We start from the raw sequence: 56,669 nt of genomic DNA on the forward strand, positions 1-56,669 counted from the left end.
AATTCCGGTGACGGAGGCGCCGGCGTCGTTTCCGGCCCGGTCCGACACGGTCGCCGAGGCGCCCAGATCGCTGCCTTCGCCGTCGATCACGCTGTTCGCTGGCTCGTCAGCCGCGTCGATCCCCGACAGACCATCCGTGCCGGTCCACGCGACAGTGACGTCTCCGCGGTACCAGCCGGCCCCGTTGGAATCCGTCGTGGCGGCGCCGCTGAGACTCGGGGCGGTCTTGTCGATCCTGATGTTCCCGACGGTGGCGAAGCTGGTGTTGCCTGCCACGTCGATCGCGTCGCCGCGAACCGACTGGCCGGCGCCTTCGTTGCCGACCGTGGTGTCGGGTCCGCAACCGGCGATGCCAGAGTTGGCGTCAGTGCAGGCGAAGGTCACGTCGACGTTGCTGTTGTTCCATCCGTAGCCATTGGCTTCAGGGGACGCGAGGCCGCTGATGCTCGGCCGCACGGTGTCGACCCAGACCTCGGTTGTGCGCGCATCCTCAACGTTGCCAGCGAAGTCGACGCTCCAGTAGGCGATCGTGTGCAGGCCGAGCGAGAGCTCCTCGGTGAAGGGTTCACCGTACAGCAGCGTGTCGCCGCCATCGATCGTGTAGTAGGTGCCGGCGATTCCCGACTCGGCGTCGCTCGCGTCGAAGGCGACCGGGATGCCGCTCGTGACGAACCAGCCGCTCGCCGGTGAAATCGGGTTGATGACGGTGGTCGTGGGGGCATTCCCGTCGATCTTGAGGGTCAGGCTGTTGGCGATGGCGTCTTCGGCGTTTCCGGCAACATCCGTGCTCCAAAAACTCAGGACGTGTGTGCCGCGCAGGGCGAAGGCGAAGGGGCCGGTGTATTCCTGGGTCGCGCCGCCGTCGACGGTGTAGCTCGTCGTCGCGATGCCGGAGAGGGCGTCCCGCCCGGTCAGGGTCACGTCGACGGCGTCAGCGTACCAGCCGCTCGCAAGCGGAGCCGGCACGGTCGCGGTCGTCGTCGGCGCCGCACGGTCGATCTGAATTCCGAAAACGGTGACGGATGCGGTGTTGCCGGCTGAATCGGTGCAGGTCGCGCTCGAGGACAGGTTTGCGCCTTCTCCGCTGACGGTGTCGTTGGTCGGCCCGGTGGCGACGCCGGAGAGAGCGTCGGTGCAGGTCCAGGTTACGGCCACGTCGGCGGTGGCCCAGCCGTGTGGATAGGCGGCACTCAGCACCGGTGCAGTCGTGTCGATGTTGATGCCGGTGACGCTTGCGCTCGCGGAGTTGCCGGCGGCGTCGGTGGCGGTTCCCGCCGCAGATTGGTTGGCTCCCTCACCGAGCACCTGTGCGGATGATACATTTGTTATACCGGAGAGGGCGTCACTCGCCGTGAAGTTCACGGTGACCGAGTCGTTGTACCAGCCGGCACCATTGGCGGCCCGGTCGCTTGCGGCCGCGAGGCTCGGGGCGCTTCTGTCGATGCTGAGCACCGCCGTGTCGGTGGCGGTGTTGCCGGCGTTGTCGGTTGCTGTGCCAATGACCTGCTGGGCCGCTCCCTCGGCGCTCTGGATTGCTGGCGGTGTGCAGGAAGCGACGCCGGAGCCGGAGTCGGCGCAGTCGAAGGTGACCGTAACGTTCTGGTTGGTCCAGGCGCCATCGAGGTAGCCCAGGGGCGTGAAGGAGTGGCTGATGGCAGGGGCGGTCCTGTCGATCTTCACGCGTGCGGTCTGTGTGGCCTCTGTATTGCCCGCTTTGTCGGTGCTGAAGTAGCTGATGCTGTGGTCGCCCTCGCTCGAGAGCTGAAGGGTCGTGCCGCTGACGGTGCTGCCGCCGTCGATCGAGTACCGGGTCGTCGCCACACCCGAGAGGTTGTCGCTCGGCGAGAGCGTGACGGTGACGGTGCCGTTGCTCCAGCCCTTTGAGGCGCCGCTGATGCCGGTCGTCGGGGCGGTGCGGTCGATGTTCACCGGGGAGCTGTCCGCGGCGGTCGTGTTGCCGGCTAGGTCGCTCGCGACCTTGGATGCGAGCAGGCCGCTGCCTTCGCCCGTGATCGTGCTGTTCGACGGGACCGGACCGGCGAGGCCGGACAACCTATCGGCGGCGCTCCAGGCGACCGAGACGTCGCTGTTGTACCAGCCGGCTGCGTTCGCGGTCGAACTGGGCGAGCCGCTCAGGGCCGGTGCGGTCTTGTCGATGCTGATGCCGTCGACGCTGCCGGTGCCCGAGTTGTCAGCGTTGTCGACCGCGGTTCCACTGACAGACTGGTTGGCACCCTCGGCCGAGACGAGGACGCTCCCGCTGCCGGTGCAAGTCTTGATGCCCGAGAGGGCATCGGTGCAGCCGAACGAGACGGTGACGTTCGAGTTGTTCCAGCCGGCTGCGTTGGCTGCCGGGGCGCGAGAGCCACTGAAAACCGGGTTGCTCTTGTCGAGCTTGATGGTGGCGGAACCGCTGCTGGTGTTGCCGACGCGGTCGGCAGCCGTGGCGGTTTTGACGTCACCGCTGGTGTTGGCACTCACGCTCGAGGTTGCCGGGGCGGGGCCGAAGGCGACGCCGGAACCGGCATCCGTTGCCGACCAGGCGGCGGTGACGTTGGCCTTGTTCCAGCCGGCCGCGTTGGCGGCTGGCGAGAGGCCCGCAGTGACGGTCGGACCGGTGTTGTCGAGGGCGAAAACGGCCTGCATCGAGGAGGAAGGCCCCGTGCACTTGCCCTGCGCACTGACGTTGGGGCTGGCGGCGGCGGTGGCGGCCTGTGCACCCTCGCCCGCGCCGGCGACGGTCGCGAAGGTCCACCGCGACTTGCCGGTCGGCGAGGTTGATGTGATGTTCAGGGCGGTTCCGGCCACCTCAACACATTTCGTATCACTGCTCGTGTCGACGGTGAGGGTGAGCGCCGTTCCCTGCCGGGCGTAGAGGGTTCCGCCGACCAGGGCGCTGCCCGTGCTGCCGGTGAAAACTGCACTTGAAACACTCGAGGCGAAGGCCGGCGCCGCATTGAGCATGCCCAACACGAGCCCGAGAATTGCGGCCCGGGCGAGCCACCTACGACTTTGCTGACGGCCGCTTTGACGGGGGAATGGAGCAGCGATCGTGGCAGTGCGCATGGAAGCCTCCCGCGACGCGGATGTTCGGGTCCACCGCCACGGACACATTGTTACTTTTTCTCACCCGTCGAACAATGCCCCGTTTGGGGCTCGTGCCTCGGGGAACATAGGCCCCTCAGAACCCGTGCCGGGCGTGCGCGATGGCCACAGAGATGAGTTCGTCGATCAGCTCCGGGTAGGTGTAGCCGCTGGCCAGCCAGCAGCTCGGAAACATCGAGATGCTCGTGAACCCGGGCATGGTGTTGATCTCGTTGATCACCCAGCCGGTTTCCGTCAGGAAGAAGTCAACCCGAGCCAGGCCAGCGGCGCCGATCGCCTCGAAAGCGGCAATGGCCAGCCGCTGTACCTCAGCCAGTTCTGCCGCTGATAGCGGCGCGGGGCAGACCAGCTCGACTCCCGGCGCATCCAGGTACTTCGCGGCAAAGTCGTAAAAGTCACGGCCCGTCACGACGACCTCTCCGGCCACGGAGGCGCGGGTGGGTTCCCCCGGGCGTCCCTGTAGCACGGCAATCTCGAGTTCACGTCCGACGAGCCCGGATTCAATGAGCACCTTGTTGTCTTCGGCGAGACCGACCGTCATGGCCTCGGCCAGCTGGTCCCGTGTCGCTACCCGGCTGACGCCGACGCTCGACCCAGCCCGGGCCGGTTTCACGAAGACGGGCACGCCGAATTGTTCGAGGGCAGCGTAACCCATGCCGGGATCCCGCGCCCAGTCATCCGCTACCAGGGTGCGCCACGGCGCCACCGGCAGAGCGGCTTGCTGAAAGACGGTCTTGGCAAAGTGCTTGTCCATGCCCAGAGCGGATGCGAGAACTCCTGACCCGACATACGGAAGGTCGAGCAGGTCGAGCATGCCCTGAATGGTGCCGTCCTCGCCGAAAGGTCCATGCAAAATTGGGAATATAAGGTCGACAGAGCCGAGCGAACGCTCACCGGACGCGTCGACAACGGTCAGTTCCCGGCTCGATGCGCTCTGCGGCCAGCGCACCCGGGTGCCGTTGTCGGCGACAACGGGCAATGCCTGCGCGTTGAGGGCGAACTTGGCTGGGTCGTTGTCTTCGAGTACGTACGCGCCGTCCCGGGTGATTCCGACCGGGATGACGGTGTAGCGCTCAGGGTCGAGGGCTGCCAGCACTCCCCCCGCCGTGGCGCAGCTGATCGAGTGTTCGCTGGAACGCCCTCCAAAGAGAAGCACCACCGTGAGCTTGTGCATCGTCAAGTGTCCTTTCGCCCTGCGGTTCGCCGGAGTCAGTCGTGAGGTGCGGCGCAATGTCGCGGGGATTGAGTGTGCCATCGAGCACCTGGCGAACCTGTTCGACGATCGGCATCTCGACGCCCTTGGCACGAGCCAGTGCGAGAACCGGCTTCACCGAAGCGAGACCTTCGGTAGTCTGCTGCATTTGTTTGACGACGTCGTTGATGCTGTAACCCTGGCCGAGCAACCGCCCGGCCGTATTGTTGCGAGACAGCGGCGACTGGCAGGTGGCGATGAGGTCACCGAGGCCGGCCAGGCCGGCCAACGTCTCGGGTTGCGCGCCGTAGGCGACCGCGAAGTCGGTCATTTCGACCAGGCCGCGGGTGATGATCGACGCCTTGGTGTTCTCGCCGTAGCCGACACCGTCAACGATGCCGATGGCGACCGCAATCAGGTTCTTCAATACCCCACCGAACTCGGTGCCGATGACGTCGGTATTGACGTAGGAGCGAAAATAGCGATTGGTGGCCAGTTTGGCCACGGCCTGCGCTGTTTCGAGGCTCACCGAGGAGACGACAGCGCCGGTGGGCTGTTCCTTGGCGATTTCGAGCGCGAGGTTCGGACCGCTGATCGCGGCAATGCGATCGGGGTCAATGCGCAGCGTTTCTTCGATCACCGTGCTCATGCGCATGCCGCTGGAGCGTTCGACACCCTTCATAAGCGAGATCACTATCGCGTTCGCAACCAGGTACGGCTCGACCTGCGTGAGATTTTCGCGCAGCGACTGGCTCGGAACCGAGACGAAAACCATTTCGGCACCGGCCAGGGCGAGGTCGAGACGGCTCGTGGCGCGCAGGCCCACCGGCAGGTTCACCCCCGGCAAATAATCGCTGTTACGGCGGGCCTCAGAGATTTCCCGGGCCAGTTCGGGGCGGCGAGCCCACAGAACGACGTCGGCACCGCCATCCGTGAGAATTTTAGCGAAGGTCGTTCCCCAACTGCCCGCGCCGAGAACCGCCACCCGGGTGCCTGGCTGAATCTTCGGCAACTGGGAGGTTCTAGGCTTCAAAACGACCGGTCTCTCTCTGATTATGCTCCGCCGGGTTCCACCGCTTGGCTGGGGCCTTCTCGCCGCGCAGGTCTTCCAGCAGCGCGGTGATGGCCAGCATCACGACTGCGGTCGCCTCGTTGAGCGTCGCCGTGTCGAGGCTCCGCCCGCGAAACTGCGAGAGGTCGATCGGGTCGCCGATCTTCACGGTGATGGTTTTACGCGGAAACAGGCTGATTTTCTTGGAATATCGTTCCATCAGGTGCTGGGCGCCCCAGTGGGCGGCTGGCACGATGGGAATGCCCTGTTCAAGCGCGATGCGAACGGCTCCGGTCTTGCCGCGCATCGGCCACAAGTCAGGGTCACGAGTCAGTGACCCCTCCGGGTACACCACGACGATTTGACCCTTCTCGGCCAGACGCTGGGCGGCCTTGACCGGTTCGCCGCCGCGCACCGAACCGCCGCGCTGTACCGGAATCTGCCCGGACCTGCGCAACACCGCGCCGAAGACGGGAATTTTGAAAACAGATGCCTTCGCCAGGAATCGAGGCAGCCGCCCCAACTTCCACGCTACGACTCCCATGACCACGGGGTCGATCTCGCTGTAGTGGTTGGGTGAGAGCACGAACGCGCCACTGCGCGGAAACTTGTGAGCGTCGATGATCTCGTACCGGGCGGCGAGGTTCATGACCGGCAGAATCAGCCCGGCGAGGATCCAGAACGCGCTGGGCCGGCTCTTCTCCGAACGAAATCGGGCGCGCGGCGAAGATGACCCAGAAGCTACGGACACGTCGTTATTTTCAGGCACGCGCCTATTATCCTTCGAGATCGAAGTCCGCCCCCAAAAGCCGCAGCTTGCCGATGAAGTTCTCGTACCCGCGGCTGATGATTCCCACGTTGCTGACCGTTGATGTGCCCTCGGCCGAAAGCGCCGCGATCAGATGGCTGAAACCGCCGCGCAGGTCGGGCACGACGATGTCGGCGCCGTGCAGCTTCGTCGGGCCGGTAATGACGGCCGAGTGATTGAAATTGCGCTGGCCAAACCGGCACGTGTGCCCACCGAGGCATTCCTTGTGAATTTGAATTGTCGCGCCCATCTCGACCAGCGCGTCCACGAAGCCGAACCGCTGCTCGTACACCGTTTCGTGCACGATCGAGGTTCCGTGTGCCTTGGTCAGCGCGATGACGAGCGGTTGCTGCCAGTCCGTCATGAAGCCAGGGTGGACGCCCGTTTCGATAATGACAGGCTTGAGGTCGCCGCCGGGGTGATAAAAGCGAATGCCGTCGTCGCAGATGTCGAAAGCGCCACCGACCTTGCGGAAGACGTTGAGGAACGTGATCATCTCAGGCTGCCGGGCGCCACCGACGAAGATGTCGCCGTCGGTGGCGAGTGCTGCGGCAGCCCAGCTGGCAGCCTCGTTGCGGTCGAACAGGGCGCGGTGATTGTATCCGACCAGGCGTTCGACGCCCTCGATGCGGATCACCCGGTCAGTATCGACCGTGATGATGGCGCCCATCTTCTGCAAAATGTTGATGAGATCCATGATTTCAGGCTCGATTGCCGCGCCCTTGAGCTCGGTGAGACCTTCGGCCCTCACCGCGGTGAGCAGCACCTGCTCGGTGGCGCCCACGCTCGGGTACGGCAGTTCGAGCTTGGCGCCTTTGAGACCGTTCGGCGCCGACATACGGATGCCGTTGGGCTGCTTTTCGACGACAGCACCAAATTTGCGCAGCACCTCGAGGTGAAAGTCGATCGGCCGGTCGCCGATGCGGCAGCCGCCGAGGTCGGGAATGAAGGCTTCGCCGAGCCGGTGCAACAGCGGACCGCAGAACAGAATCGGGATGCGCGAAGAACCCGCGTGGGCATCGATCGCGGCGAAGTGCGCGCTTTCCACGTTTGCCGGGTCAAACACGAGGGTTCCGGGCTCATCACCCTCGGTCACATTGACGCCGTGCACCTCGAGCAGGCCCCGAACGATCCGAACATCACTGATGTTCGGAACGTCCTTGAGAACGCTGGGGGTTTCACCGAGCAGGGCGGCGACCATGGCCTTGGTGACGAGGTTCTTCGCCCCCTTCACCTCGATGCGACCGACCAGCGGAATACCACCGCGGATGGTGATTTTATCGGCGGTGAGGCCAACGGATGCCCCGTGGTTCTGAGCACTCCCCCGCTCGTTCGCGTCGTCGTGCTGCCGGGCATCGTTTAGATTCTTAGCCTCTTGATCACGCCGGGCCTCGCTGAGAGTGCTCACAAAATACCTGTCCTAATGCAAATTGGTGCAATACAAACTACTGCAAATTGACGCGGGCCGAACCTGCGGAGAGCGCCGGAAGAGTGCGCGGCAACCACGACTCTCGCGTCCCCTCAAATTCCTTGATCCGCGCTTCGTCACGCAGGGTCAGCCCGATGTCATCAAGACCTTCGAGCAGCCGCCATCTAGTGTAATCATCGATTTGAAAATTCACGGTCAGGTCCCCGACACGCACTGTTTTACCCACCAGATCCACGGTTAACTCCACCCCGGGGGCGCGCTCGGCCAGGTTCCACAGGGTTTCGGCATCCGCTTCGCTGATCTGGCCGGCGAGCAAGCCCTGCTTGCCGGCGTTTCCGCGAAAGATGTCGCCGAACCGGGGGCTGAGGACCACGTCGAAGCCGTAGTCCCGCAGGGCCCAGACGGCGTGTTCGCGCGATGAGCCAATTCCGAAGTCGGCCCCGGCGATGAGCACGCGACCGCCCTGGTACTCCGTCTTATTGATGACGAAGTCGGGGTCGAGGCGCCAGGCCGCGAACAACGCGTCTTCAAAGCCGGTGCGCGTGACGCGCTTGAGATACACGGCTGGAATGATCTGGTCGGTATCGACATTGGAACGGCGCAGCGGCACCGCGATTCCGGTGACGGTGGTGAATTTCTGCATGGTTACTGGTCTCCAGCTTGGTCGAGATCCCACGGGCTACTGAGCGTGCCGCGAATGGCCGTGGCGGCAGCGACGAGCGGCGACACCAGATGGGTGCGCCCGCCCTTTCCCTGTCGTCCTTCAAAGTTGCGGTTACTGGTCGACGCGCAGCGTTCGCCGGGTTCAAGCTGGTCTGGGTTCATGCCGAGGCACATCGAACACCCGGCGAAGCGCCATTCGGCACCGAAGTCAAGGAAGATCTGGTCGAGCCCCTCGGCTTCAGCCTCGATGCGTACCCGGGCAGAACCGGGAACGACCATCATGCGCAGCCCTTCGGCCTTGGTCTTGCCCTTGATGATTTCAGCGGCGGCGCGCAGGTCTTCAACCCGGCTGTTGGTGCAGGAGCCGAGAAAAACGGTATCGACCCGGATGTTCTTCATCGGGGTGCCGGCCGCAAGATCCATGTATTCCAAAGCCCGCTCAGCCGCCGAGCGCTCGTTGGCGTCGACGATATCGGCGGGATTCGGCACAGATCCGCTCAGGGACACGCCTTGGCCGGGATTGGTACCCCAGGTGACGAACGGTTCGAGATCGTTCGCATCGATGATGACCTCGGCGTCATAGGTCGCGCCCTCGTCGGTGGCCAGGGTCTCCCAGTAAGCGACGGCAGCATCCCAGTCGGCACCGCGGGGCGCGTGGGCACGCCCGTCAAGGTAGTCATAGGTGACCTGATCGGGGGCGACCATACCGGCGCGGGCGCCGGCCTCGATCGACATGTTGCAGATAGTCATGCGCCCCTCCATGGAGAGGGCTCGAATGGCCTCTCCACGGTATTCGAGCACGTAACCGGCCCCCCCACCGGTGCCGATCTTGGCGATCACGGCCAGGATGATGTCTTTCGCGGTGACCCCGGTACGCAACCTGCCGTTGACGGTGATGGCCATGGTCTTGAAGGGGTTCAACGGCAGAGTTTGAGTGGCCATGACGTGCTCGACCTCGCTCGTGCCGATACCGAGCGCCATGGCACCGAAGGCACCGTGGGTGGAGGTGTGCGAGTCGCCGCACACCACGGTGATTCCCGGCTGGGTCAGGCCGAGCTGTGGGCCGACAACGTGCACGATGCCCTGTTCGATGTCACCGAGCGAGTGCAGGCGCACACCGTATTCGGCGCAGTTGCGGCGCAGGGTCTCGATCTGCGTGCGGCTGGTGAGGTCCGCGATCGGCTTGTCGATGGCGAGCGTTGGCGTGTTGTGGTCCTCGGTCGCGATGGTCAGATCGGGCCGACGCAGCATTCGATTGGACAGGCGCAGACCGTCGAAGGCCTGCGGGCTGGTGACCTCGTGCAGCAGGTGCAGGTCGATATAGATCAGGTCGGGCGTGCCATCCTCACCCTTGGTGACGAGGTGATTGTCCCAGACCTTTTCGGCCAGGGTACGAAGGCCGGTGCCGGAGTGTTTTTGCGAAGTGGGTATTACGTTGGTCATTTTGAGCGTCTTCCTCACGAATCGATGGCAGCCACGCTGAGCGCCGCGACGAGGGAGGCCTCAGGACAGGGACTCGTCGCGGCACAGAAGAAGTCGGCTCAGCACCATGGGTTCAGGCTAACACCTCGCCCAGCCGCTCGGCTCGCGAACGCTGGCGCGAACGGTCAGTCGAACGTTGATTCCACGAAGACGACGCTGACGTTATCGCGTCCGCCGTGCTCGATGGCTTCGTCGACGAGAATGTCAGCGACGCTGCGTTCCGCGGCATCCAAGCCAATGTCCCTGGCCAAGACCTCCGCGATCGCCGCGTCATCAAGTTCTTTGGTCAGGCCGTCGGAGCAGATCAAAAAGGATTGTCGTCCGAGGGCCGGCAGCAGCCAGACGTCGGCATCGACAAACTCGTCGGCGCCGATCGCCCGGGTGATGACGTTGCGCTCGGGATGCTTCTCGGCGTCGTCGACCGAAATCAGGCCAGCGTCGACCATCTCCTGCACTGCGGAGTGGTCGATGGACAACTGGGCCAAAACACCGTCGGTCCAGGTGTAGACGCGGGAATCGCCGACGTTGAAGGCCATCCAGTGGTAGCCGACGTCATCACCGGCGTCGACGAAGGCGATGCCCGCGAGGGTGGTGCCCGACACTGCGGTGCCGTAGTCATCGGCTGTGCTCAGATCGCGTACGGCGTCATTCGAAGAGTGGATGGCGTCGAGGATGCGTTCCGGCGTCGAGGCCGAATCGCGGGCGATGTGCTCATCGAACACCCGAAGTACGGTCTGGCTGGCGACCTCACCCCGGGCGTGGCCGCCCATACCGTCGGCCACGAGGAACACTGGAGACTGCGCGAGCACGCTGTCCTCGTTGACCTTGCGCACGCTGCCGACATCGGTGCGCTCGCTGAAAGAGAAGCGGGCGACAGCGCTGGAAAGCTCGATCATGCTCTGCCGGTGCACAGTCATGAGAACCCCCCGTTCGCCGTCGCCCGGTCTCCAGCCGTCATTCGTTGGCGTTTACCGAAATCTCTTCGACCAGCGTGTGGCCATGCTTTTTGGCATCGTGACCAGCCTTGATCAGGCTCGCCACGGTGGCCACGGCCATGCTGCCGATGATCACGCCGAGCGAGGTCCAGGTGCCGATCTCGGGCGCCCACAACATGGGATCGCCATTATTGATGAAGAAGACCTCGTTGGTGTGCATCGCGTGCAGCACGAGCTTGACGCCGATGAAGCCGAGGATGACCGCGATGCCGTACTTGAGGTATTCGAGACGTTCGAGCAGTCCGCCGAGGAGAAAGTACAGTTGGCGCAGGCCCATGAGGGCGAAGATATTGGCCGTGAACACGATGAACGGACTCGTCGTGATGCCGAAGATCGCTGGAATGGAGTCGAGGGCGAAGATGAGGTCGGTGGTGCCGATCGCGATGAACACGATCAGCATCGGCGTGAAGATCTTCTTGCCGTCGACCAGCGTGCGAACCTTGGAGCCGTCGAATTCTGATGAGATACGTATGCGGCGGCGGAGCAGACGGATGACGCCGTTCTCTTTTTCTTCCGTTTCTGCTTCGGAGGAGAACGCTTGCTTCACGGCCGTATAGAACAGGAACGCGCCGAAGATGTAGAAGATCCAGGCATAGCTTTCGATCAGCTGGGCGCCGAGCAGAATGAAGATCCCGCGCAGCACGAGAGCGATGATGATTCCCACCATCAGCACTTCCTGCTGGTATTTTCGCGGCACGGAGAACCGGGCCATGATGATTACGAAGACAAAGAGGTTATCGATCGACAGGCTGTACTCGGTCAGCCAGCCGGCGAGAAATTGACCGGCATGTTCCGCGTCACCGAGAACCAGCATCAAGAGCGCAAAAATGAGCGCGAGCCCAACGTAGAACGCAACCCAGAGTCCAGCCTCGCGCATGCTCGGAACGTGCGGGCGCTTGTAGACGATGAGCAGGTCAGCGACCAGAATAAGGGTCAAAACGACCAATGATCCAGCTTCGAACCAGAGAGGGAGGGCGAGTTCCACGGGGGCCTTTCAAGAAAATAACGGGAATCGGGGATGGCAGAACCCGAAAGTCTCTCCCGCACCGATAGCGCCCAAACGGAACCAATCGATACCACCGCGACCGGGGCCCCGCCAGTGCGGCCCGTATTGACGATCACGACATAGAACCCGATCGGGCCCAGAGGGATACTCCCCTTCGCTCGCAAAATCCTATCAGTGTGGTGGCCCCACGCGCACCTTCGCCCAGCGCCGGCCCTAACCCGGCCTATGCTTGCTGGCTATGACTATGCACCGGGTTCGATGACGGCCGCCGACTACCTCAACTGGTCTGACGTTGGTCGACCGGTCACCGCTCTGTGGAGATCAGCTAACGGCGCACCGGCCCCGAAACGAGTCGAGCCGGTCGACGACACGATCACAGCGGATGCGGCCTACCGGCTGGCCTCGCAGGGCGTCGCAATGCTCTGGAACGGGGACTTTCAGAACGCCCGCCAAATTCTGACGGCTCTGGAACACCGCACCAGGCCTCGCCCGGATCACACCGAGCGCAGCACCGCCGACCTGTTCTACCGCTATCGGCAGAACAGGTCGCACCGGGCCCGGATTCTCGGACTGCTTCTCGTTCCACTTGCTGTCGGCAACACGATCGGGCTGCGCCGCGCGCCGGACGTTCACGCTGCCACGGTCGCCGCCTACGGCAGCATCACCGAGGCATCCGTTGTGTCGCTGCACGAGGTGCTCGGTACGATCGGCGCCCATCAGTGGCGGACCAAAGGCATTCCCGTTGCCGCGTTGAACGCCAACATCTATCCGCATTACGGCACATTCTTCCCGGTGCGCAGCGAGTACGTCGATCTCGTGGCGAGCGCTCCCCTGGCCGCGCCACAGCTTGCCTTCGACATCGGTACCGGCACCGGGGTGCTGGCAGCGGTACTCGCGACCCGGGGCGTGCCGAATGTGGTCGCGACAGATATCGAGCCGCGTGCGGTCGCATCCGCTCGAGAAACGGTATCGCTTCTTAAACTCGACGGGCGGGTTGAGGTTCAACTGACCAGTCTCTTTCCTGAGGGGAAAGCCGATCTCATCGTCTGCAATCCACCGTGGATTCCTGCGACCGCACACTCACTGCTCGATGCGGCCGTCTACGACCCTGGATCTCGCATGCTCAAGGGATTTCTGGCCGGCGTGCTCGACCATCTGGAGCCGAACGGTGAGGTCTGGTTGGTACTGTCCGATTTCGCTGAACTGGTGGGGCTGCGCTCCCGCGGCGACCTCCTGAACGTGATCGATGCGGCCGGCCTGCGCGTGATCGGTGCACTCGAAGCGCCCGCCAGACACTCGAGAGCGAGCGACACGAACGACCCGCTGCACGCGGTGCGAGCGAACGAGGTCACCTCTCTCTGGCGCCTCTGCGCCAGCTAAACCCCGCGCTCAACGCTCGGGTCTGCGATTGTCGCTCCGCAGCACCACCTGGAAAGTACCGGAGCGGCCGGCGAGCTCGCACTGGGCACTAATCGAGGTCGAGCTCCATCGGAATCAGCGGTCATCCGGCAGACTACAGACGTGTCCGTTTGCATCGATGGGCATACCGCACAAGGCACAAATGGGTCGACCGGCCCCCACGATCTCCCGGGTGCGCATCGCGAACGCTTGGGCGGTGCCCACCGGGATACGTACAAGCAGCGTTTCCGTCGACTCCAAGCTGGCCGTGTCGACGTCGTCCTCGTCGGTGACCCCGCTGTCTGTCAGCGAAAAAGCCTCGATCACGACCTGCGCACTGCGCGGATCCCAGCCGAGGGTCATCGTGCCGGTGCGGAACTGCTCACCAAACGGCTGCTCCAGGGGGTCGTTGTCGACCAGTTCGATAGGCGTTGCCGTTGGCACACTGAAGGGGTTTCCGTCGTGCGTCATGAGCTGCTCGAGCATTTCGTCGATCTTCTCCGCGAGCAGAGCGGATTGTTGTTTTTCCAGGGCAATGCTGACGATGTGAGCGCCGCTACGCACCTGCAGGTAAAACGTGCGTGATCCGGGCACGCCAACGGTGCCGATGACAACACGATCTGGCCAGTCGAATTCGTGAACGATTATGGGCATGGGAACATTTTATGAGCGCACGGCCTGTGGCGCAGCGTGACCGGACCCACCGCCCACCGGCGCGTCATCCCCCGGGGCACTTGAGCGCAGCCAGGACAGGTCTCCGGAGTCGGTATTGGTGGCAAACACGTTCGGACGATGGGGCCCGTAGCGCACGATCGACACCGAGGCCGGACCGACAGAAATGCGCTGGAACAGGTCCAGGTGCATGCCGAGCGCGTCGGCCAGAATCGACTTGATGATATCGCCGTGGCTGACCGCCACCCACACGGCGTCCGGCCCGAATTCCGCCTCGATCCGTGCGTCGTGGCGCCGGATGGCGGCGACCGACCGGGCTTGCATGGTCGCCATCGATTCTCCGCCGGGAAAGACGACGGCTGACGGTTGCGCTTGCACAACCGGCCACAGTTTCTCCAGGGCAAGCTCACTGAGCGATCGGCCCTGCCACTGCCCGTAATCGCACTCCGTGATGTCCGCATCCTCGGTCGTCGCCGGGGAACCCGCCTGATGCTGCAGGATCAGGGCCGAGGTCTGCTGGCATCGTTCCAGCGGGCTCGAGACTAAACCAACCAGTGGAACCGCAGCAAGCCGCTCCCCGGTGCGGGCGGCTTGGTCACGTCCCACTTGGTCGAGCCCGACCCCGGGGGTTCGTCCGGCTAACATACCGGTGGCATTTGCTGTAGTGCGACCGTGCCGCACAAGAATGACTGTGGCCATGCCTACGAGCCTATACAGGAGCACTGACGCCGTGAACCAGAAAAGCCCGGCACCTTTGAAAGAGTAGGCGACCGGGCAATGGTGACCCCAGCGGGATTCGAACCCGCGTTACCGCCGTGAGAGGGCGATGTCCTAGGCCGCTAAACGATGGGGCCGTTTTTGCAACTTTCCGAGTATGCCACATGAAGGAGTGCTCTTCCAAACCGAGCGCATGCGGCGCGCCGTAGCGGCTGCCGATCAGTCAAGAAAGTGGATGCTGTTGCGCCACGACTCGAATCGGGGTTAGCTCAGGGCATGAAATTGACCAAGCTGGAGCATGCTGCCCTGATCATCGAACTCGCCGGCAAGAAGCTCTATATCGACCCAGGTTCGTTCACCACTGCACTCGCGCGCACGGCCGACACCGTGGCCGTAGTCATCACCCACGAACACGCCGACCACTGGACCCCGGAACAACTGGGCCGCATCATTGAAATGAACTCCGATCTGCGCATCTTCGCGCCGGCCGGCGTTACGCGCGCCATTGCCGCCTTCGACGCTGAACTCGACGTCACGACGGTGCAGGCCGGTGACGTGATCGAAGTCGCCCCGTTCACCCTGCGTTTCTTCGGCGCCACCCACGCGGTGATCCACGAATCGATCCCGGTCATCGACAACGTCGGAGTTCTCGTCAATGACGAGCTCTACTACGCCGGCGATGCTTTCACCATTCCCGAGGGGGTCGAGGTCGGCACGCTCGCCGTTCCGGCCGCGGCACCGTGGATGAAAATCAGCGAGGCGATGGACTACATTTTCGCGATCAAGCCCAAGCGCAGCTTTCCCACCCATGAGATGCTGCTCTCTCGCGCCGGGAAAGACCTGTCCAATGCGAGATTCCAGAATGTCACCCAACTCAGCGGTGGTGAGTTCTTTCCCCTCGAACCGGGCGACAGCCTTGACCTGTAAACCGACCAGGGGCGCAGCATCCTCTGGGAAACGGCCCGCTGTCAGTAAACTTGCAGTCACTGCAATTTAGAGTGCAGTTACTGCACATGTGGCCTGTGAGGTCACCAGGAGCAAGGGATGCGCGATGGACTCCGAGTGGGTAATTGATGCACAAGGCCTGGAAAAATCCTATGGGTCGGGTACGAGCCGGTTCGACGCCCTGAAAGGCGTATCCGTTCAGATCGCGCCCGGGGAGACCGTGGCGATCGTCGGAAAAAGCGGGTCCGGCAAGTCGACCCTCATGCACCTGCTCGCCCTGCTCGACGAGCCCGATAAAGGATCGCTGCAGGTTGCCGGCACAGACGCCAAGTCGCTCTCCAAGCGCGCGGTCAACGAGCTGCGCAACAAGGAGTTCGGCTTCGTCTTTCAGCAGTTCTTTCTCACCCCCAACAGAAGCGTGCTCGACAACGTCATTCTGCCGCTCAAGATCGCCGGCATAGGCGTCAAGGAACGTCGCGGCCGCGGGATGGAAGTTCTCGAACAGCTCGAACTGGCCGACAAAGCCGGTAACAAGGCCACGACCCTGTCTGGCGGCCAAAAGCAGCGCGTCGTGATCGGTCGCGCCCTGGTGAATGCACCACGGGTGATCTTCGCCGACGAACCCACCGGAAACCTTGACACCGCCACCGGCGCCGTGGTCGAAGACATCCTGTTCGAGCTCAATCGCAGCCAGGGCATCACGCTCGTCATCGTCACCCACGACGAGGAACTCGCCGCTCGCTGTGACCGCCAGATCTTTATTCGCGACGGACTGGTCGTGTCTCACGCCGGTCCGACGCACACCGGGGCGCACGCGCTGCACACCCCCGAAGCACTGACCACCGCCGGAGGCGCAGCATGAGAGCCAAAGACCTCGTCACCACCGCGATCTCCAACACTTTTCGCAGCAAGCTTCGCACGACGCTGACCGTTCTGGCCATCTTCGTCGGAGCTTTCACTCTCACACTCACCAACGCCGTCGGCGCCGGCGTCAGCCAGTATGTCGACGCTCAGGTGGGCGCCCTTGGCTCCCCCGACGTGTTCATCATCACGCAGGCGAGTGACGCCACGACAGCCGGCGACGGCCCGGTCACGTACGACCCGAAGAGTTCAGCATCTGTCTCCAGTCAACAGGGTCCGCCCGGCACGACAACCAAGGCGCTGACAGACTCCGACCTCACCAAAATTGGCGAGACTGCAGGCATTGTGTCGGTCGATCCGGTTCGCGCTGTTCAGCCCGATTACATCGAGTACGGCACCGGTTCGCAGTACGAGTTCAGCATCAACGCCACCTCCGCCGTCACCACGGCCGACCTTACTGCTGGTGCGCAACTCGACGGCGGCGCCAGTGACGCTCAACTCGTGCTGCCTGACACCTTCGTGACCCCGCTCGGGTTCGCGTCGGCGGACGACGCGGTGGGGGCATCCGTTTCGATTGGCATCACCGACATTCTCGGAGCGAAGCACACCGTGCAGGCCACCATCGTCGGCGTCTCCCTCGAGAGCCTGCTGGCCGCGGGCGCCGGGGCCAACGACGCGCTGATCGCCGAGCTGGCCGACGCGCAGTCCGGCGGCATCGCCACCGCCGTCACGAGTTACGGTGTGGCCGTGGCTCACTTCGACACAACCCTGTCAGCGGATGCTGTCACCGCCCTCAAGGCTGACCTCGCCACCCAGAACTACACCGCGCGCACCATCGCAGACCAGTTGGGCGCCGTGCAAACGGTGATCAACGGCATCGTGGGGGTGCTCAACGCTTTCGCCGTCATTGCCTTGATCGCGGCGGCATTCGGCATTATCAACACCCTGCTGATGAGCGTGCAGGAGCGCACCCGTGAGATCGGCCTGATGAAGGCCATGGGCATGAGCAGCGGCAAGGTGTACACCCTGTTCAGCCTCGAAGCGGTCGTCATCGGGTTCCTCGGCAGCGCCATCGGTGCCGGTGTGGCGATCGGACTCGGCTCCGCCTTGAGCGCCGTCCTGTCGCAGGGGTTGCTCTCGGGGTTGCCGGGATTGAACATCCTCTTGTTTGAGCCGGCATCTGTGGCCTTCGTCATCCTGCTGGTCATGGCGATCGCCTTCCTCTCCGGCACCCTGCCGGCTCAGCGGGCGGCAAAGCAGAACCCGATCGAGTCGCTGCGGTACGAGTAGCGCTGTACCGAGCAACAGGACGAGGAATGACCGACACCCCGACGCCACGCACCCAGGCGCCCGTGCGCCCGCAAACTCGTGAAGACAAGCATCATGAGACGAAGCTGCGAGTGGAACAAAGTGCCGTCAGCCTCGTTTTGGAACACGGTTTCGACAACGTCACCGTGGATATGATCTGCAGCCGGAGTGGCATTTCCCAGCGCACCTTCTTCAACTATTTCAACACTAAGAACGCTGCCATCATCGGCACCGAATCGCCCACCATCGATGAAAGTCGGGCCCGGGCATTCATCGCCGCCCCCGGAGATGATCTGCTGCCCGATGTGCTCATCCTGATGAGCGCGATCGGACCACGTGATGGCATCGACGAGCACCTCTTCACCGACCGACTGCGAATTTTCGGGCTGCATCCAGAGCTCATGCAGGAGCAGATGGAGCGGATGACCCGGATCATCTCCGAGGTCGCCGGGTTGGTCTACCTGCGCCTCGGTCGCGGGGCCACCGGCGACGCCGAGAATGATGTTGCCCGGGCTTTTCGACACGGGCAGGCCGAACTGCTCACGCATGCCATGGTGGGCGTTGCACGTTTTATGGCCATGCAATCGATTCCCGCTCAGGCGTGCCGGACAGCATCTGCCGCCGACGGTGAAGCTGGGTCCAACGCCAGCCCGAGCACGGCTGACCAACAAGTGAGTCTTACCCTGGCCGAGTCCCTAAACCGAACCGTCGAGCTGCTCCGGCGCACGCTGGTCCTCCCCAGCCCATAGGTGCGGCCCGATGCAGGGGTCACTGCTCGTGGTCGGATTCCCGGGGCAACCACTTCAATAGAGCCGCCCGCAGCTTGGCTAGGTGCAGCGGGCGTATGAGGTACTCGTTCATGCCGACCGCGCGGGTGTGGTCGGCATCGCCGCGCACCGCGCTGGCTGTCATGGCCAGGATCGGCACATGTACACCCGTTCCCTCTGCCGCTCGAATGGCCGTGGCCAATTCGAAGCCGTTCATCTGTGGCATTTGGAGGTCAGTGATCACCAGGTGGTAATCGCCCGTTGTCCACAGTGCGAGGGCTAGAGCGCCGTTGTCCCTGAGGTCGGCCTCGTATCCGAGTAGGTTCAGCTGCCATAAAATGAGCTTTTGATTAGTCGGATTACCTCCAGCCACAAGAATACGAGTGGCATCCGGGGCGCGAAGTGCCGTCGATCGTGTCCCTGCGGGAGAATCCTCAAGTATTGACCAGTCTCGCGCCCAGAAGCTGGAAGACGACTCGTTCGACCTCGAAACGTTGCCTCTTATTGAAGTCGTTTCCTCCGAAGCGTCCTCATCATCAGCCCGTGGTAGAAGCCATTTGATCGCGTCCTGAAGCTCCTGATAGTGCAGCGGCTTGGTGATGTAAGCATCACAAGCAGCCTGACGCGCCCGGTCCTGATCCCGAGACATGGCCATCGCTGTCAGGGCGATCACCGGTATTTCGGCAGTGGCGGGATCGCTCTTCAGCAAAGCGGTAGCGGCGAACCCGTCCATTCCCGGCAGCTGGATATCCATCAGAATCAGATCTGGCAGTTCAACCCGAGCGAGCAACAAACCACTCTCAGCATCGACGGCCTCAAACGTCGAGTGGCCCGCCCGGCGCACCAGCAGCGCCGCGAGCTTCATGTTGATGTGGTTGTCTTCAATGATGAGAATTCTGGCCACATCGCTACCTACCTGCCGGATCGTCGCGAAGTTCGCCCGACTGCAAAGCGCGCTTGACCTCGGCAATGAAGGACGTTCGGTTGAAGTTCTCCGTACCGAGCACGCGCACCGGCTGGCTCGGATCGCTGTCGACCGCCGCTGATTCGCGCTTGGTGAGTGGCTTGCCAGACACGATCAACACGGGGATATGTTCGGTTCTCTCATCGTTCTGCAACGCCAACACAACCTCGTAGCCGCTGAATCCTTCCATCATGAGATTGAGCAACACCAGGTCAGGATGCAAACGTTGCGCCATCTCGATGGCCGCCTCTTTTGTGAACGCGCGCTCGACTACATAATCCGGGCGGGTCAAAAAGCGTGCGATCACGTCAACAGTTTCGGGATCATCGTCGGCAACCAGAACGCATCGGGTGCGCCGGGCGTCAGGGCTGAGGCCGAGCGCGTGCAACGACTGCTGCAGCGCATGTCGGCCGATCGGCTTCTCCAGTACGGCGGCCGCGCCGTGCGTCAAGGCCAGGCTCACATCGGTGTCGCCCGCAATGATCACAATCGGAACGGCGGCAAGATCCGAGAACTCGTGCAGGCGAATCAAAAAACCCCAACCGTCCATTCCCGGCAGACGGATGTCGAGGGTTACGAGACTCAGACGCTGTTTCGGGGCAAGGTTCAACCCTTCTTCACCGCTGCGCGCGATGATGACCCGAAACCCTTCAGCCTCCAACAAAAGCCGAAGAACTTCGGCTCCTTTGGCGTCGTCCTCAATAACGAGAACGACGTGCTTGTCGGTGTGCTCGTCACCCGCGGGCACTTGCTGAAGGCTCTCGCCCACATCGGAGCGGGTCTCTGTCGGCGTATCTGGGGATTCGACCGCAGAGTCGCTTGTGAGCCGCCCCGTGGACGCAACCTCGTCGTTCTCGTTTTCGCCGTTTTCACCGTTGAGGGCCTCTTCCGGCGCCGCTCCCATGAATCCGCCGACAGCGGGCAACCTGTGGTTTCCCCCCGCACCTGCCGCCCTCCCGGGGTCGCGGTGTGCCGAGGCTATGGACTGGACGTCCGGGCCGGGAGCCGGCTCCAACGTTTCCGGCATTCCGTTGGAACTCGATTTTTTTTGCTTCCTGCCAGGCCAAGCTGGCGCTTGGTCATCGGTTGCGCCCAGGGGAAGCCAAATGGCAAAACTAGATCCCTCACCGGTCTCGCTGGCAACAGCAACGGTACCTCCCTGCAACTCCACCATCTGCTTGACCGTGGCGAGACCAAGTCCGGTCCCTTCGAACTTGCGCGCCAAAGTGCCGTCGATCTGACTGAAAGCGAGAAAGAGCTTGGACAGATTGTCACGTGAGATGCCCATGCCCGTATCGTCGACGCGAATTTCTAGAAAATCATCGACGTCACTCTTGGGAAGCGGAAAATCATGTACCGGTCGGGTCCCGGTAATTTTACCCGCTGCACTGCGCGGCACTCTTCTCGCTGTGAGTGTGACCGCACCAAGGTCAGGCGTGAACTTGACGGCATTGGACAACAGGTTGTAGACGATTTGCTTGGTTTTGCGTCGGTCAAGCAGTGGCATCCCTAGATCCTCCGCCCCGTCGAATACCAGGTGCAGTCCATGAGCCAGGGCGTCTTCTCGCACGATCAACAAGCTTTGCTTCAGCAGCAACTGCAGATCGACCGATTCCAGCTCGATGTCCATCATGCCCGCCTCGACTTTGGACAAGTCGAGGATGTCATTGATCAGCGACAGAAGGTGGTGCCCGCTGGAATAAATGTCTCCGATGTACTCGCGCTGCGTTGCGCTGATCTCCCCGATGAGTCCGTCCTTGAGAGCCTCCGAAAAGCCGATGATGGCGTTCAAGGGAGTGCGCAGTTCGTGAGACATCGTTGCCAGGAACTCCGTTTTCATGCGGCTGGCGTGTTCCAACTCGATGTTTGTCTTCTGGAGTGCCCGTTCGAAGCGCTTGCGCTCGGTCACATCACGGGCCGATGCAAAAACACCCTGCACCACTCGATCTCGATCGTAAAACGTCGCGGCGTTGTACGACACATCAGTCTCATCGCCATCTATGGAGCACACCGTCAGTTCGTAATCACTCACCTTGCTCTCGGTCAGAGCATGTTGGATAGCCTTGTCCGCCCGGACCGGATCGGTGAAGAAATTGCGGCACGGGGCGCCTATGAGCTCGTCCCTGGTGCGCCCAGTGAGCTTGATCATCTGCTGGTTCACGTCAGAGATAACCCCCCTGGTGTCGGTCATCATAAGCGCATCGATATTCGATTCGATGAGCGATCGGGTGTAGAACTGTTGGTCGCGCAGTCGCTGGTCAAGGAGAGATTGGGCCATCGATGCCTGATTGCGCGCTGTGTTGTCGGTGCTGATCAAGAGATATCCGATAATCTCCGCGTTGCCGTCACATAACGCCGTGACCGACACCGTGGTCGGAAAGCGACTGCCATCCTTCCGAATCGTTGTCAGCTCATAGATATCTTCGATTCGCCGACTTGCCTTGTAAACCAAGGCTTCAAAGCCGGGTTGAATTGTGGTGTCGAATTCGACGCTCAACTGCGCAGCACGAGCGATGATTTCGTCTGGGTCGTGCATGTCTCCCGGCACACCCTTGTTGATTACGTCTTCGGGCGTGTAACCGATCATGCGTTGCGCGCCCACGCTAAAAATTTGTATGAACCCTTTGGCGTCGGTAGCGACGCACGCAAAATTAGCGCTGTTGAAGATGGCATGCTGCAAGCTCACCGTCTGTTCCAGCATGTTCTTGTCGGCGACATCCTTTTGCGCACTCGAATACTCGTCGCTGGTCAGAGTCGGCTCTTCAGCGCTCATTCCGTCGTGACTTGACGTCCAGGAGTCGTCCTCACCGCGGGGTTTTGTCATGCCGGTCACACCCTCCGTGATCTATCGCTCCGCCAGATGCGATTAGTGCAGTCAAGCAGCTTGCAGTTCGGTCTAGCGACACGCGGTCGACGCGGTCGCCGAGCCTGATTGTCGGGAGCCACCCGGGAATTCGCCTGACTTCAATCTATATCATGAGACACCCTCATATGCCCCTGTTTGGGGGGTGGTCGCGAATACCCGCCCCGGGTACAAAAGGTCGGGTTCGGCGCGAGCCGAACCCGACCTTCGACTGCCCTGCTGCCCGGTAAGTAGATCGAGGTCACGACGACCTCGCCGTCAACGACGACGGCTTCAGCGCTGATCGTGGGGTCGGGCGCTGTAACGAGGGTGTAAACCACGGTGGAGTAGTACGAAGAGATGTATCCATGTTCGGGCAGTCGTCAGATGCGGCACGGTGTCGAGTCTGCGCTGTCTCACGACGCTGCGAGGTTGACTCCTATGATGGGGTCATGAAGACGGTCGCGGTGTACAGCACCAAGGGTGGGGTCGGCAAGACAACGACTGCGGTCAATCTCGCCTGGGAGGCGTCCCACGAGTGCCGGGTGCTGCTGTGGGACCTGGACCCGCAGGGCGCTGCGACGTATCTCCTCAACGTCAAAGGAAAGGTCAAAGGCGGCGTGGATTCTCTCATTCGGGGCAAAAGCCACGTGGATGCTGTCATCCGGCCGACCGCGTACAAAAACCTCGATGTGCTCCCGGCGGATGACACCTACCGAAATCTGGACCTGTTCCTTGACTCAGCGAAAAAGTCGACGCAGCGTATCGCCAAGGTACTGGAGTCGGTCTCGAACCAATACGATGTCGTGATCCTCGATTGCCCGCCCGGGGCGTCCCTCGTGGCGGAAAACGCACTCCACGCGGCCGATCTTGCCGTGGTCCCCCTTGTACCGTCGCCGCTTTCGCTTCGTTCACTGGCCCAGGTCAACGAGATCATCGCGGCATCGGACCGGCCGCCCAAAGTGTTCGCATTTCTTTCGATGGTGGACCGCCGCAAGCTTGTGCACCGCTCTACCGCAGAGGTGTTGCCGCGCGAACACCCGGAGGTGATCGACCTCGTCGTTCCCGCGACCGTCGTGATCGAACGGATGGGCACCGAACGCGCTCCGATCGGAACATACGCACCGAGCACTGAGGCCGCGCAGGTATTCGCTCAGCTCTGGGGGTACGTTCGTGCCTCGTCGAAAATCAAGGTGAGCTCGCGACGTGGCTAAAACGTTGCGCTAGAGCGAGTCGACGCTATACCACTCGTGGAGGTGTGTTCCGCTCCGCGCGCAGCTGCGACCGGGCTGCGTGTTCGACCCGCACCGGGATGAAGTCCCGGATGGGTTTGTCAGAGAGGGAAGCGTGGCACGCCGTCACGACCGCTTGCACCCGATCCGGTGGTAGATCCGCGTACCTGACCTCAAGCCGGCGAACCATATTGTCGACCGCATTCTTTTCCTGCTTTGAGTCCATGGTTCATTGTGCCTACATTCCGTGCTGTTCGTAACCAGATTCTCCACCCTGGTTTGAGTGCGATCACGACGTCGAGGGTGCGTACGACGACGACTTTTTCTACCCGACCGGGGCAGGGCACGCCCCGGAGGTGAAAAAAATCACGGCGTAACTGACCCGTCCTCGATCGATGTGCGCCGTGTGTACATCCACGTCGATACCCTGCTCTCCCGCTCGGTGAGGCTGCGGAGGCTGTGCGTCGTCGTGTCCAGACACAGTCAGAGTCGCCCACCGAGCGCAGAATCCTAAGCCTGAAGGCGCTCGGCGAGCTCGCTGAGATTTGGAACGGTGTAATCCGGTGTCGCAAAGTAGTTCGGATAGGGTGCATCGGTTCGGTTCAGCCAGGCGGTGCGCAGGCCCGCCTGAGCTGCCCCGTGGATGTCCCAGGGGTGCACCGCGACCAGGAGCATGTCGGCCGGTCGAACTCCGAGAACCTCCGCCGCGTACCGGTAGGCGGAACCGACTGGTTTCCATTGCGGGGCATCCTCGACAGTGAGAAGCGCCTCGAAGTCAGTGCGAATCGCCGCCGTGGTCAGCATGTTCTGGGCCAGCTGCGCGGACCCGTTGGAGAGGGTTGCGAGGCGACATCCGGCATCCTTGAGCGCCCGCACGCCGTCTGCGACGTCCGGGTGCAGCTTCAATGCCCCGAGGCCTTCCAGGACGTGGTTTATTGCCTCGTCGATGGTGCTGGTCAGGGCAACGTCGCGGAACAGAGTTCGCAGGATCTCCGCGCCCGCCACGGAAAATTTCACGCTGCCCCCAGACGCGGCCAGGGCGAACCCATCCCGCAGCACGGATGCGAACCAAATGCGGGCCAGGTACCCCGGCGCACCGACCTCTACGAAGCGATCCTCCATCGGAGACATGTCGGAGAGGGTTTCATTGACATCAAAAACTATCACCGGCATGGCTGCATTCATGGTGGACTCCTCAAGGTTGATCAATGTACCAGCTGCTGTGAACCGACTAGTCCTGTTTCGGCCCCAGCACGACGACGGACGAGCGTTGTGTTGTGTTCGCGATCTTACCGAACGCTCCCAGTCCGCAGTCACGGACACGATGATGAACACTGTGCGTTCAACCATTTCACGGTGCTCCAGTTTGCGCAAAGCCTCGTTGCGGATGCACGTCGGGCGCGATTGTTGCGGGATGGACCGGGTCGCCTACTCGTGGGATATCCCAGACGGTCCGATCGAACCCGAGATCAGGCTTGGCTCCATTCAGATCACACGTCGTTGCTACGCTCGTGGTTTTCCAGTGCCGCTGCACGGTCGACTGTTAACGCCGACCCCGAGAAACCGCCCCGATCATCGGGCACTATATCGGGCCGGGGCAAACGCGACACTCAGCATCGTTGACAGCGACGAAGTCCGTAACGGCGCGGGAATGCCCGTGGAAGGTTCCTCTTTCGGGCGCTCGCGTGGCCGATAACGTCCGGCATTTCCGCTCACTCAAGCAACCTTCGGTTGCGTGTAGCGGGTGCGCGGGGTTATGGTGACGTGCAACCAAACATTGCAGAAGGTCGGACGAAAATGGAGTACGGACGCATCGAACGCGAGTTCCGCATCGACGCCTCGCCCGAGGTGGTTTACAAAGTCATCAGCAGTCCCGCGCACATCCGGGAATGGTGGCATGCTGAGGCGCTCCTGGAGCCTGTCCCAGGTGCTGTCGGTGAACTTGTTTGGGGAGACAAAGCCAAAGCTGAGGTGGAGGTCGTTTCCATCACCGTGGTTGGTGCTGAACAGCCTCGTTTGTTTTCCTTCCGTTGGGTTTATCCCCTCGGTGACGTCGCGACCCCTGCTAACTCGTTACTGGTGACCTTCGAACTCGTGCCGTCTGGCACTGGCACCGTGGTTCGTCTTACCGAGGTGGGATTCCGCGAAATGGGTTGGGAGGCTGCCGTTCTTGAGAAACAATACAAGGAGCACTCCGTCGGCTGGACTATGCACTTGGCCAGCCTTCGCGACTATCTCGGGCAACTGGTTGCCGCCCAATGACTGCGGTAATCGACGATGACCTGTGGTCTGCGATCGGCGACCCGACCCGGCGGCGCATGCTCGACATGCTCTTGGCTGCTGGCGGTGGCACGGCAACCAGCCTCAGCCACGAACTTCCCGTGACGCGTCAGGCCGTTGCCAAGCACCTTGGGGTACTGCACCGTGTTGGCTTGGTGCATGCCGCGCCCATCGGACGGGAGATGTGCTACCGATTGGACGATGCACAGTTCGCTCGCGCGGTAGCGCAGCTCTCCACCGTCGGGGCATCGTGGGACGCACGGTTACAGCGGATCACCCAGATCGCCGAAGCAATCCAGCGTCGCCAAGACGCTGATCCCGGCCGACAAAACAAGACGTAGAGGAAGAACCTCATGATCACAACAGCCCTTCGAAGCGCCTATGAAAAGTTGTTCGAAACGGCATCCATTCCAGATCTCGGCGAAGATCGTGACGGGGGTTGGAACGCCGATCAGATATTGGCTCATCTCCTCAGTGTGGATGCCGCCATCGCGGCGGTTGCGCTCGGAGTCGTTTCGGGCTCGCGTCCCAGCTTCGACAACCGGATCTCTCTCGATTCCTGGAACCTGGACCGGATCATCGCCGCTCACTCAGGTAGATCCGACTTGCTAGACCATGTTCGAAATCAAGCCACGATACTGTGCGACATCGCCGATCAACTCAGCGACCAAATTTCCTCCGCGCTGGTCCCGGCGCTCCTGCTGTCTAACGACGCGCTCATATCAGACCAGCCCATCCCCCTTGCAAGCCTCATCGACGGGCTCGCTGAGGACCACGTTCCCGTACACACTCAACAGCTCCTCGACCTTCGCGTCGCCGTGCGCGAGCACATCTCATAGCGGCACTCTCGGCCGGAGTCGACACAAGTCAGGCGCCAGCTAATTTCGCGAACAAAAATTTGTGCAGGATTTCCGATTCGCTCGATGTGCATCAGCGTCCGCTCACCCTTCCCAAGCGGGACCGGAACTCGTCTGCACCGGCGCCCGCCAAGTCAGCCGCGGCCGCACGACGGCGGTTGAGTGCGCTGAGAAGAGTAGTGACATCGCCACTGACTTCGGGTCCTCCACCCAGCGACCAGTCGGTATCGGTGGCTTGGAAGCGCAGTCCACGCAGGAGATCGTCACCGACCGAGTGCCTGCCGCTCGTCAGATCATTGAGCACCATCCAGCCCGCTTCAGGAGAAATCCGATTAGCAAGGCCGAGCGGCCGACGAACGTCTCCGGAGTGAATGGCCAGGTGTGCCAGTGGGGCGAGTTCTCCCGCGCCGGGGACCGCGAAGCCGGCAACACTGGTCTTCGTGATCAAGCGCGTCAGCTCGGCGCCAGTTCGTCGGTCAGTTCTGGCCCAGCGATAAGCGAACTTGTCGAAGTTGAAGCGCGCTTGCGCGAGACCGACAATGAAGCTGCCAAATCCTAGCTCGTAGGGCATGAGCAGGTGCGCACACAAGTCGCGCACTGTCCACCCTCGGCACAGGCTCGGCGTCTGCCAGGCTGCGTTATCGAGACCGGCGAGATCCTCCGCGAATCGGTCGCGCTCAGCGGCGTACAGCGCCTCTACGTCTGTCGTTGTCACGGCTAATTGGCCTCCGAAACGGGTGGTCATCAAGAGGTCACCTGTCGGGGGTTCCCTTGCAAGCATTTGCCGCAATAAGACTACCGATTTCAACTATTCGATTTTGTCGCGGCGACCAGCAAACTCCTTTGGACACGTGCGGGTGTTGCGCCCAGTGACTCCCTGAAAGCCCCATTCCACGCTCTTCATACAGGACGGCAGCAAGGGTCGACGTCGACGTGGATGATTTGTGCAGGCAAGTATGGAAAATGACCCTGGTGCTAAACGATCACTTCCGGAGAAGCTTCAAATGCGAGACACGTTCCTGCCGTGAGCCGGTTGACGAATCCCTGCCCTTCAAAAATAATTAGGTATGTGCCTAAGTATCACGACGAGCTCGATGCCGTGCTCCGCGCTCTCGCGGATCCGACGCGCCGGGCCGTCGTGGAACGGTTGGCGAAGTCCCCCCAGCAGTCGTGTCCAAACTCGCGGCATCGTTCTCGATGGCGTTTCCGTCGCTCATGCAGCACCTGTGTGTCCTCGAGAACGCGGGACTGGTCACGTCACAGAAGCATATGGGCGCGTCCGCACCGTGAGCCTGCGACCGGGCGCCCTCGCCGTCCTACACCTGTGGCTCGGCGAGCAACGAACCCCCGCCGAACACCAAGCCGACCGGCTCGGCATCCACATGACCCGTACCACTCCGAAGGAAACCTGACGTGACCCGCGTTCGCATCGATCTGTTCATCTCGCTGGACGGCTGTACCTCGACGACCGACCACGCCCCCGAAAATCCGATGGGTGAGGACTGGGGACGCCTCACTGCGGCCTACGCCGCGACCCGTACGTTCCACGAGCGCGTCTTCGACGACACCAGCGGCAACGGCACGACCGGCATCGACGACTCCTACGCCGCCGCGTTCTTCGAGGGCGTCGGCGCCGAGATCATGGGCGCGACCATGTTCGGCCTGCACTCGTTTCCCGATGATCCGGACTGGAAGGGCTGGTGGGGTGGCCAGCCGCCGTTCGGCACGCCGGTCTACGTCCTCACCCACACAGCACCGCGTCCGTCGATCCCGATGGAGGGCGGAACAACATTCCACTTCCGCAACGCCGCAATCGAGGACGTGCTCGCGGAGGCGACCGAGGCTGCCGGCGGCCTGGACGTGCGCGTCGGCGGTGGAGTCGGCACCGCGCGCGACTTCCTGCGCGCCGGCGTGGTCGATCACTTGCATCTCATGGTCGCCCCGATCCTCCTTGGCCGGGGCACTCGACTGTGGGACGACCTGCCCAGCCTCGACCTCACCCACGAGGTGACAACGGAAGTGGCCGAGAGTGGCACGATCCACGTTAACTTCGCACGATAGGGACGGCGTCTTCTTCGACCAGTTCTGGGCCGATGGGCCGGGCCGAAAGGAAGGCACCCGGGGCCTGCTCGAGGCTCTGGGCAACTACCTCGCGTGACGCACTTCCCGGGTTCCGCGCCCTTCACCCTTGGTTTCATCGACAAGGTTCCTCATGACATTTCATTCGACGACCTAACGAGCTGTCCCCGATCGCAAGGACCGCTACAGCGCGCGTGGGACCTGATGAAAGCTCTTAATAGATTGCTTTATACACGGAGGCTTCCCACTTCCAGATGAGAAATCAAAGGGTCTCTCCACAGGCGATGACCATCACCTCCGCCGACATGTTCGCCAACGTCCGCACGCTGGCCGGCTGATTTGATGACTTCCTACTGAACGATTTCAAGTCGCTACAGCGGCGGCAAAGCGAAGGCGCGCACTTCGACCGCCGCGTAGCGGGCTTCAACGAAACGTGCAGCAATCTCGATCGCGCGATCTTCGCTTGCGACGTCGACGATGTAGTACCCGCCCACCCATTCGGTGGTTTCCGCGAATGGTCCATCGGTTATAGAAAGACCGCCGTTAGTGCGAACTACTTTCGCGCCGGGGACTGCCAGCTCGTGCGTGTCGATCAACTCGCCGGTGGTGGAGAGCTCGCCGATAACGGCGCCGTGGGCGGCTTCGAACTCAGCGAGGGCTTCGCTTCGGATCGCAAGGTCGCTGGCTGCACTCGTGTGGATCAAAATCATGTACTTCAAGAAGAACTCCTTCCGTGATGTATTTCTTACTTCGACGTATAGCGAAAGACTATGAGGACACCGCGTTTTGACGCGCTGTCCTGAGGTGCTCATCCCGTACGTCGAATTCACACAACGACAAGCAAAGGACCAACTTATGGAATACATGCTATTCATCTGCACAGACTCGACGGCGCCGACGACCGAACCACCTGTCCACACCATCGAAGAATGGGTAGCCGAAACCACTGATGGGGGCACCAGACGCCACGGCGACCGTCTGCGCCCGGCGAACGATGCGACCACGGTAAAACTGCGTGGTGGACGGCTCAGCGTCACTGCTGGGCCGTTCGCTGAAACGACGGAGTGGATCGCTGGATACGACGTGATCGAGTGCGGCGACCTCGACGCGGCGATTGAGATCGCAGCGAGGCATCCAATGGCCCAGTTCGGTCAGATCGAGATCAGGCCGATGTGGCCGATCGAGTAGCGGATGCTATCGTTCGTGCCTCTTCTGAGGAAACTGCGCGCATCATCTCCACTGTGATTCGAATGACCGGCGACTTCGCCCTTGCCGAGGATTGTGCACAGGATGCGCTTGTGAGGGCGCTTTCTGACTGGCGCAAAGGTGGCATTCCGCACAATCCTGACGCGTGGCTGACCACGGTGGCCAAGAGGCGGGCGATCGACCTGCTTCGGCATGCTGGCGCCGAAGACCGCGCGCTTCGGCGGGTTGCCGTCGAAGCAGACGAACCGGTCGAGCCCGATCCGGACATTAAAGCAGATATCGACGATCGTCTCCGTCTCATTTTCACCTGCTGCCACCCCGCACTTCCGATCGATGCCCGCGTTGCCCTGACGCTGCGAACGGTAGCGGGTCTCACTCCCGCACAGATCGCGCGTGCCTTTCTCGTGACCGAACCGGCGATGGATAAAAGACTCGTGCGTGCCAGGGCAAAGATCAGGCACGCCGGTATCCCTTACCGTGTGCCACCGCCCGGCCTCATGCCGGAACGGTGTGCTGGCGGTGCTGTACTTGTTGTTCACCGAGGGGTACTCCGCTACCGGCGGGGAGGATCTCATCCGAATTTCTCTCCTTCGTGAAGCAATCCGGCTCACCCGGCTGCTCGTTGAGCTGATGCAGTGGCCAGGTCCCAAGGACCAGAAGCCGGCCTACGCCTTATCGACGCGCTCGTGACCTTTCGGGGTATGGAGGACTATTACCTACTCCCGGCGACACGCGCCGACCTACTGCGCAGGATGGGTCGAGGGACCGAAGCCGCTACCGAATACGAGAAAGCACTTCAACTGGCCCCATCAGAGGCCGATAAACGTTACCTGGGCAAACGCCTGGCAGAAACGGGACGCTGATGCATATCACCCTGACCGACGGGCGAACACTGGACGTTCACGACAGCACCAACGGAGTTCACGCTCCCCTAACCGTTGTCTGGCACCACGGCTCGCCGCAAACCGGAGCAGCCCTCGAACCGCACCTGCGAGCCGCGGCGCTGCGCGGCATCCGCTGGATCTCATACGCACGACCAAGCTACGGAGACTCGTCAGCTCAACCCGGTCGCACCGTCACAAACGCCGCAGCCGACGTCGAGCAGCTCATCAATGCCATGGGCATCGACCAGATCGCGGTCATGGGCGCTTCCGGGGGCGGGCCACACGCCCTCGCTTGCGCAGCGATTCTGGGTGGCAGGGTGCGGGCTGTAGCAACGTTCGCGAGTCTCGCGCCCTTCACGACAGACTTCAACTGGTTCGCCGGAATGGCAGGCGGTGGGCTGTCTTTGCGTGCGGCGCAACACGGAAAGGATGCCCGCGTAATCTTCGAACGAACCTCCAACTTCGATGAAGACAGTTTCAATTCGCGAGACTACGCCGCGTTGAAATCGGAGTGGACATCGCTCAACGCAGACGCAAGGGCTGCGACAGCAGCTGGCCCCGAGGGGCTCATCGCTGACGATCTTGCCTTCGTGAAACCATGGGGCGTTGATCTGTCAGGCGTCCGGATACCCGTATTCCTCGCACACGGTGGCGATGACCGCATCGTCCCCCTCTCCCACTCCCAGTGGCTCCTCGAGCACCTCCCCAACGCCGAACTCTGGACCCGGCCACGAGACGGCCATGTTTCAATTCTGAACGCAAGCACTTTGGCCATGGACTGGTTGCGGCAACGGGCCGAAATGCACTGAGGTGCCCCCTTGCGCCCCCGTACACGCGCGGGACTGACCGGCGCATACGAGTGCGCGGATAAGACCGGTGCAGGAAGTTATGGCATCGCCAACGACGCCAGCATCCTCGGGTAAGTCGACGCTGACCCCATCATTCTGTGCATCCTTACTCGAATCAACAACCAGCATGCGGAAGGTAACAACGAAGTGATAGCCGAGAAACCGCGACTCACACGCACTATCCAATTCGTGCTCGCGTGGGCGGTCGGAGTAATCGGAACCATCACCACAGCCATTTCCGTGATCCCTGCGGTGGCCGTCATCGCCTCAGTGAGTGGCGTATCTTCCCTTGGATTCGCCGCTCCCCTACTGGTCGTGTCCGTGATGTATCTCTCCGTTCCCATCCTCATCGCGTTGGCCATCGCGAATACCGGCCACCGATGGTGGCTCTGGCTGACCATTGCAATAGCGGTCATCGTCTTGCTCCTCGTCGCCCGCTTCGCAGTGGGTTCGCTCGGTGTCTATTGGATTTCGTTTTGAGTCGCGGAGAGCCGTATGCCGAGGGACGTAGTCGCTAGCGCGCACCTCGACGGCGCGGATGTACCGGCGTCGTGGGCGGTGCTTATCTTCGCCCATCCGGCCCGGCGAATCAGTCCCTTGGCTTCGGTGGTCGTCTCGGGAGAAGGTTTGGACATTGCGCCGGTCGGCGACTCATACGGGTACAGGTCGCCCATCACGACGATCCGGGTGCCCGTGGCGGATGCGACGGCGATAGCCGCATCGAAGAGGGGCGGCCATTGTGCGGCCCAGTCAGTGTATGGCGGATTCGTGCAGACAAAGATGGTCGAGTCATCCGTTGCAGCTTGCGCACAGGTGGCCGGATCACAGGCATCCAGTACCAGGGTGGTAGCGCCTGAGTGGGTCGCGATGGTCACCGCGCACCGCGAGGCGTTTGTCGAGCGGACGGCTGATCAGGCCCGCTCCAACAACGAAGTGCTTGTTCATGGGTCCATTCGCTTCGTCGTCCCTGGCTTCACCTTGGGAGATTCGTCTATAAAATCCGATCGGATTGGCGGCGAGACTTTCGCGCACGTCGCCCAGGCGCTTGCGGACCTCTGGCGACAAATCACGCATCCCGTAGTGGGTTCGGCGGCACTACTGGCCCTGTTTTGGGTCGGCGGTAACAGCTGCCGCCAAAATAATTCTGGGAATCATTTTTGGCACCCAAAGTGGCACTTTGGGCCGTGAACGTTGTGTCTGGAAACAAGAAATGCCCCTGGTTTCCGCGGAAACTCAGGGGCTAAAGCTGGGGTACCTGGACTCGAACCAAGAACAAATGAACCAGAATCATCCGTGTTGCCAATTACACCATACCCCAATGCCTAATCCGAAGACCGGGCCGAGTATTAGCCTAGCCCACTCGGGCTGGTGTGGCCAAACCGGGTTATCCCCCGGCGAGTCGAAGCCTCACCAGCCCAGCATCAGGCCGTTGTCGTCACAGTGAGGGCCCGATCAAGGCGGCCGAGGGTTTCCGCCTGACCGAGAATTTCCATCGACTCAAACAGCGGCGGCGAGATCTTACGGCCCGATAGCGCGACGCGCAGCGGTCCGAAGGCCACGCGCGGCTTGAGGCCCAGCCCCTCGATAAGAGTTTCGGCGAGCAGTTCATGCACCCGATCGGTGGTCCATTCCGCTGAAGGAATACTTTCGAGGGCGGTGCGAGACGCGCCGAGAATGTCGGCGGCGTTCTGCGGGAGCGAGGCGAGGGCATCCGCTTCGAGGATCAGGTCGGCGCCGGTCACAAACAGAAAACCGAGCATGGCTGGCGCTTCGCCGAGAAGTGCGATGCGCTCCTGAATAAGGGGCGCTCCCTGGGCAAGCAGGGCCAGGTCTGCTTCGGTCGGGGTCTGACCGAGCACTCCGGCAGTCACCAGGTACGGCACTAGCCGGGCGGCGAAGTCTGACGCCTCGAGCTGGCGAATGTGGTCGCCGTTGATCGACTCAGCTTTCTTCAAGTCGAAGCGGGCCGGGTTGGGGTTGACGTTCACGACATCGAACGCGGCCGTGAACTCATCGATCGAGAACACATCGCGGTCGTGGGTGAGTGACCAGCCAAGAAGCGCGAGGTAGTTGAGCAGTCCTTCGGGAATGAACCCGTGGTCGCGGTGCAGAAACAGGTTCGCTTCGGCATCGCGTTTGGAGAGCTTCTTGTTCTTGTCTCCCATGACGTAGGGCAGGTGGCCGAAACGGGGCACGAAGGTGGTCACGCCAATGTCGATGAGCGCATGGTAAAGCGCGATCTGACGCGGCGTCGACGAGAGCAGGTCTTCGCCGCGCAGCACGTGGGTGACGCCCATGAGCGCGTCATCGACCGGGTTCACGAAGGGGTAGAGCGGATGCCCGTTGGGGCGCACCACAACAAAGTCGCTGAATGAGCCGGCCGGGAACGTGATCTCGCCGCGCACGAGGTCGTCAAAGGAGAGCTCGGTGTCTGGCACGCGCAGGCGCAGCGCCGGGGACCGACCCTCGGCACGATAGGCGGCCTTCTGCTCCGAGGTCAAGTCACGCTCGAAGTTGTCGTAGCCCATTTTCGGGTCGCGGCCGAGGTCGCGGTTACGCGCCTCGATCTCTTCGCCGGTGACGAAGCTCTCGTAGATATGACCGCTGGTTTTGAGCTGCTCGATGACTCCGCGGTAGATGTCGTAGCGCTCGCTTTGACGATACGGCGCCTGGGGCCCACCGACATCGACGCCTTCGTCCCAGTCCAGCTTGAGCCAGCGCATGGCCTCGACGAGCTGCAGAAAGCTCTCTTCACTGTCGCGGGCAGCGTCGGTGTCTTCGATGCGGAAGATCATTTTTCCGCCGGTGTGCCGCGCGTAGGCCCAGTTGAACATGGCGGTGCGCACCAGACCCACGTGGGGCGTTCCGGTTGGCGAGGGGCAGAACCGCACGCGAACGTCGGTTCCGGTTGCGGTAGAAAACGGGTGTGCAGTGGTGTCAGACATTACTCATGATTCTAGTTGCGCGAGCCCTGCTGCCTCACGTCGAGCCCACGCCCGAGAAATCGGCCCAGTTTCTTGAGCGGGCCTGCGTTCATAAGGTAGGCCCGGGCGATGCAATGGCAACGAGGGCGTGCAGCGCGGCAGCCAGGGCAGGCACGCCTTCGGCGCCGGCCGCCGTCACGGCGTGCAGGGTGCGATGGTCACGCCCGGTCGTGGCCCGAATCGAAACACCCGAGCGCCGTCCGACGGACTCGATCGCGAGGGCCGGAAGCAATGCCACGCCGATACCGGCCTCGACCAGACCGAACACGGCGGCGACATTATCGGTTTCATAGGAGATGCGCGGGGCGAATCCGCGGCGATCGCAGAGGTCGAGCAGGTGGCCGCGACAGCGCGGGCAGCCGGCCACCCAGTTCTCGTCGGCGAGGGCGCGCAGATCAACCGGTGCGACGCCGTCGCCGAGCGGATGCCCGACCGGCAGCACGAGCATCATCTCGTCCCGTTGCATGGTCGCCACTCGCAGCCCCTGCGCACTCTCCCGGTGCGGATCCACCCGATCCCCCGGGTAACTGAACGTGATGGCCAGGTCTGCCCGGTTGTCGCGCACGGCGGCGACAGCTTCGGGCGGTTCGGCCTCCAGATAGGTGATGCTGATCTGGGAGTACCGTTCCTTCATCTGCGCGAGCAGGCTCGGCACGAGGGTAGCGGATGCCGACGGGAACGCCACGAGCCGCACCAGTCCGGCGCGCAGACCCTGCAACTCGGCGATCTCCCCCTCTGCTGCATCGAGCGCGGTCGCCACGGTCAGGGCGTGCCGTGAAAGCACAAGGCCAGCCTCAGTAAGCCGAACGCCACGTCCGACTCGCTCGATCACGGCGAGCCCGAGTCGCTGCTCGAGCCGTTTGAGGTGCTGGCTCACGGCCGGCTGGCTGTAGCCGAGGGCGGCCGCTGCGGCAGTGATGGACCCACTCTCGTGCACTGCACGCACGACGCGCAGGGAGTGGGCGTCAAGGTCTGGGCTCTGCCCGGGCAGATGAATCATGGACTAAATCATAACTTTAAATTATGACTTACATCGGATACTGGCTGTTGTCCTATGAATCCCCCCTCGGCACACTGGAACCATGACCCCCGCACCAAAACAAATGAGCACCGTCAGCCTCGCCGACGCCCGCACCCGGTATACCTCCGGCCGCGGCTACCTGGCCGCCTGCACCCTCGGACTACCGACGCACGCCACGATCGCCGCGATGCGCGCCGACACCGACACCTGGGCCCGCGGTGAGGCCAGCGCCTCGCGTTACGTCGAGGTCGTCGAGCGCGTGCGCGCCGGCTACGCCGACCTCGTCGACGTCACGCTCGACCGCGTGGCAATCGGCTCACAGACCTCGGTCATGGCCGGGGTGATCGCCGCAAGCATCCCCGACGGCGGCGAAGTCGTGCTGCCGATTGGCGACTTCAGCTCGATGGTGTTTCCTTTTCTGGCCCAGGCGCATCGCGACGTGACCGTGCGGCAGGTGCAACTGGCCGACCTGGCCGCGAACCTGACCGCGAAGACCTGGATCGTGGCGTTTTCGCTCGTGCAGTCCGCCACAGGAACCGTGGCCGACAGCGTCGCCATCCGGGCCGCAGCGCAGGCCACGGGAACCTTCACCCTCTGCGACACGACCCAGGCGACTGGGTGGATGCCGGTCGACGCCGCGGCATTTGACGCGACAATCTGCCACAGCTACAAATGGCTCGGTGCACCGCGCGGCGTAGCCTTCTTCACGGTCTCCGAAGCCTTCGCGGCGCAACTGCACCCCATCAACGCCGGTTGGTACGCCGGAGACGACCCGTGGGCATCCTGTTATGGGCCGGCAATGACGCTCGCCCCAGGCGCCCGCCGCTTCGACGTGTCGCCGGCCTGGCCGGCCTGGGCCGGTGCCGAGCCCGCCATCGATCTGTTCCGCAGCCTCGACCTGGCCGAGGTGCGCGCCCATAACGTGGCCCTGGGCAATGCCCTCTGTGACGGTTTGGGGGTGCCCCGGCTCGATCAGGCCATCATCAGCTGGCCGGATGCCGATGGCCGCGACCTCGCGCGCCTGACCGATGCGGGCCTCACCGCTTCGGGTCGGGCCGGTCGCGCCCGCGTCGCCTTTCACCTCTTCAATGACGAAGAGGATGTGGCACTGGCCCTAGCCGCCCTGCGCCCGTGACACCCTGACCCCGTGACCCCCTGGACGGGGCCCGGGCCCCGTCCAGGGGCCCAGTTTATAAACTGGGCCCCTGGCCATAAGGTGGGCCCGGGAACGGGGCAGGCAGGTACCGGAGCCGAGCGCCAAGCGTCAGGCCGGGCGCACCACGGGGTTCACGAGCGCTCCGATGCCAGCGATCGACATCGTGACCGTGTCGCCGTCGACGACAGCCGCCGGCGTGTCGAGCGGTCCGGCCAGAATCACGTCGCCGGGCAGCAGCGTGAACACGCTCGAGGCGAATGCCACGAGCGCAGAAACGGTCTCCTCGGTGGTCCGATCGTCGTCGCCGAGGTCGACCGCCTGAAACTCCTCATCATTGATCAATCCGCGCAGCGGTGTGGCTGCCTCGTCGAACTCCGTCTCAATGATCGGTCCGAGCGGGAGGAACGTGTCGAAAGCCCCGGCGCGGGTGGCCGACGCCTCTGCAAGGTCAGCCGCGGTGACGACCGTCGCTACGGTGTAGCCGAAAACGCGGCCGGGGGCATCCGCCACTGAGACGTTCTTGGCGATCTTGCCGATCATGATGGCGAGCTGGCCGTCGACCTCAACCCGATCGGAGGCGGCGGGCAGCACGATAGCGTCGCCGGGGCCGACGACAGCGGTGTTCGGCCGCAGCACGAACGCCTCAGAAGACACCACCGCGACGATCTTCGAGCGCGGAATCACCGGCGCGAGCAGCTTCACGTCGGCCAAGGCCACCCGGTCGCCGGTCGTGTCGAATCCGGCGAACATCGGGTCGCTTGTGAGCACGACCAGTTCGTCGTCGTCAACGATACCGAACGCGATGGCGCCCTGGTAGCTGTAGCGTGCGATCTTCACGTGTCTCGTTTCCGCTCAAAAGGTTCAGTTTAGTCGAGGCGGGTGAGCCAGCCGTGACGGTCAGGCACGCGCCCATACTGAATGTCGGTGAGTTCCTGGCGCAGCGACAGGGTGACCTCGCCAGCCGGGGCATCCGCTTCGCCGATCGTGAAGTCCTTGCCTTTGAGCTGGCCGATCGGGGTGACGACGGCGGCGGTTCCACAGGCGAAAACCTCGGTGATGGCACCGGATGCGACGCCGTCGCGCCATTCCGCCAGCGTCACCTCGCGCTCTTCCACGGTCATACCGCGGTCGCGGGCCAGCTGCATGATGCTGTCGCGGGTGACGCCCTCGAGAATGGATCCGGTCAGGCGAGGCGTGATAATCGTGTCAGTGCCGTGCACGAAGAACACGTTCATGCCGCCGAGTTCATCGACGTTCGTCCCGGTCTCACCGTCGAGAAAGAGCACCTGGGCGCAGCCATTCTCGTACGCCTCCATCTGGGGCAGCAGCGACGCGGCATAGTTGCCGCCGCACTTGGCGGCGCCGGTACCGCCGCGACCGGCGCGGGAGTACTCGGTCGACAGCCAGATCTTCACCGGGGCCACGCCATCGGCGAAGTAGGCACCGGCCGGGCTCGCGATCACGTAAAAACTTACCTTGTGGGCGGCGCGCACCCCGAGAAAGCTCTCGTTGGCGATCATGAACGGGCGCAGGTACAGGCTGGTCTCGGGCGCGGACGGCACCCAGTCGCCGTCGATCGCGATCATCTGCCTGACCGACTCGATGAAGTCCGGCGTCGAGAGTTCGGGCAGCGCGAGCCGCTGCGCCGAGCGTTGCAGCCGCTCGGCGTTCTTCTCGGGCCGGAAGGTCCAGATCGAGTTGTCGGCGTGGCGGTAGGCCTTGAGGCCCTCGAAGATCTCCTGGCCGTAGTGCAGCACCGACGAGGCAGGATCGAGCATCAACGGTCCATAGGGTGTGACGCGGGCGTCGTGCCAGCCGGCCTCGATCGACCAATCGATGGTGACCATGTGGTCGGTGAAGTGTTTGCCGAAGCCCGGATCGGCAAGTACCTCTTCGCGTTCGGCCTCGGCGCGTGCGTTCGTCGACGACGTGAGGGCGAAACTCATGGGAAGGATTGTGGTCTTGCTCATTTAAGTACCTTGTCTGTCAAGAGGGTCACGATGGCATCTCCCACCTCAGCGGTGCTGCGTCGCTCCAGCGTGTTGCGCCGCCATAGGTCGTCGGCCACCGCCTCGTTCACGCGAGCCGCGGCATCCGGTAGACCAAGGTGGTCGAGCAGAAGCGCTACCGACAGGATGGCTGCGGTCGGGTCGGCGAGTTGTTGGCCGGCGATATCGGGAGCCGAACCGTGGACCGGCTCGAACATGCTGGGAAAGCGGCCCGTCGGGTTGATATTGCCGGAGGCCGCCAGGCCGATGCCGCCGCTGATTGCCGCTGCCAGGTCGGTGAGAATGTCGCCAAAGAGGTTGTCGGTGACGAGTACATCAAATCTACTCGGATTCGTGACGAAGAAGATCGTCGCCGCGTCGACGTGCAGATAATCGACCGCAACGCGGGGGTACTCGACGGCCACCTCGTTCACGATGCGCTGCCATAGGCTGCCGGCGAAGACGAGCACGTTGGTCTTGTGCACGAGGGTGAGGCGTTTGCGCTCGCGGCTCTCGGCCACTTCGAAGGCGTACCGCACGACGCGTTCGACCCCGTAGGCGGTGTTCACGGAGACCTCGTTGGCGACCTCCTGGGCTGTGCCGCGGCGGATCGCTCCGCCGTTGCCGACATAGGGGCCCTCGGTGCCCTCGCGCACAACGACGAAGTCGACCACGCCGGGGGCGGCGAGCGGGCTCGCGACGCCGGGGTAGATCGTGCAGGGCCGCAGGTTGACGTAGTGGTCGAGGGCAAAGCGCAGGCCGAGCAGCAGTCCGCGCTCGATATTGGCGTTTTTCAGGCGCGGGTCACCGGGAACGCCGCCGACCGCGCCGAGAAGAATAGCGTCGTGCTCCTGGATGGACGCGAGGTCGGCGTCGGTGAGCACATCACCGGTTTCGAGGAACCGCGCTGCGCCCAGGTGGAACATGCTCGTGTCAATCGTGACGTCGTCGCGGGCGGTGACAGCGCCGAGCACCTTGACGGCCTCGGCGACAACTTCCGGCCCAATCCCGTCTCCAGGAATGACAGCGAGTTTGATAGTACGAGACATGCGGCTCCGAACCGGTCAACGATCACCTGAATTGCTTCTAGTCAAACCTTACCTTTCTCGCCGAAGTGCCTAGGCTGGAGCGAAGCGCACTACCAACTGAAAGTGGGCAATCATGAGTATCGGACTAGGAATTTTTCTGCTGGTCGTCGGCGCCATACTGGTGTGGGCTCTCGACCTGACCGTCACCGGAATCGACCTGCAGCTTGTCGGCTACATTTTGCTCGCGGCCGGCGCGCTCGTGACCATCCTCGGCATCGTGCTGATGACGCGTCGCCGCAACAGCGTGAGCACCACCCGAACCATCGCCGACCCGGCGAACGGCGAGCAGGTCACACGCCGCGAGAACTCGATCGACGACCTGTAGCTAGCGTGCCCTGCGCAGCGCGACAAGCGCGACGACGGCCGCACCGAGCACGAGCGCAACACCGATCCAGGCGGTGAGGCCGACACCACTGTCGAAAGCGTGCCGAGCTGAATCGAGCAGCTGCTGCGCCACCCCGGCGGGTAGCTGCCCGGCCACGGCCACGGCTCCGCCAAGCGTTTCGCCGGCGGCAACCCGTTCAGCCGCACTCAGGCCTTCGGGCAGCAGCACTGCCGCGCGATACGACACGGTCAGAATGGTGCCGAGCACCGCTGTGCCGAGCACCGCTCCCAGCTCGTAGGCGGTTTCGGACACGGCGGATGCCGCCCCCGCCTTATCGGCCGGCGCCGTTGCCACGATCAGCTCGTTCGACACGGTCTCGGCCGCTCCGATTCCGATTCCGAGCAGCACGAAGGCCACGCCGATGGAGAAGGCATCAATCTGCCCGGCACGCAACGCGATCGACGCGAACCCGGCGACCGACACCAGCAGTGCCACCGGCACTACTCGCGACGGGCGTACCCGGCGGGCGATCGGCACGATCAGCAGTCCAGCCACGATCATCGCGGCCAAGCCGGGCACGAGCACAAGGCCGGCCGAGAGCGGTGAGAGTCCGAGCACGAGTTGCAGGTGCTGCGAGATGAAGAACAGGCAGCCGACGAGCGCTGTGACGCTGAGCAGGTTGACGCCGACGGCGCCGCTGAACGCGCCACGCCGAAACAGGCCCATGTCGAGCATGGGGTTCGGCAGGCGCAGCTGGCGACGCACGAACCACACGCCGAGCGCCAGTCCGAGCGCAATCGGAGCGAACGTGAACCAGGTCGCCCCGTGCTCGGCGATGGTTTTGATGCCGTAGACGATCGGCAGCATGGTGCCAAGCGACAGGGTGATGCTGAGAAAATCGATGCGCCCGGGGTTCGGGTCGCGCGATTCGGTCACCAGGATCGGTGCCAGCACGAACAGCGGTAGCAGCACGGGAACGGCGATCAAGAACACTGAGCCCCAAGCGAAGTGCTCGAGCAGGATGCCACCGATGACCGGACCGAGCGCGCTGCCGGCCGCGAAGCCTGTAGCCCAGATGGCGATGGCGAGGCGGCGTTGGTCACGGTCCACAAAGGTGGTTCGCAGCAGGGACAGGGTTGAAGGCATGAGCATCGCGCCGAAGAATCCGAGCGCTGCCCGGGCAATGATCAGGCCTTCGATGCTCGGAGCGAACGCCGCGAACACCGAGACCACGCCAAACCCGGCGGAGCCGATGAGCAGCAAGCGACGTCGCCCGATGCGGTCGCCCAGGCTCCCCATGGCCACGAGCAGCCCGGCGAGCACGAGCGGGTAGATATCGACCATCCAGAGCAGCTGTACACCGGTCGGCAGCGTGGCCGTGGAGATCGCCGGCAACGCAAAATTAAGCACGGTGTTGTCGATCGACACGAGCAGCACCGGCAACATCAGCACGGCCAGCGCCCACCAGCGGCGACGGTCGTGCCGCACGGGCAGAGCGGATGCCGCTCCCCCGTGGGCCCCGGCGCTGGCTGTAAGAGCTGCGTCATCGGCGTCACGGGCTTGGGACACGCTGGCCTCAACAGTGCTGGCCTTAGTAGCGCTGCCCTCAACAGCACGAGTCTCGGCGACGCGGGCCTCGGTGGGCAGCACTGTGGGATTGGTGGGACCAGCGGGGGCAGACACGATCTCTTTCACTTTCTGGGTACTTTTTTCGACCGTTATCGGCGGAACATCACCTTTGACTGTACCGGCTAGACGGTATAGTTGTCTAGTCCGTTACTTGTGTCCAACCGACAGTCTGCGTGTTCCTTACCATGGCCCCTATGTCGAAAAATGCCCCCGCGCCGTCCGTTTCCACGCGGGATCGACTGCTCGACGCCTTTGAAGAGCTACTGGTCGAGGGCGGCGAACGCTCCGCCACACTCGACTCTGTGGCGGCGGCAGCCGCGGTGTCCAAGGGTGGCTTGCTCTATCACTTCGCCTCGAAGGACGCCCTCGTCGACGGCCTGTTGGCCCGCCTCGACGCGCTCGCGCGCGAGGACGCCGATAATATCCGCACCGCCCCGGCCGGACCCGTCGACTACCTCATTCGCACCTCGATGCACACCGGCAGTGCGCTTGACCGCGCGTACATCGCCGGTTCCCGGCTCGCCCAAGGCCGGGATCCCCGGGCCATGCAGGTGCTCAGCGAGATTCGTCGACGTTGGCTCTCGGTCATTGAAGACGCCGTACATGATCCGGATACAGCCCAGGCGATCATGCTGATCAGCGACGGACTCTACGTCAACTCGTCGCTCGCCGCGTACGAACTCACACCACCGAGCCCCACCGACGAATCCATGACACGGCTGATCAACCTAATCGGCCGGCTACTGCCGCACGCCACGTAGTCATCCAGGCCGGATACCTCCGAGCCGAACCTCGGGACAGAAAATGGGCGCCCACCGGGCAGGCGCCCACTCGTATCCGTTCTACCGCCCCCATTTACAGGCGAAGGGCGCTATTCGGTGAGGTCGATCTCCACCATGATCTCGGCGTCGATCGCCGTTCGCACCGCGGTAAGCAGCCCGGCCGGAACCTCGGAGTCGACGGTCAGTACGCTCAGCGCCTTGCCGCCGGCCACGTGGCGGGCGATCTGCATGCCCGCGATGTTGATGTTGGCCTCGCCGAATTCGCGTCCGTAGACAGCGACGATTCCGGGGCGGTCGGCGTAGAGCATCACAATGAGGTTCTTGGCGAACGGAACCTCAACGTCGTAGCCGTTGATTTCGACGATCTTCTCGATCTGCTTGGTGCCGGTGAGGGTGCCAGAGACGGAGACCTGCGAACCGTCGGCGAGGGCGCCGCGCAGGGTGATGACGTTGCGGTACTCGGGCGATTCGGCGTCGGTGAGCAGGCGCACGGTGACACCGCGCTGCTCGGCCAACAGCGGCGCGTTGACGTAGGACACGGTTTCACTGACCACGTTGGTGAAGATGCCCTTGAGTGCGGCGAGTTTGAGCACGCTGACGTCGTATTCGACGAGTTCACCACGCACCTCGATGTCCACGCTGGTGAGCGGGCTGTGCGCGGCCAGGCCGGAGAATACCTGGCCGAGCTTTTCAACCAGAGGGATGCCGGGGCGCACGTAGGGATCGATGACACCGCCGGCCACGTTGACCGCGTCGGGCACGAGCTCGCCAGAAAGCGCGAGGCGCACGGACTTGGCAACGGAGACGCCCGCCTTCTCCTGGGCTTCGTCGGTCGAGGCACCGAGGTGCGGGGTGGTGATGATGTTGTCGAGTCCGAGCAACGGGGAGCCGGTGGGCGGTTCGCTGACGAACACGTCGAGGCCGGCGCCGGCGATAGTGCCGGCGAGGAGGGCCTCGTGGAGCGCCTCTTCGTCAATGAGTCCGCCGCGGGCGACATTTACGACGAACGCGGTCGGCTTCATCAGCTTGAGCTGGGCTGCACCGATCATGCCGGTAGTCTCGGGGGTCTTCGGCATGTGAATAGTGACGAAGTCGGACTGCGCGAGCAGTTCGTCGAGGGTGACCGGGGTCACGCCGAGCTGCTGTGCGCGCGCCGACGTGATGTAGGGGTCGTATGCGATGACGTTGGTGCCGAACGCCTGCAGGCGGGCGGTGATGAGCGCGCCGATCCGGCCGAGGCCGATAATGCCGATGGTCTTTTCGTAGAGCTCGACACCGGTGTACTTGGAGCGCTTCCACTGCCCGTCGGCGAGGGCGCCGGAGGCGGCCGGAATGTGACGGGCCAGGCTCAGGATGTGCCCAACGGTCAGCTCGGCGGCCGAGATGATGTTGGAAGTGGGGGCGTTGACGACCATGACTCCGGCCGCGGTGGCGGCCTTGATGTCGACGTTGTCGAGGCCGACGCCCGCACGGGCGATGACCTTCAACAGCGGCGCGGCCTTGATGGCTTCGGCATCCATTTTGGTGGCGGACCGCACCAAGACGGCCTGCGCCGTGGCGAGCTCAGCGAACAGGGCGGAGCGATCCGTGCCGTCGACGTGGTGAATGTCAAAGTCGGGCCCGAGGGCATCGACGGTGGCGGGGGAAAGTTCTTCGGCGATCAGGACGACGGGCTTCGACACTAAAATCGGATCCTTAGATTGCATTTGTCGGTGGCGCGACAAGGGGCGCTACTCGGATTCCAACCCTACCGGCTGCACAATAGACGAATGAGCAGCGACGTAATAGACGGTCTCCAACTGGTTCTGCGCGTGCTTCTGGCCCTGGTTTTCATTGGCGCCGGGATCACTCATTTTCAGCCGGCAGTGCAGCGCACGATGGCGGCGATGATTCCGCCGCGGCTGCGGCGGAGCGGTCTGGCCAACCCGGTCAACCTGGTGTTGTTCACCGGGGTGTGCGAGATTGCTGGCGGGCTGGGATTGCTTCATCCACCGACCATGGTGGTTGCAGCCGCCGCGCTCGCGGTGTTTCTGGCGGCGGTATTTCCGGCCAATGCCTATGCTGCGCTGCACCCGAAGCGGTTCGGGCGAGTGGCGATCCCCTTGGTTCCCCGGCTCATCGCGCAGCTCGTCTTGATGGCCCTCATTATTGTCGCGGTGCTCTAGCTAGACGATCAATCGACCCAGGCTGAACACAGCGGCAATGTCAAGCGATACGGCGGCCACCGCACACAGCCCCACGAGAAGGGTCAGGCCCTGCACTCCGAATGCCCGGTTGCGTCCCAGCCAGTAGGCCAGGGCGTAGACCAACACCGGCAGGAGCACCCCGAAGATGAGCACGGCCCAGCCGAAGCCGCTCAGCTCGGTCGCGAGTGACTGCGCCTGCAGGTTCAGCCCGACCAGGTTGCCGACGGCTTCCCACACGTCATAGGCGTAGAACAACCCGAAGAATATTGCAATGCTCAACAACGCCCACCGTGGTGGACGTCGACGGGTGGCAGTTGTGTCGTCCGAGACATTGCCACCGGCGACGCTCATGAGCCCGCTCCCGAGCCGATAATGAAGGGCAAGGGGGCGAGTACGACGACGCCGATCAGCAGCCAGATCAGTCGGGCACGCGGTCGACTCATGGTGAGCCAATAGGTCACACCGAACCACGCGAGTGGCGCGGCTACCGCCAGCCAGACGCCGAGCGAGAACATGAATTCGGTGACCGGGTCGCTGACGGATTTTTCGATGCGCGCGACACCGATGAACCAGCCGATCGTGTACAGCAGGTACATGCCGGCCAGGATGCCCATGCCGATCAGGGCAACAGAGCTCGGCGCTGAGGCGGAAGGCTGGGTGTTGTCGGGTGTCTGGGCACCGCCCGGTTCAGGGTTATCGGCATCCGTCGTAGCGTCGGTAGCGACCTCAAAGTCCGCTGAAACCCGAGGGATGCTCCACCCTTCGGGCACACCACCAGATGCCGGCCTCGCCCGATCGGTGCTCCCGCCTTGTAGCGTTGGGTCGTCGTCACCGGCCCAGTTCAGTGCGTCGTCGTCACGTCTCGGGTTCATTTTTATAGAGTATCCGGTTGCCGCCGACGCTGCCGGTTAGAGCGCGGGTGCAGCACTCCGCCCTCGGGAATAACCGGCACGAGGCCGCGCACCATGGCGGGAACGTTGGGGACGGCAATGACGGCGAGACCAGAGCCGACGACTTTCCATTTGGGCGCTGACGTGTCAGGGCACGAAGAAGGACATGATCAAGGTGAGCGCATCGGGCAGGTCGCGGGCTAAGTGGTGAACGCCGCGCTTCTCGCCGTGCCGTCGTAGCCGCCGGCTGGCACCGGCAGGCCCAACAGGGCGCCGATCGTGGGCGCTACGTCCACCGTTCGGGCGGGGTCCGACAGGGTGATTTCCCGGCGCACGCGCGGGCTGCCGCCGGAAATGAAAAAGGGAATCGGTTCGGTCGTCGGATGCCCGTGGTTGCCGGGAATCGGATTGGACGCGATCGTCGGGTCGGAAAAGCGCCAGCCGGCCCGGCAGAAGGCGACGAGGTCGCCGGCCTCGGCGCCGAGGCGCAGTGCGGCCGGTACGGACACCGAGAGCACGCCCTCATGGGCGGCCACGAGCGCGCGTATCTCGGCGAGTCCGGCGGTGCGACCGGCGACACTGCCCACCCAGTAGAGCAGGTCGGCGCCGCCGTTTTGGCCGATGACGATCTGCTCGCGCAGCGCCGGGTGGTCACGGAGGATCAGGTCCACCGAGATGACGTTGGAGGGGATCGACCAGTCCATCGAGTGGTCGGCCAGCACCACGAGCACGCTGTTTTCCCAGAGTGCGGCCGAGACGAGGTGGTCGACGAAACGGCCGATCTGGAAGTCGCTCGACCCGAGCGCTGCCGCGCGAGCAGCTTTGATCGAGGTACCGGTCTCGTCGGAGTGCCCGACCCGGTCAATGTCCCCGAAATTGGCGAAGATCAGGTCAGGGTCGGCGGTCGTGACCATGGCGATGAGCGCGTCCATGGTGAACCGGTCCGGCGCGTGGTTAGTGAGGGGTACCAGTGGCCCCGGCTCCCACCGGTAGGTCGCCCGCTCACCGAAGATTCCGAACAGGTACTCCTTGCTCAGCACCGAGCCGGTGGTCAGATTTTTCTCCTGCAGCCGCTCGAGCAGGGTTGGAAAGCGCAGGTCACTCGGTCGGTCGAGGTCGCGGACCACGGCTTCGGCCCGGTCGTAGATCGAATTCGCGGGAACGCCGGAGCGGTCGGGCCGCACGCCGGTCATCATCATCACGTGGTTGGGGATGGTTTCCATGACCGGAAGCGACCGGGCCGTCGGAAAGTTGACGCCCTGGCGGCGCAGGGCGTGCAGCCGGGGGGTGAGCTGCGCGGTGATTTCGTCGGGGCGGCATCCGTCGACCACGAGCACGTAGACGCGGGTGCGGGCGGCGGACGGCACCGCGATGCTCGGGGGCTTGGCCCACGCGGTTCCGGGAGCGGCCGAGAGCACGACGGTGGCGCTGGCGCCGACGGCGATCTTCAGGAACTGGCGGCGGTCTGCGGCGATCGAGGCGGGGCCGTTCATGCGAGGGCCGTGACCTTATGGGTGCCGGCGGCGACTTGGTAGGACACCGACCGTGAGCTCGTGGAGGTGGGGCTGGTGCGGTCGGAGAGCACATACCAGTCCATCCGCACCGCCGCGGGGGTCACGTCGAGCACCGAGAAGCCGTGTGAGTCGAAGTCGAGGTATTTCACGTGCGGGTTCGCCGCCTTGAAGGCGTCTTCGACGGCGATCGAACCGCTGCGCGGCGGCACCCCGAGAATGTCGTCGAGGTTGTCGCTCGTGATCGAGGTGCAGACGAGTTCCGCGGCAACGGATGTCCCGGTGCTTGGGTAGGTGAGCGGATCGGCCGGCACGTCGCAGGCCCAACCGGAGTGGATGTCGCCGGTGAGGAAGACGGCATCCGTGATCGCATTGTCGCGCAGATGACTGATCACGCGGCTGCGATCGGCGGTGTAGCCGTCCCACTGGTCGACGTTGTAGGGCACGCCGTCGATCGTCGTGGACCCGAGCAGGGTCTGCACTCCCCCGATCTCGGCGGTGGAGAGGGTGGAAGGGAACCGTACCGGGGCGATCATCACCGGGTTGCCGATGAGTTTCCACTGGGTGTCGGCCTGCGTCAAGCCGTCGAGCAGCCAGTTCATCTGCGCGGCGCCGGTGAGGGTGCGCTCGGGGCTGGAGATCTGCGGGCTGACGATGGTGGACGCCTGCTGGCTGCGGTAGCTGCGCAGGTCGAGCATCGACACGCTCGCGAGGTCGCCGAAGCTGAAGCGGCGGTAGAGCTGACCGCCCGCGTCGTACCGCACCGGCATCCACTCGGCGTACGCCTGCTTGGAGGCGGCCTTGCGCACGTTCCACGTGCCCTCGGAGCCCTCGGTGTGGTTCTCGGCGCCGCCGGACCAGGCATCGTTGGCGGATTCATGGTCGTCCCAGGTGACGATAAAGGGCACGACCGCGTGCAGGGCCTGCAGGTCGACGTCGGTCTTGTATTGGGCGTGCCGGCGGCGGTAGTGCTCGAGGGTGGTCATTTCCGTGGTGGGGTCGTGCGGACGCACGACCACATCGCGGGCCTGGTACTCGCCGACACCGTATTCGTAGAGGTAGTCGCCAAGGTGCAGTACGACGTCGAGATCACCGCGGTCGGCGAGGTGGCGATAGGCGGTGAAATAGCCGGCCTGCAGGTTCGCGCAGGACACCACCCCGAGGCGCAGCCGGTCGAGGGCTTTTCCGGCCGCCGGGGCCGTTTTCGTTCGCCCGACAGGCGAGGTGACGCCGCCGGAACTGAAGCGGTACCAATAGGACGTGCCCGCGCGCAGCCCGCCGGGGGCGGCCTTGACCGTGTGGTCGCGGGCGGCCCCGGTGACGACGGTACCCTTCGCGGCCACCCGCCGGAAGCCGGAGTCTTCGGCGAGCTCCCAGGTCACGGTTACGTCTGCGCCGAGGCCGGAGCCGGGCACGGCGGTTTTCACGGGGGTGACCCGGGTCCAGAGCAGGATGCCGTCGGGCAGCGGGTCGCCCGAGGCTACGCCGTGTGCGAAGGTCGTGCCCAGGAGGGCTGCCTGGGGGGCGGCTGCCTCGGCGGATTCGCCGCCGACGGTCGCGGCGGCGGCACCGGCGACCACAAAGACGCCGGCGGAGAACAATTCACGTCGAGAGAGGGATGTCATCCCTCCAGCTTGCGGCGCGGGCGAACCGACGCCACGACCGAGAGCGGGATGTTCACACACTGTTCAGGGCGCGCCAGAGGCGGGGACGCGCGCGTCCAGCCGGAGCAGGCCGGCGCAGACGAAGAAGACCCAGCCGAGGATGCCGAGCAGGCACATCCGTTCGGCAAGGCCCAGCAGGCCGGGAGCCACGGTCACGGTGAGCAGCAGAAACAGCAACCCCGCCATGGCGATGGCGGTGAAAATCAGGGCGGCTCGGTGACTGTCCGGCAGTAGCGCGTTTCGGTGCAGGCTGCGGGTCAGGAGCACGATCGCAGCGAAGGCCGTGAGAAAGCCGAGGGTTGCACAGACCAGGTGCACGAGTCCCGCGGCGGTTTCGGCAACGAGCCCGGCTCCCGCAGCGGGGATATCGGTCGGAAAGAACGCGAGCACCCCCGAGCAGAGCCCGGCGAACCCGAGCAGGAGCAGGCCGATTCGGTGCAGAGCAGATACCGTGCCCAGCTGACCGATGGCGACCAGCGCACACAGTGTGGTGACAGCCCGGCCGAGGAAGTTGACGCTCATGACCCAGCCGAAGGGACCGACGGCGAGGTTGCTTTCGGCCTCGCTGATCGGGCTGTAGTGCGGCGGTAGCAGCTGCAGCACGACGTCGACGGCGACATAGCCGAGCACGCCGAGCATCGCCGCGGACGCGCTCACGCGTCGAAGGCCCACGGTCCCCCTTCCGGTCACGCACCCTCCCCCACTCCCCGCGAAACTGCAGTTGTCGGGTTTGAACCGCGTTCTGCAGCCCCGCAATTGCAGTTTCGCGGAGGGGAAGGGCAGGGTGAGTGGGGCGAGCGGGGACCTAGCGGGCGGCTTCGCCGTCGACGTAGTCGTCGTCGGTCGACGCGTTCCACGCGAAGAGCTTGCGCAGGCTGCGGCCGGTTGCTTCGATCGGGTGCTCTTCGCCCTTCTTGCGCAGGGCGAGGAACTCGACTCCGCCGTTGTCCTGATCGGCGATGAAGCGCTCAGCAAACGCGCCGCTCTGGATGTCGGCGAGAACGGCCTTCATGTTCTCCTTGACGCTCGGGTCGATGACGCGCGGACCCGAGACGTAGTCGCCGTATTCCGCGGTGTCGGAGACGCTCCAACGCTGCTTGGCGATGCCGCCCTCCCACATGAGGTCGACGATGAGCTTGAGCTCGTGCAGCACCTCGAAGTAGGCAACCTGCGGCTGGTAGCCGGCCTCGGTGAGAACCTCGAAGCCGTACTGGATGAGCTGTGACGTACCACCGCAGAGCACGGCCTGCTCACCGAACAGGTCGGTTTCGGTCTCTTCGGTGAAGGTGGTCTTGATGCCGGCGGCGCGCAGGCCACCGATCGCCTTGGCGTAGCTGAGGGTGATCGGCCACGCGTTACCCGAAGCATCTTTCTCGACGGCGACGATCACGGGAACGCCACGGCCGGCTTCGAATTCGCGGCGCACGGTGTGGCCGGGTCCCTTGGGAGCGACCATGACGACGTCGACGCCGTCCGGAGCGGTGATATAGCCGAAGCGGATGTTGAAGCCGTGTCCAAAGACGAGGACCTTGCCGGCGGCGAGGTTCGGCAGCACGTCGTCCTTGTACAGGTGACGCTGCACCTGGTCGGGAGCGAGGATGACGATGACGTCGGCCCAGGCCGCGGCATCCGCTGTGGTCAGTACGGTGAAGCCGGCTTCTTCGGCCTTGGCCGTGCTCTTGGAGCCGTCTTTCAGGCCGATCTTGACCTCAACTCCGGAGTCGCGCAGGTTCTGCGCATGGGCGTGACCCTGCGAGCCGTAGCCGATGACGGCCACCTTCTTGCCCTGGATGATCGTCAGGTCGGCGTCTTTGTCGTAGAAAATCTCAGACAATATGTTTCTCTCCTCGTAAATTGATGATTGGAAAACTGAAAACGTTAGTTTCTGAAGACGCGCTCGGTGATCGACTTCGATCCGCGGCCGATGGCCAGCAGACCGGACTGGGCGAGTTCCCGAATGCCGAACGGTTCAAGCACCCGCAGCAGCGCCTGGGTCTTGCCGCTGTCGCCGGTGACCTCGATCACGACGGCGTCGGTGGCCACGTCGACGACGCGGGCACGGAACAGGTTGACCGCTTCGAGCACCTGCGAGCGGGTCGTGCTGTCGACCTTGACCTTGATCAGCAGGTGTTCGCGCTGCACCGACTGGGACACGTCGAGCTCGACGATCTTGATGACGTTGATGAGCTTGTTGAGCTGTTTGGTCACCTGCTCGAGCGGCACGTCGTCGACATCGACCAGGATCGTGATGCGGGACAGGCCGGGGATCTCGCTGTGGCCCACGGCGAGGCTTTCAATGTTGAACCCGCGACGCGCGAACAGGCCGGCGACGCGCGTGAGCAGGCCGGGCTTGTCCTCGACGAGCAGACTCAGAACGTGGCTCGTCACGGTTATTCGTCTCCCCAGGTTGGTGCGTGGTCTTTGGCGTATTGAACGAAACTGTTGCTGACTCCCTGCGGAACCATCGGCCAGACCATGGCGCCGGGGCTCACGATGAAGTCGATCACGACCGGGCGGTCGTTGGTGGCGAGGGCCAGTTTGATGGCGTCATCTACCTGGTCCTTGCTGGTTACCCGAATTCCGAGCGCGCCATAGGCATCCGCCATCTTGACGAAGTCGGGCACCATGGCGGTACCGTGACCGGTGTTGAGGTCTGTGAACGAGTGGCGCCCGTCGTAGAACAGCGACTGCCACTGGCGCACCATGCCGAGCGAGGAGTTGTTGATGATCGCGACCTTGATCGGGATCTTGTTGATCGTGCAGGTGGCGAGTTCCTGATTGGTCATCTGGAAGCAGCCGTCGCCGTCGATCGACCAGACGACCCGGTCAGGTTCGGCCACCTTGGCTCCCATGGCGGCCGGAACGGAGTAGCCCATGGTGCCGGCGCCCCCGGAGTTGAGCCACGAGTTGGGGCGTTCGTACTTGATGAACTGCGCCGCCCACATTTGGTGCTGGCCGACGCCGGCCGCGTAGACCGCTTCGGGTCCGGTGAGCTCACCGATGCGCTGGATCACATACTGCGGAGCGAGCAGTCCATCGGTCGGCTCGGTGAAACCGAGCGGAAACTCCTCCTTCAGTCCGTGCAGGTAGGTCCACCACTCGGCGGTGTCGGACGCGCCAGCCTGGGCGACTTCCGTCCAGGCGATGATCAGGTCGGCAATGACGTCCTTGGCGTCACCGACGATGGGTACATCGGCGAAGCGAATCTTGGAAATCTCAGCCGGGTCGACGTCAACGTGCACGATCTTCGCACTAGGGGCGAATTCGCTGATTTTTCCGGTTACCCGGTCGTCGAAACGGGCCCCGAGCGAAATGATGAGGTCGCTCTCCTGCAGCGCGAGAACGGCCGAAACCGTGCCGTGCATGCCCGGCATACCGAGGTGCTGGGGGTGCGAGTCGGGAAAGGCTCCGCGGGCCATGAGCGTGGTCACGACGGGCGCACCGGTCGCCTCGGCCAGGGCAAGCAGTTCAGCGGATGCGTGGGCGCGAATGACACCGCCGCCCACATACAGTACGGGCTTCTTCGCGGCCAGCAGCAGCTGCGCTGCCGCCTGCACCTGCTTGCCGTGGGCCTTGACGATCGGCCGGTAGCCGGGCAGGTCGAGTTTGGGCGGCCAGATGAACGGTGCCAGGTTCTGCTGGGCATCCTTGGTGATGTCAACGAGCACCGGGCCTGGCCGGCCGGTGGAGGCGATGTGGTACGCCGACGCGATCGCAGCCGGAATCTCCTCGGCGCGGCGAGCAAGAAAGGAATGCTTGGTGATCGGCATGGTGATACCGATAATGTCGGCTTCCTGGAAGGCGTCCGTTCCCATCGAAGTGGAGAACACCTGGCCGGTGATCGCGAGCAACGGAACCGAGTCCATGTAGGCGTCCGCTATGGCGGTGACGAGGTTGGTGGCACCCGGGCCGCTGGTGGCAATTGCGACGCCGACGCGACCGGTGGCGGAGGCGTAGCCCTCGGCCGCGTGGCCGGCGCCCTGTTCGTGGCGTACCAGAATGTGGCGAATCTTGGTTTGGGTCATGAGCTCGTCGTACAGCGGAATGACGGCGCCGCCGGGGATGCCGAAGACGTCGGTGACGCCGAGGAGTTCGAGAGTGCGAATGATTGCACCCGAGCCGGTGAGCATCTCCGGCTCGGCAGACGCCGGAGCTGAAGGCACGGGAGTGGTTTCCGTGGTCATGGTCGTTGAGTCCCTACTTCGAATCGATGGGTTTGGGCTTACCCGTGCGCGGGATCACCCAGTGATGGCACCTTCGGCGGCTGAGTGCACGAGCTTGGCGTATTTGGCGAGGACGCCACGGGTATAACGCGGGGGAAGCGGCGCCCAGCCTTCTCGGCGGGCGGCGAACTCAGCAGGTGCGACCAGTAGGTCAAGCGTGCGAGCTGCGATATCGACCCGTATCAGATCCCCATCGCGCACGAAGGCAATTGGACCTGCGTCCACCGCTTCGGGTGCTATGTGGCCGATGCACAGTCCGGTTGTGCCGCCTGAGAATCGACCGTCCGTTAATAGTAGTACATCGGAGCCGAGCCCTGCGCCCTTGATCGCGGCGGTGATCGAGAGCATCTCGCGCATTCCCGGCCCGCCCTTTGGGCCTTCATAGCGGATGATGACAACGTCACCCTTATAGATCTTGCCTTCGGTCAGGGCATCCATCGCCGCACGTTCTCGCTCGAAGACCCGTGCCGGTCCCTCGAAGACGGCGGCGTCGAATCCAGCGGTCTTCACGACGGCACCCTCTGGCGCAAAGGTGCCCTTGAGGATGGTGATGCCACCGCTTTTGTGAATGGGGTTGTCGAGCGTTCGCAACACCTCCCCGTCGAGGTCGGGCGGGTCGATTTCGGCGAGGTTCTCGGCCACGGTCTTGCCGGTCACGGTGAGGGCATCGCCGTGAATGAGGCCGGCCTCGAGCAGCGCGCGCATGACGACGGGAACGCCGCCCTGACGGTCGACGTCGTTCATGACGTACTTGCCGAAGGGCTTGAGGTCGCCAATGTGCGGAACCTGGTCGCCGATGCGGTTGAAGTCGTCGAGGGTGAGTTCGACCTCGGCCTCGCGGGCGATCGCGAGCAGGTGCAGCACGACGTTGGTCGAGCCACCGAAGGCCATGGCCACGGCGATGGCGTTCTCAAACGCCTTGCGGGTGAGAATGTCGCGGGCGGTGATGCCGAGGCGCAACATGTTGACGACGGCTTCGCCCGAGCGGCGGGCGAAATAGTCGCGGCGACGATCAGCGGATGCCGGGCTCGCCGAGCCGGGCAGGCTCATCCCGAGGGCTTCCGCGACGCTGGCCATGGTGTTCGCCGTGTACATGCCACCACAGGCACCCTCGCCGGGAGCAAACGCACACTCGATGCGCTTGGCATCCGCTTCACTCATGCGTCCCGCTTTCACCGCGCCGACCGCTTCGAACGAGTCGATGATGGTGATGTCTTTTTCGGTGCCGTCGGAGAGTTTGACCCAGCCCGGCGCGATCGATCCGGCGTAGAGGAACACGCTCGCGAGGTCGAGTCGAGCGGCGGCCATGAGCATGCCCGGCAGCGACTTGTCGCAGCCGGCGAGCAGCACGCTGCCATCGAGACGTTCGGCCTGCATGACGACCTCGACCGAGTCAGCGATGACTTCCCGGGAGACGAGGGAGAAGTGCATGCCTTCGTGACCCATCGATATTCCGTCGGAGACCGAGATGGTACCGAACTGCAGCGGGTAGCCGCCGCCGGAGTGCACGCCCTCCTTCGCCGCCTGCGCCAGGCGGTCGAGCGATAGGTTGCACGGTGTGATCTCGTTCCACGAGCTCGCAATACCGATCTGGGGCTTGTCCCAGTCCGCATCGCCCATACCGACTGCACGCAGCATTCCACGAGATGTGGTGGCCTCGATCCCATCGGTGACGTCGCGGCTACGGGGTTTCACATCGATCTCAGACATGCTTCCGAGTCTAGAACCTTGCCGAGCCGGGTTAACCCGCCGGGGCAGCGCGGAGCTCCGCGATACGCACCAGCACTTGGATAACCTCGTGCGGGCTGCGCACCCGGTAACTCGCGAGAGTGGCACCCTGCCCAATTTTGAGCCCAAGGTCGTCGTCACGCAAAGCGCCGAAGGCATCCTCGTCGGTCACGTCGTCACCGGCGTAGAACACGCGGTCGGCGCCGGTGTAGTCGCGCAGCTTCTTCAGGGCGTCGCCCTTGGTGCTCGACCGCACCGAGAATTCGAGCACGTTCTTACCTTCTCGAACGGTCAGCCCGGGCAGCTGATCGCCCAGTTGCTCGCGGGCCTGACGTTCGGCTCTCTCGCCGTCTTCCTCGGTTGCGAGGCGAGTGTGCAGGGCCATGCCCGCGGGCTTGCGCTCGATTGTGGTGCCGGCGATCCCGCCGGAGATGCTCTCGAGCACCCGGGCGAGGGTATCGAGTTGCTCGAGCTCGGTGGAAAGCAGGTTGAGTTCAATCTCGGGGGTGTCCAGCTGCACCTCGATGCCGTGCGAGCCGGTAAGCAGCACCGAACTCTGCGGCTGGGCAACGTGTTGCAGGCTGACCAGGGCCCGTCCGGAGACGAGGGCGACTCGCACGCCGGGCAGATCGAGCAGGGCCTGCACGGCTTCCCGGTTGCCGGCGATGGCGCGGGCGTCTTCGGGATGGTCGACGTGGGGCGCCAGGGTGCCGTCGAAGTCGAGGGCGATGAGCAGGTTCTCGGCGCCGGCAAGGCTCTGCAGGGCTAGGTCGAGGTCGTCGGAAATTCCGGCGGGCACAGCGGCACCGCCGGTCAGCGCTCGTAGGAAGGAAGCCGACCAGACGGCGACATCGTTTTCGGCGACTTTGCGTCGCAGCGACCGCATGCGGCGCGTACGCTCCCGTTTGGGCATCTCGACCGCCCGCACGATGGCATCCTTAGTACCGTCGATGTCGTGCGGATTAATAAGAATCGCCTGTTTGAGTTCATCGGCGGCGCCGGCGAACTCGCTCAACACAAGCACTCCGTCAACGTCGAAACGCGCAGCCACATATTCTTTGGCGACCAGGTTCATGCCGTCGCGCAAGGCCGTGACGAGCATGACATCGGCGGCGAGATACATCGCGACCATCTCTTCGCGCGGATAACTGTGGTGGTGGTAGCTGATGGCAGTGTGACTGATAGTCGAGAAATCGCCGTTGAGCCGGCCGACAGCGAGCTCGATCTCGTCACGCAGGGCCATATAGGTACTGACGCGTTCGCGTGACGGGCTGGCAACCTGCACCAGGGTGACGTCTTCAACGCTCAACCGGCCGTCGGCGAGCAGCTCACCAAAGGCCTTGATGCGGTGACCGATACCCTTGGTGTAGTCGAGCCGGTCGACACCGAGCATCAGTGTTTTGGGATTGCCAAGGTCTTCGCGAATTTGGCGAGCCCTGGCTTGAATGTCGGGGCGCCGGGCGAGATCTTCATAGCCGGCCGAGTCGATCGAGATGGGAAAGTGTTTGGCGATGACGCGGCGGGAGTCCCCATTCTGGCCGCTCTCACTGGTCGGCACGTCGATGACGACGCCGCGGGTGGGGTAGCCGTAGAGACGACGTACCGCTTGGGAGAAGTTACCGGCGTCGGCACTGCGCTGAAAGCCGATCACGTCAGCACCAAGCAACCCGTGCAGAATCTGTTTGCGCCAGGGCAGCTGCGCATAGATTCCATATGGCGGAAAGGGAATGTGATTGAAGAAACCGATGACGAGGTCGGGGCGGGCTTCGCGCAACATGCGCGGCACAAGCTGCAGCTGGTAGTCGTGCACCCAAACCGTTGCGCCCGGGGCAGCGACTGCAGCAGCCGCCGCCGCGAATCGGCGGTTGACCGTAATGTACGCTTCCCACGTTTCGCGGTGAAA

The 56,669-nt window shown here is 63.5% G+C and carries 55 protein-coding genes and 2 tRNA genes (2 of these 57 running past the window's edge); 20 read left to right on the forward strand and 37 right to left on the reverse strand.

All coding sequences use genetic code 11. From position 1 onward, the window contains the following. The 9 genes from CXY74_RS13690 to CXY74_RS13735 form a co-directional block, all read right to left on the reverse strand. On the reverse strand, positions 1-3,066 hold the 5' portion of the coding sequence (locus CXY74_RS13690) for a PxKF domain-containing protein (protein WP_146070145.1). 1,587 nt of this gene lie to the left of the window's left edge; only the first 3,066 of its 4,653 coding nucleotides appear in the window; it begins with the start codon at positions 3,064-3,066; its stop codon lies beyond the left edge, outside the window. Between the two features lie 115 nt (positions 3,067-3,181). After that, entirely contained in the window at positions 3,182-4,279 is a 1,098-nt protein-coding gene (locus tag CXY74_RS13700) for a D-alanine--D-alanine ligase family protein (protein ID WP_104200935.1), read from the reverse strand. Continuing rightward, complete coding sequence (locus tag CXY74_RS13705; RefSeq protein WP_233193403.1) at positions 4,179-5,309, reverse strand: NAD(P)H-dependent glycerol-3-phosphate dehydrogenase; 1,131 nt, start codon at positions 5,307-5,309, stop codon at positions 4,179-4,181. The genes CXY74_RS13700 and CXY74_RS13705 overlap by 101 nt, the downstream gene beginning before the upstream one ends. A 10-nt stretch (positions 5,310-5,319) precedes the next feature. Further along, on the reverse strand, positions 5,320-6,117 hold the full coding sequence (locus CXY74_RS13710; RefSeq protein ID WP_233193404.1) for a 1-acyl-sn-glycerol-3-phosphate acyltransferase: 798 nt from the start codon (positions 6,115-6,117) through the stop codon (positions 5,320-5,322). A 7-nt stretch (positions 6,118-6,124) separates the two neighbouring features. Next, on the reverse strand, positions 6,125-7,432 hold the full coding sequence (gene murA, locus CXY74_RS13715; protein WP_104201154.1) for a UDP-N-acetylglucosamine 1-carboxyvinyltransferase: 1,308 nt from the start codon (positions 7,430-7,432) through the stop codon (positions 6,125-6,127). A gap of 169 nt (positions 7,433-7,601) precedes the next feature. Then, positions 7,602-8,228: a 3-isopropylmalate dehydratase small subunit gene (gene leuD / locus CXY74_RS13720; protein ID WP_104200936.1), complete on the reverse strand. Its 627-nt coding sequence runs from the start codon at positions 8,226-8,228 to the stop codon at positions 7,602-7,604. Between the two features lie 2 nt (positions 8,229-8,230). Further along, positions 8,231-9,691 (reverse strand): 3-isopropylmalate dehydratase large subunit, encoded by a 1,461-nt coding sequence (gene leuC, locus CXY74_RS13725; protein ID WP_104200937.1) that lies wholly within the window; start codon positions 9,689-9,691, stop codon positions 8,231-8,233. A gap of 164 nt (positions 9,692-9,855) precedes the next feature. After that, positions 9,856-10,647 carry a PP2C family serine/threonine-protein phosphatase gene (locus CXY74_RS13730; RefSeq protein WP_233193405.1) on the reverse strand — a complete coding sequence of 264 codons (792 nt, stop codon included), beginning with the start codon at positions 10,645-10,647 and terminating at the stop codon, positions 9,856-9,858. A 37-nt stretch (positions 10,648-10,684) separates the two neighbouring features. Continuing rightward, a complete protein-coding gene (locus CXY74_RS13735; RefSeq protein ID WP_104200938.1) occupies positions 10,685-11,710 on the reverse strand; it encodes a TerC/Alx family metal homeostasis membrane protein in 1,026 nt (341 codons plus the stop codon). A gap of 246 nt (positions 11,711-11,956) precedes the next feature. Between CXY74_RS13735 and CXY74_RS13740 the strand changes: the two genes are divergently transcribed. Next, positions 11,957-13,111: a class I SAM-dependent methyltransferase gene (locus tag CXY74_RS13740; protein ID WP_233193406.1), complete on the forward strand. Its 1,155-nt coding sequence runs from the start codon at positions 11,957-11,959 to the stop codon at positions 13,109-13,111. Between the two features lie 114 nt (positions 13,112-13,225). Here CXY74_RS13740 and CXY74_RS13745 read toward each other — a convergent pair whose 3' ends face one another. From CXY74_RS13745 to CXY74_RS13755, 3 genes are all read right to left on the reverse strand, one after another. Then, positions 13,226-13,783, reverse strand: a complete 558-nt coding sequence (locus CXY74_RS13745) for a DUF3090 domain-containing protein (RefSeq protein WP_104200940.1) — start codon at positions 13,781-13,783, stop codon at positions 13,226-13,228. Between the two features lie 9 nt (positions 13,784-13,792). Beyond that, the gene (locus CXY74_RS13750; protein ID WP_104200941.1) at positions 13,793-14,500 is read right to left on the reverse strand and encodes a histidine phosphatase family protein; all 708 of its coding nucleotides are present in this window, start codon (positions 14,498-14,500) and stop codon (positions 13,793-13,795) included. 79 nt (positions 14,501-14,579) lie between these two features. Continuing rightward, a tRNA-Glu gene (locus CXY74_RS13755) sits at positions 14,580-14,655 on the reverse strand. 139 nt (positions 14,656-14,794) lie between these two features. Here CXY74_RS13755 and CXY74_RS13760 point away from each other — a divergent pair. The 4 genes from CXY74_RS13760 to CXY74_RS13775 all read left to right on the forward strand — a co-directional run bounded on the left by CXY74_RS13760 (position 14,795) and on the right by CXY74_RS13775 (position 18,381). Then, a complete protein-coding gene (locus CXY74_RS13760; RefSeq protein WP_104200942.1) occupies positions 14,795-15,445 on the forward strand; it encodes an MBL fold metallo-hydrolase in 651 nt (216 codons plus the stop codon). 124 nt (positions 15,446-15,569) lie between these two features. Then, the gene (locus CXY74_RS13765; protein ID WP_104200943.1) at positions 15,570-16,325 is read left to right on the forward strand and encodes an ABC transporter ATP-binding protein; all 756 of its coding nucleotides are present in this window, start codon (positions 15,570-15,572) and stop codon (positions 16,323-16,325) included. After that, a complete protein-coding gene (locus CXY74_RS13770; protein ID WP_104200944.1) occupies positions 16,322-17,614 on the forward strand; it encodes an ABC transporter permease in 1,293 nt (430 codons plus the stop codon). The genes CXY74_RS13765 and CXY74_RS13770 overlap by 4 nt, the downstream gene beginning before the upstream one ends. Positions 17,615-17,640: 26 nt before the next feature. Further along, on the forward strand, positions 17,641-18,381 hold the full coding sequence (locus CXY74_RS13775; protein WP_104200945.1) for a TetR/AcrR family transcriptional regulator: 741 nt from the start codon (positions 17,641-17,643) through the stop codon (positions 18,379-18,381). Positions 18,382-18,400: 19 nt separating this feature from the next. Here the strand turns inward: CXY74_RS13775 and CXY74_RS13780 are convergent, their stop codons facing one another. Continuing rightward, positions 18,401-19,303 (reverse strand): response regulator, encoded by a 903-nt coding sequence (locus CXY74_RS13780; protein ID WP_104200946.1) that lies wholly within the window; start codon positions 19,301-19,303, stop codon positions 18,401-18,403. A gap of 4 nt (positions 19,304-19,307) precedes the next feature. Further along, positions 19,308-22,136, reverse strand: coding sequence for a response regulator (locus CXY74_RS13785; protein ID WP_104200947.1), 2,829 nt, complete (start codon positions 22,134-22,136; stop codon positions 19,308-19,310). 521 nt (positions 22,137-22,657) lie between these two features. On the opposite strand from CXY74_RS13785, the gene CXY74_RS13790 reads away from it, so the two are divergent. Beyond that, a complete protein-coding gene (locus CXY74_RS13790) occupies positions 22,658-23,419 on the forward strand; it encodes a ParA family protein (protein ID WP_104200948.1) in 762 nt (253 codons plus the stop codon). A 25-nt stretch (positions 23,420-23,444) separates the two neighbouring features. On the opposite strand, the gene CXY74_RS18435 is transcribed toward CXY74_RS13790, so the two are convergent. Both CXY74_RS18435 and CXY74_RS13800 read right to left on the reverse strand, forming a co-directional pair. Next, entirely contained in the window at positions 23,445-23,663 is a 219-nt protein-coding gene (locus CXY74_RS18435; RefSeq protein WP_104200949.1) for a three-helix bundle dimerization domain-containing protein, read from the reverse strand. A 284-nt stretch (positions 23,664-23,947) separates the two neighbouring features. Beyond that, positions 23,948-24,622, reverse strand: coding sequence for a haloacid dehalogenase type II (locus tag CXY74_RS13800; protein ID WP_104200950.1), 675 nt, complete (start codon positions 24,620-24,622; stop codon positions 23,948-23,950). Positions 24,623-25,234: 612 nt separating this feature from the next. On the opposite strand from CXY74_RS13800, the gene CXY74_RS13805 reads away from it, so the two are divergent. Genes CXY74_RS13805 through CXY74_RS13815 form a run of 3 tightly spaced genes read left to right on the forward strand, consistent with a single transcriptional unit; the run spans position 25,235 to position 26,556 of the window. After that, positions 25,235-25,699 carry an SRPBCC domain-containing protein gene (locus CXY74_RS13805; protein ID WP_104200951.1) on the forward strand — a complete coding sequence of 155 codons (465 nt, stop codon included), beginning with the start codon at positions 25,235-25,237 and terminating at the stop codon, positions 25,697-25,699. Beyond that, entirely contained in the window at positions 25,696-26,058 is a 363-nt protein-coding gene (locus CXY74_RS13810; RefSeq protein WP_104200952.1) for a metalloregulator ArsR/SmtB family transcription factor, read from the forward strand. The genes CXY74_RS13805 and CXY74_RS13810 overlap by 4 nt, the downstream gene beginning before the upstream one ends. Before the next feature lie 12 nt (positions 26,059-26,070). Continuing rightward, positions 26,071-26,556 carry a hypothetical protein gene (locus CXY74_RS13815; RefSeq protein WP_104200953.1) on the forward strand — a complete coding sequence of 162 codons (486 nt, stop codon included), beginning with the start codon at positions 26,071-26,073 and terminating at the stop codon, positions 26,554-26,556. 91 nt (positions 26,557-26,647) lie between these two features. Here the strand turns inward: CXY74_RS13815 and CXY74_RS13820 are convergent, their stop codons facing one another. Then, positions 26,648-27,289 carry a maleylpyruvate isomerase family mycothiol-dependent enzyme gene (locus tag CXY74_RS13820; protein WP_158252372.1) on the reverse strand — a complete coding sequence of 214 codons (642 nt, stop codon included), beginning with the start codon at positions 27,287-27,289 and terminating at the stop codon, positions 26,648-26,650. A 571-nt stretch (positions 27,290-27,860) separates the two neighbouring features. Between CXY74_RS13820 and CXY74_RS18240 the strand changes: the two genes are divergently transcribed. Both CXY74_RS18240 and CXY74_RS13830 read left to right on the forward strand, forming a co-directional pair. Continuing rightward, positions 27,861-27,986 carry a hypothetical protein gene (locus tag CXY74_RS18240; RefSeq protein ID WP_255409543.1) on the forward strand — a complete coding sequence of 42 codons (126 nt, stop codon included), beginning with the start codon at positions 27,861-27,863 and terminating at the stop codon, positions 27,984-27,986. Between the two features lies 1 nt (position 27,987). Beyond that, a complete protein-coding gene (locus CXY74_RS13830; RefSeq protein ID WP_104200955.1) occupies positions 27,988-28,635 on the forward strand; it encodes a dihydrofolate reductase family protein in 648 nt (215 codons plus the stop codon). Positions 28,636-29,024: 389 nt separating this feature from the next. On the opposite strand, the gene CXY74_RS17615 is transcribed toward CXY74_RS13830, so the two are convergent. Next, the gene (locus CXY74_RS17615) at positions 29,025-29,363 is read right to left on the reverse strand and encodes a YciI family protein (RefSeq protein ID WP_233193434.1); all 339 of its coding nucleotides are present in this window, start codon (positions 29,361-29,363) and stop codon (positions 29,025-29,027) included. Positions 29,364-29,508: 145 nt separating this feature from the next. On the opposite strand from CXY74_RS17615, the gene CXY74_RS13845 reads away from it, so the two are divergent. The 5 genes from CXY74_RS13845 to CXY74_RS13860 all read left to right on the forward strand — a co-directional run bounded on the left by CXY74_RS13845 (position 29,509) and on the right by CXY74_RS13860 (position 32,071). After that, positions 29,509-29,841, forward strand: coding sequence for a YciI family protein (locus CXY74_RS13845; protein ID WP_104200957.1), 333 nt, complete (start codon positions 29,509-29,511; stop codon positions 29,839-29,841). Positions 29,842-29,903: 62 nt separating this feature from the next. Next, positions 29,904-30,455, forward strand: coding sequence for a sigma-70 family RNA polymerase sigma factor (locus CXY74_RS13850; protein ID WP_233193407.1), 552 nt, complete (start codon positions 29,904-29,906; stop codon positions 30,453-30,455). Then, a complete protein-coding gene (locus CXY74_RS18440) occupies positions 30,379-30,549 on the forward strand; it encodes a DUF6596 domain-containing protein (RefSeq protein ID WP_370446155.1) in 171 nt (56 codons plus the stop codon). Before CXY74_RS13850 ends, CXY74_RS18440 begins: the two co-directional genes overlap by 77 nt. A gap of 172 nt (positions 30,550-30,721) precedes the next feature. Next, positions 30,722-31,552, forward strand: a complete 831-nt coding sequence (locus CXY74_RS13855) for an alpha/beta fold hydrolase (RefSeq protein ID WP_104200958.1) — start codon at positions 30,722-30,724, stop codon at positions 31,550-31,552. Positions 31,553-31,780: 228 nt separating this feature from the next. Next, positions 31,781-32,071, forward strand: a complete 291-nt coding sequence (locus CXY74_RS13860) for a hypothetical protein (RefSeq protein WP_146070146.1) — start codon at positions 31,781-31,783, stop codon at positions 32,069-32,071. Here the strand turns inward: CXY74_RS13860 and CXY74_RS17350 are convergent. The 4 genes from CXY74_RS17350 to CXY74_RS13880 form a co-directional block, all read right to left on the reverse strand. Then, entirely contained in the window at positions 32,053-32,466 is a 414-nt protein-coding gene (locus CXY74_RS17350) for a hypothetical protein (protein WP_146070147.1), read from the reverse strand. The two genes, CXY74_RS13860 and CXY74_RS17350, sit on opposite strands and share 19 nt — an antisense overlap. 371 nt (positions 32,467-32,837) lie before the next feature. Continuing rightward, positions 32,838-32,909, reverse strand: a tRNA-Gln gene (locus tag CXY74_RS13870). 103 nt (positions 32,910-33,012) lie between these two features. Then, positions 33,013-34,536: a glutamate--tRNA ligase gene (gltX, locus tag CXY74_RS13875; protein WP_104200961.1), complete on the reverse strand. Its 1,524-nt coding sequence runs from the start codon at positions 34,534-34,536 to the stop codon at positions 33,013-33,015. A gap of 88 nt (positions 34,537-34,624) precedes the next feature. Continuing rightward, positions 34,625-35,575: a LysR family transcriptional regulator gene (locus CXY74_RS13880; RefSeq protein ID WP_104200962.1), complete on the reverse strand. Its 951-nt coding sequence runs from the start codon at positions 35,573-35,575 to the stop codon at positions 34,625-34,627. 82 nt (positions 35,576-35,657) lie between these two features. On the opposite strand from CXY74_RS13880, the gene CXY74_RS13885 reads away from it, so the two are divergent. Next, entirely contained in the window at positions 35,658-36,731 is a 1,074-nt protein-coding gene (locus tag CXY74_RS13885) for an aminotransferase class V-fold PLP-dependent enzyme (RefSeq protein WP_233193408.1), read from the forward strand. A gap of 129 nt (positions 36,732-36,860) precedes the next feature. Here the strand turns inward: CXY74_RS13885 and CXY74_RS13890 are convergent, their stop codons facing one another. From CXY74_RS13890 to CXY74_RS13900, 3 genes are read right to left on the reverse strand one after another with little or no spacing between them, the layout of a single operon-like run. Continuing rightward, positions 36,861-37,589, reverse strand: coding sequence for a fumarylacetoacetate hydrolase family protein (locus CXY74_RS13890; protein WP_104200964.1), 729 nt, complete (start codon positions 37,587-37,589; stop codon positions 36,861-36,863). Positions 37,590-37,618: 29 nt separating this feature from the next. Beyond that, positions 37,619-38,722, reverse strand: coding sequence for a branched-chain amino acid aminotransferase (locus CXY74_RS13895; RefSeq protein WP_199183239.1), 1,104 nt, complete (start codon positions 38,720-38,722; stop codon positions 37,619-37,621). Next, entirely contained in the window at positions 38,719-39,789 is a 1,071-nt protein-coding gene (locus tag CXY74_RS13900) for a 3-isopropylmalate dehydrogenase (protein WP_104200965.1), read from the reverse strand. The genes CXY74_RS13895 and CXY74_RS13900 overlap by 4 nt, the downstream gene beginning before the upstream one ends. Before the next feature lie 112 nt (positions 39,790-39,901). Between CXY74_RS13900 and CXY74_RS13905 the strand changes: the two genes are divergently transcribed. Next, positions 39,902-40,153: a DUF6458 family protein gene (locus CXY74_RS13905; RefSeq protein ID WP_104200966.1), complete on the forward strand. Its 252-nt coding sequence runs from the start codon at positions 39,902-39,904 to the stop codon at positions 40,151-40,153. Here CXY74_RS13905 and CXY74_RS13910 read toward each other — a convergent pair whose 3' ends face one another. Further along, positions 40,154-41,641 carry an MFS transporter gene (locus tag CXY74_RS13910; protein WP_233193435.1) on the reverse strand — a complete coding sequence of 496 codons (1,488 nt, stop codon included), beginning with the start codon at positions 41,639-41,641 and terminating at the stop codon, positions 40,154-40,156. A 335-nt stretch (positions 41,642-41,976) separates the two neighbouring features. Here CXY74_RS13910 and CXY74_RS18245 point away from each other — a divergent pair, with 335 nt between their 5' ends. After that, positions 41,977-42,543, forward strand: a complete 567-nt coding sequence (locus CXY74_RS18245; protein ID WP_104200967.1) for a TetR/AcrR family transcriptional regulator — start codon at positions 41,977-41,979, stop codon at positions 42,541-42,543. 110 nt (positions 42,544-42,653) lie between these two features. Here the strand turns inward: CXY74_RS18245 and serA are convergent, their stop codons facing one another. Continuing rightward, entirely contained in the window at positions 42,654-44,246 is a 1,593-nt protein-coding gene (gene serA / locus CXY74_RS13920; protein WP_104200968.1) for a phosphoglycerate dehydrogenase, read from the reverse strand. Positions 44,247-44,333: 87 nt separating this feature from the next. Between serA and CXY74_RS13925 the strand changes: the two genes are divergently transcribed. Continuing rightward, positions 44,334-44,729 (forward strand): DoxX family membrane protein, encoded by a 396-nt coding sequence (locus CXY74_RS13925; RefSeq protein ID WP_104200969.1) that lies wholly within the window; start codon positions 44,334-44,336, stop codon positions 44,727-44,729. Here CXY74_RS13925 and CXY74_RS13930 read toward each other — a convergent pair whose 3' ends face one another. From CXY74_RS13930 to CXY74_RS13975, 10 genes are all read right to left on the reverse strand, one after another. Further along, positions 44,730-45,101, reverse strand: coding sequence for a hypothetical protein (locus tag CXY74_RS13930; RefSeq protein WP_104200970.1), 372 nt, complete (start codon positions 45,099-45,101; stop codon positions 44,730-44,732). Next, positions 45,098-45,622, reverse strand: a complete 525-nt coding sequence (locus tag CXY74_RS13935; protein WP_104200971.1) for a hypothetical protein — start codon at positions 45,620-45,622, stop codon at positions 45,098-45,100. The genes CXY74_RS13930 and CXY74_RS13935 overlap by 4 nt, the downstream gene beginning before the upstream one ends. Positions 45,623-45,840: 218 nt before the next feature. Further along, positions 45,841-47,133, reverse strand: coding sequence for an alkaline phosphatase family protein (locus CXY74_RS13940; RefSeq protein WP_104200972.1), 1,293 nt, complete (start codon positions 47,131-47,133; stop codon positions 45,841-45,843). Further along, complete coding sequence (locus CXY74_RS13945) at positions 47,130-48,776, reverse strand: alkaline phosphatase (protein WP_104200973.1); 1,647 nt, start codon at positions 48,774-48,776, stop codon at positions 47,130-47,132. Before CXY74_RS13945 ends, CXY74_RS13940 begins: the two co-directional genes overlap by 4 nt. Positions 48,777-48,839: 63 nt before the next feature. Then, on the reverse strand, positions 48,840-49,487 hold the full coding sequence (locus tag CXY74_RS13950) for a DUF998 domain-containing protein (protein ID WP_104200974.1): 648 nt from the start codon (positions 49,485-49,487) through the stop codon (positions 48,840-48,842). Positions 49,488-49,620: 133 nt separating this feature from the next. After that, positions 49,621-50,649, reverse strand: a complete 1,029-nt coding sequence (ilvC, locus tag CXY74_RS13955; RefSeq protein WP_104200975.1) for a ketol-acid reductoisomerase — start codon at positions 50,647-50,649, stop codon at positions 49,621-49,623. 44 nt (positions 50,650-50,693) lie between these two features. Then, positions 50,694-51,203, reverse strand: a complete 510-nt coding sequence (gene ilvN, locus CXY74_RS13960; protein WP_199183240.1) for an acetolactate synthase small subunit — start codon at positions 51,201-51,203, stop codon at positions 50,694-50,696. Positions 51,204-51,205: 2 nt separating this feature from the next. After that, entirely contained in the window at positions 51,206-52,999 is a 1,794-nt protein-coding gene (locus tag CXY74_RS13965) for an acetolactate synthase large subunit (protein WP_104200977.1), read from the reverse strand. A 54-nt stretch (positions 53,000-53,053) separates the two neighbouring features. After that, positions 53,054-54,748, reverse strand: coding sequence for a dihydroxy-acid dehydratase (gene ilvD, locus CXY74_RS13970; RefSeq protein ID WP_104200978.1), 1,695 nt, complete (start codon positions 54,746-54,748; stop codon positions 53,054-53,056). A 31-nt stretch (positions 54,749-54,779) separates the two neighbouring features. Then, positions 54,780-56,669, reverse strand: the 3' portion of a protein-coding gene (locus CXY74_RS13975; protein ID WP_233193409.1) for a bifunctional alpha,alpha-trehalose-phosphate synthase (UDP-forming)/trehalose-phosphatase. Its footprint extends 333 nt past the window's final position; 1,890 of the gene's 2,223 nt are visible here — the last part of the coding sequence; the start codon falls outside the window, past its right edge; the stop codon is at positions 54,780-54,782.

This window comes from Cryobacterium sp. Y29 (assembly GCF_002929825.1).
Lineage (GTDB): Bacteria > Actinomycetota > Actinomycetes > Actinomycetales > Microbacteriaceae > Cryobacterium.

What these genes read in the sequence shown, in the direction of transcription:
- CXY74_RS13905 (WP_104200966.1), top strand. Translation starts at nt 39,902, where the DNA reads ATGAGTATCGGACTAGGAATTTTTCTGCTGGTCGTCGGCGCCATACTG.
- leuD (WP_104200936.1), bottom strand. Translation starts at nt 8,228, where the DNA reads ATGCAGAAATTCACCACCGTCACCGGAATCGCGGTGCCGCTGCGCCGT.
- CXY74_RS13855 (WP_104200958.1), top strand. Translation starts at nt 30,722, where the DNA reads ATGCATATCACCCTGACCGACGGGCGAACACTGGACGTTCACGACAGC.
- CXY74_RS13810 (WP_104200952.1), top strand. Translation starts at nt 25,696, where the DNA reads ATGACTGCGGTAATCGACGATGACCTGTGGTCTGCGATCGGCGACCCG.
- CXY74_RS13940 (WP_104200972.1), bottom strand. Translation starts at nt 47,133, where the DNA reads ATGAACGGCCCCGCCTCGATCGCCGCAGACCGCCGCCAGTTCCTGAAG.
- CXY74_RS13730 (WP_233193405.1), bottom strand. Translation starts at nt 10,647, where the DNA reads ATGACTGTGCACCGGCAGAGCATGATCGAGCTTTCCAGCGCTGTCGCC.
- CXY74_RS13845 (WP_104200957.1), top strand. Translation starts at nt 29,509, where the DNA reads ATGGAATACATGCTATTCATCTGCACAGACTCGACGGCGCCGACGACC.
- CXY74_RS13935 (WP_104200971.1), bottom strand. Translation starts at nt 45,622, where the DNA reads ATGAACCCGAGACGTGACGACGACGCACTGAACTGGGCCGGTGACGAC.
- CXY74_RS13925 (WP_104200969.1), top strand. Translation starts at nt 44,334, where the DNA reads ATGAGCAGCGACGTAATAGACGGTCTCCAACTGGTTCTGCGCGTGCTT.
- CXY74_RS18435 (WP_104200949.1), bottom strand. Translation starts at nt 23,663, where the DNA reads ATGGACTCAAAGCAGGAAAAGAATGCGGTCGACAATATGGTTCGCCGG.
- CXY74_RS13785 (WP_104200947.1), bottom strand. Translation starts at nt 22,136, where the DNA reads ATGAGCGCTGAAGAGCCGACTCTGACCAGCGACGAGTATTCGAGTGCG.
- leuC (WP_104200937.1), bottom strand. Translation starts at nt 9,691, where the DNA reads ATGACCAACGTAATACCCACTTCGCAAAAACACTCCGGCACCGGCCTT.
- CXY74_RS13880 (WP_104200962.1), bottom strand. Translation starts at nt 35,575, where the DNA reads ATGATTCATCTGCCCGGGCAGAGCCCAGACCTTGACGCCCACTCCCTG.
- CXY74_RS13760 (WP_104200942.1), top strand. Translation starts at nt 14,795, where the DNA reads ATGAAATTGACCAAGCTGGAGCATGCTGCCCTGATCATCGAACTCGCC.
- CXY74_RS13895 (WP_199183239.1), bottom strand. Translation starts at nt 38,722, where the DNA reads ATGAGCAAGACCACAATCCTTCCCATGAGTTTCGCCCTCACGTCGTCG.
- CXY74_RS13765 (WP_104200943.1), top strand. Translation starts at nt 15,570, where the DNA reads ATGGACTCCGAGTGGGTAATTGATGCACAAGGCCTGGAAAAATCCTAT.
- CXY74_RS13805 (WP_104200951.1), top strand. Translation starts at nt 25,235, where the DNA reads ATGGAGTACGGACGCATCGAACGCGAGTTCCGCATCGACGCCTCGCCC.
- CXY74_RS18245 (WP_104200967.1), top strand. Translation starts at nt 41,977, where the DNA reads ATGTCGAAAAATGCCCCCGCGCCGTCCGTTTCCACGCGGGATCGACTG.
- gltX (WP_104200961.1), bottom strand. Translation starts at nt 34,536, where the DNA reads ATGTCTGACACCACTGCACACCCGTTTTCTACCGCAACCGGAACCGAC.
- CXY74_RS13775 (WP_104200945.1), top strand. Translation starts at nt 17,641, where the DNA reads ATGACCGACACCCCGACGCCACGCACCCAGGCGCCCGTGCGCCCGCAA.
- CXY74_RS13740 (WP_233193406.1), top strand. Translation starts at nt 11,957, where the DNA reads ATGCTTGCTGGCTATGACTATGCACCGGGTTCGATGACGGCCGCCGAC.
- ilvD (WP_104200978.1), bottom strand. Translation starts at nt 54,748, where the DNA reads ATGTCTGAGATCGATGTGAAACCCCGTAGCCGCGACGTCACCGATGGG.
- CXY74_RS13745 (WP_104200940.1), bottom strand. Translation starts at nt 13,783, where the DNA reads ATGCCCATAATCGTTCACGAATTCGACTGGCCAGATCGTGTTGTCATC.
- CXY74_RS13750 (WP_104200941.1), bottom strand. Translation starts at nt 14,500, where the DNA reads ATGGCCACAGTCATTCTTGTGCGGCACGGTCGCACTACAGCAAATGCC.
- CXY74_RS13700 (WP_104200935.1), bottom strand. Translation starts at nt 4,279, where the DNA reads ATGCACAAGCTCACGGTGGTGCTTCTCTTTGGAGGGCGTTCCAGCGAA.
- CXY74_RS13850 (WP_233193407.1), top strand. Translation starts at nt 29,904, where the DNA reads ATGACCGGCGACTTCGCCCTTGCCGAGGATTGTGCACAGGATGCGCTT.
- CXY74_RS13790 (WP_104200948.1), top strand. Translation starts at nt 22,658, where the DNA reads ATGAAGACGGTCGCGGTGTACAGCACCAAGGGTGGGGTCGGCAAGACA.
- CXY74_RS13965 (WP_104200977.1), bottom strand. Translation starts at nt 52,999, where the DNA reads ATGACCACGGAAACCACTCCCGTGCCTTCAGCTCCGGCGTCTGCCGAG.
- CXY74_RS13945 (WP_104200973.1), bottom strand. Translation starts at nt 48,776, where the DNA reads ATGACATCCCTCTCTCGACGTGAATTGTTCTCCGCCGGCGTCTTTGTG.
- CXY74_RS13770 (WP_104200944.1), top strand. Translation starts at nt 16,322, where the DNA reads ATGAGAGCCAAAGACCTCGTCACCACCGCGATCTCCAACACTTTTCGC.
- CXY74_RS13885 (WP_233193408.1), top strand. Translation starts at nt 35,658, where the DNA reads ATGACCCCCGCACCAAAACAAATGAGCACCGTCAGCCTCGCCGACGCC.
- CXY74_RS13815 (WP_104200953.1), top strand. Translation starts at nt 26,071, where the DNA reads ATGATCACAACAGCCCTTCGAAGCGCCTATGAAAAGTTGTTCGAAACG.
- CXY74_RS13930 (WP_104200970.1), bottom strand. Translation starts at nt 45,101, where the DNA reads ATGAGCGTCGCCGGTGGCAATGTCTCGGACGACACAACTGCCACCCGT.
- CXY74_RS17615 (WP_233193434.1), bottom strand. Translation starts at nt 29,363, where the DNA reads ATGATTTTGATCCACACGAGTGCAGCCAGCGACCTTGCGATCCGAAGC.
- CXY74_RS13800 (WP_104200950.1), bottom strand. Translation starts at nt 24,622, where the DNA reads ATGAATGCAGCCATGCCGGTGATAGTTTTTGATGTCAATGAAACCCTC.
- CXY74_RS13900 (WP_104200965.1), bottom strand. Translation starts at nt 39,789, where the DNA reads ATGTCTCGTACTATCAAACTCGCTGTCATTCCTGGAGACGGGATTGGG.